Source organism: Sphingomonas abaci, from assembly GCF_014199625.1.
GTDB lineage: Bacteria > Pseudomonadota > Alphaproteobacteria > Sphingomonadales > Sphingomonadaceae > Sphingomonas > Sphingomonas abaci.
The window spans coordinates 393,020-450,690 of record NZ_JACHNY010000002.1; the positions used below are offsets into that span (position 1 = coordinate 393,020).

The 57,671-nt window shown below is 68.2% G+C and carries 51 protein-coding genes (2 of these 51 running past the window's edge); 23 read left to right on the forward strand and 28 right to left on the reverse strand.

All coding sequences use genetic code 11. The features are described 5' to 3' along the window. Positions 1–47 carry the 5' portion of a hypothetical protein gene (locus GGQ96_RS06905; RefSeq protein WP_184112919.1) on the reverse strand. Its footprint begins 217 nt before the window's first position, so only the first 47 of its 264 coding nucleotides appear in the window; the start codon lies at positions 45–47; its stop codon lies off the left edge, out of view. Between the two features lie 220 nt (positions 48–267). Between GGQ96_RS06905 and GGQ96_RS06910 the strand changes: the two genes are divergently transcribed. From GGQ96_RS06910 to GGQ96_RS06935, 6 genes are all read left to right on the forward strand, one after another. After that, positions 268–2,403 (forward strand): TonB-dependent siderophore receptor, encoded by a 2,136-nt coding sequence (locus tag GGQ96_RS06910; RefSeq protein ID WP_184112921.1) that lies wholly within the window; start codon positions 268–270, stop codon positions 2,401–2,403. 137 nt (positions 2,404–2,540) lie between these two features. Further along, positions 2,541–2,993 carry a MarR family winged helix-turn-helix transcriptional regulator gene (locus GGQ96_RS06915; RefSeq protein WP_184112923.1) on the forward strand — a complete coding sequence of 151 codons (453 nt, stop codon included), beginning with the start codon at positions 2,541–2,543 and terminating at the stop codon, positions 2,991–2,993. A gap of 5 nt (positions 2,994–2,998) precedes the next feature. Further along, complete coding sequence (locus GGQ96_RS06920; RefSeq protein ID WP_184112924.1) at positions 2,999–4,954, forward strand: FUSC family protein; 1,956 nt, start codon at positions 2,999–3,001, stop codon at positions 4,952–4,954. Next, a complete protein-coding gene (locus GGQ96_RS06925; protein ID WP_184112926.1) occupies positions 4,951–5,178 on the forward strand; it encodes a DUF1656 domain-containing protein in 228 nt (75 codons plus the stop codon). Before GGQ96_RS06920 ends, GGQ96_RS06925 begins: the two co-directional genes overlap by 4 nt. A 7-nt stretch (positions 5,179–5,185) precedes the next feature. Further along, entirely contained in the window at positions 5,186–6,076 is an 891-nt protein-coding gene (locus GGQ96_RS06930; RefSeq protein WP_184112928.1) for an efflux RND transporter periplasmic adaptor subunit, read from the forward strand. Then, positions 6,073–7,497, forward strand: a complete 1,425-nt coding sequence (locus tag GGQ96_RS06935; protein WP_184112930.1) for an efflux transporter outer membrane subunit — start codon at positions 6,073–6,075, stop codon at positions 7,495–7,497. Before GGQ96_RS06930 ends, GGQ96_RS06935 begins: the two co-directional genes overlap by 4 nt. Before the next feature lie 72 nt (positions 7,498–7,569). Here the strand turns inward: GGQ96_RS06935 and GGQ96_RS06940 are convergent, their stop codons facing one another. The 7 genes from GGQ96_RS06940 to GGQ96_RS06970 form a co-directional block, all read right to left on the reverse strand. Next, complete coding sequence (locus GGQ96_RS06940) at positions 7,570–8,733, reverse strand: alkaline phosphatase (RefSeq protein WP_246360228.1); 1,164 nt, start codon at positions 8,731–8,733, stop codon at positions 7,570–7,572. An 11-nt stretch (positions 8,734–8,744) separates the two neighbouring features. Then, entirely contained in the window at positions 8,745–9,758 is a 1,014-nt protein-coding gene (locus GGQ96_RS06945; RefSeq protein ID WP_184112932.1) for a phytase, read from the reverse strand. Further along, positions 9,758–12,805: a TonB-dependent receptor gene (locus tag GGQ96_RS06950; RefSeq protein WP_184112934.1), complete on the reverse strand. Its 3,048-nt coding sequence runs from the start codon at positions 12,803–12,805 to the stop codon at positions 9,758–9,760. Before GGQ96_RS06950 ends, GGQ96_RS06945 begins: the two co-directional genes overlap by 1 nt. 150 nt (positions 12,806–12,955) lie before the next feature. Continuing rightward, entirely contained in the window at positions 12,956–13,546 is a 591-nt protein-coding gene (locus tag GGQ96_RS06955) for an NADPH-dependent FMN reductase (RefSeq protein ID WP_184112936.1), read from the reverse strand. 54 nt (positions 13,547–13,600) lie between these two features. Next, complete coding sequence (locus tag GGQ96_RS06960; RefSeq protein ID WP_184112938.1) at positions 13,601–14,428, reverse strand: alpha/beta fold hydrolase; 828 nt, start codon at positions 14,426–14,428, stop codon at positions 13,601–13,603. A 229-nt stretch (positions 14,429–14,657) separates the two neighbouring features. Next, complete coding sequence (locus GGQ96_RS06965) at positions 14,658–16,268, reverse strand: FAD-dependent oxidoreductase (protein WP_184112940.1); 1,611 nt, start codon at positions 16,266–16,268, stop codon at positions 14,658–14,660. 111 nt (positions 16,269–16,379) lie between these two features. Beyond that, on the reverse strand, positions 16,380–16,850 hold the full coding sequence (locus GGQ96_RS06970; protein ID WP_184112942.1) for an Lrp/AsnC family transcriptional regulator: 471 nt from the start codon (positions 16,848–16,850) through the stop codon (positions 16,380–16,382). 94 nt (positions 16,851–16,944) lie between these two features. Here GGQ96_RS06970 and phhA point away from each other — a divergent pair, with 94 nt between their 5' ends. The 9 genes from phhA to GGQ96_RS07015 all read left to right on the forward strand — a co-directional run bounded on the left by phhA (position 16,945) and on the right by GGQ96_RS07015 (position 24,764). Next, a complete protein-coding gene (gene phhA / locus GGQ96_RS06975; protein WP_184112944.1) occupies positions 16,945–17,808 on the forward strand; it encodes a phenylalanine 4-monooxygenase in 864 nt (287 codons plus the stop codon). Beyond that, entirely contained in the window at positions 17,805–19,004 is a 1,200-nt protein-coding gene (locus GGQ96_RS06980) for an amino acid aminotransferase (protein ID WP_184112946.1), read from the forward strand. The genes phhA and GGQ96_RS06980 overlap by 4 nt, the downstream gene beginning before the upstream one ends. A gap of 4 nt (positions 19,005–19,008) precedes the next feature. Further along, on the forward strand, positions 19,009–20,076 hold the full coding sequence (gene hppD / locus GGQ96_RS06985; RefSeq protein WP_184112948.1) for a 4-hydroxyphenylpyruvate dioxygenase: 1,068 nt from the start codon (positions 19,009–19,011) through the stop codon (positions 20,074–20,076). A gap of 109 nt (positions 20,077–20,185) precedes the next feature. Beyond that, on the forward strand, positions 20,186–21,475 hold the full coding sequence (gene hmgA / locus GGQ96_RS06990; protein ID WP_184112950.1) for a homogentisate 1,2-dioxygenase: 1,290 nt from the start codon (positions 20,186–20,188) through the stop codon (positions 21,473–21,475). Beyond that, positions 21,472–22,770 carry a fumarylacetoacetase gene (gene fahA, locus GGQ96_RS06995; protein WP_184112952.1) on the forward strand — a complete coding sequence of 433 codons (1,299 nt, stop codon included), beginning with the start codon at positions 21,472–21,474 and terminating at the stop codon, positions 22,768–22,770. The genes hmgA and fahA overlap by 4 nt, the downstream gene beginning before the upstream one ends. Before the next feature lie 2 nt (positions 22,771–22,772). Then, entirely contained in the window at positions 22,773–23,405 is a 633-nt protein-coding gene (maiA, locus tag GGQ96_RS07000; protein ID WP_221239867.1) for a maleylacetoacetate isomerase, read from the forward strand. Next, positions 23,402–23,764 carry a Rieske (2Fe-2S) protein gene (locus GGQ96_RS07005; protein ID WP_184112956.1) on the forward strand — a complete coding sequence of 121 codons (363 nt, stop codon included), beginning with the start codon at positions 23,402–23,404 and terminating at the stop codon, positions 23,762–23,764. The genes maiA and GGQ96_RS07005 overlap by 4 nt, the downstream gene beginning before the upstream one ends. A gap of 11 nt (positions 23,765–23,775) precedes the next feature. Beyond that, positions 23,776–24,441: an SDR family oxidoreductase gene (locus GGQ96_RS07010; protein WP_184112958.1), complete on the forward strand. Its 666-nt coding sequence runs from the start codon at positions 23,776–23,778 to the stop codon at positions 24,439–24,441. A gap of 11 nt (positions 24,442–24,452) precedes the next feature. Then, a complete protein-coding gene (locus GGQ96_RS07015; RefSeq protein WP_184112960.1) occupies positions 24,453–24,764 on the forward strand; it encodes a 4a-hydroxytetrahydrobiopterin dehydratase in 312 nt (103 codons plus the stop codon). Between the two features lie 21 nt (positions 24,765–24,785). Here GGQ96_RS07015 and GGQ96_RS07020 read toward each other — a convergent pair whose 3' ends face one another. From GGQ96_RS07020 to GGQ96_RS07030, 3 genes are all read right to left on the reverse strand, one after another. Further along, complete coding sequence (locus GGQ96_RS07020; RefSeq protein ID WP_184112962.1) at positions 24,786–25,400, reverse strand: TetR/AcrR family transcriptional regulator; 615 nt, start codon at positions 25,398–25,400, stop codon at positions 24,786–24,788. 182 nt (positions 25,401–25,582) lie between these two features. Beyond that, entirely contained in the window at positions 25,583–26,815 is a 1,233-nt protein-coding gene (locus tag GGQ96_RS07025; protein ID WP_184113234.1) for a M20 metallopeptidase family protein, read from the reverse strand. An 88-nt stretch (positions 26,816–26,903) separates the two neighbouring features. Further along, complete coding sequence (locus GGQ96_RS07030; protein ID WP_246360230.1) at positions 26,904–29,213, reverse strand: TonB-dependent receptor; 2,310 nt, start codon at positions 29,211–29,213, stop codon at positions 26,904–26,906. A 390-nt stretch (positions 29,214–29,603) separates the two neighbouring features. Between GGQ96_RS07030 and GGQ96_RS07035 the strand changes: the two genes are divergently transcribed. Next, complete coding sequence (locus tag GGQ96_RS07035) at positions 29,604–30,779, forward strand: alpha/beta hydrolase (protein ID WP_184112966.1); 1,176 nt, start codon at positions 29,604–29,606, stop codon at positions 30,777–30,779. Between the two features lie 51 nt (positions 30,780–30,830). Beyond that, entirely contained in the window at positions 30,831–32,180 is a 1,350-nt protein-coding gene (locus GGQ96_RS07040) for an amidohydrolase (protein ID WP_184112968.1), read from the forward strand. A gap of 170 nt (positions 32,181–32,350) precedes the next feature. On the opposite strand, the gene GGQ96_RS07045 is transcribed toward GGQ96_RS07040, so the two are convergent. From GGQ96_RS07045 to GGQ96_RS21655, 3 genes are read right to left on the reverse strand one after another with little or no spacing between them, the layout of a single operon-like run. Then, the gene (locus GGQ96_RS07045; protein ID WP_184112970.1) at positions 32,351–32,662 is read right to left on the reverse strand and encodes an AtuA-related protein; all 312 of its coding nucleotides are present in this window, start codon (positions 32,660–32,662) and stop codon (positions 32,351–32,353) included. After that, positions 32,663–34,000 carry an acyclic terpene utilization AtuA family protein gene (locus GGQ96_RS07050; protein WP_184112972.1) on the reverse strand — a complete coding sequence of 446 codons (1,338 nt, stop codon included), beginning with the start codon at positions 33,998–34,000 and terminating at the stop codon, positions 32,663–32,665. It lies immediately after the preceding gene. Next, a complete protein-coding gene (locus tag GGQ96_RS21655; RefSeq protein ID WP_281392621.1) occupies positions 33,997–34,128 on the reverse strand; it encodes a hypothetical protein in 132 nt (43 codons plus the stop codon). The genes GGQ96_RS07050 and GGQ96_RS21655 overlap by 4 nt, the downstream gene beginning before the upstream one ends. Before the next feature lie 497 nt (positions 34,129–34,625). Between GGQ96_RS21655 and GGQ96_RS07055 the strand changes: the two genes are divergently transcribed. Continuing rightward, positions 34,626–35,474 (forward strand): alpha/beta hydrolase family protein, encoded by an 849-nt coding sequence (locus GGQ96_RS07055; protein ID WP_184112974.1) that lies wholly within the window; start codon positions 34,626–34,628, stop codon positions 35,472–35,474. Between the two features lie 6 nt (positions 35,475–35,480). On the opposite strand, the gene GGQ96_RS07060 is transcribed toward GGQ96_RS07055, so the two are convergent. Further along, a complete protein-coding gene (locus tag GGQ96_RS07060) occupies positions 35,481–36,404 on the reverse strand; it encodes a LysR family transcriptional regulator (RefSeq protein ID WP_281392622.1) in 924 nt (307 codons plus the stop codon). A 250-nt stretch (positions 36,405–36,654) separates the two neighbouring features. Here GGQ96_RS07060 and GGQ96_RS07065 point away from each other — a divergent pair, with 250 nt between their 5' ends. Further along, the gene (locus GGQ96_RS07065) at positions 36,655–37,611 is read left to right on the forward strand and encodes a LysR substrate-binding domain-containing protein (RefSeq protein ID WP_184112978.1); all 957 of its coding nucleotides are present in this window, start codon (positions 36,655–36,657) and stop codon (positions 37,609–37,611) included. 238 nt (positions 37,612–37,849) lie between these two features. On the opposite strand, the gene GGQ96_RS07070 is transcribed toward GGQ96_RS07065, so the two are convergent. Beyond that, entirely contained in the window at positions 37,850–38,779 is a 930-nt protein-coding gene (locus tag GGQ96_RS07070; RefSeq protein WP_184113236.1) for a LysR family transcriptional regulator, read from the reverse strand. A 127-nt stretch (positions 38,780–38,906) separates the two neighbouring features. On the opposite strand from GGQ96_RS07070, the gene GGQ96_RS07075 reads away from it, so the two are divergent. From GGQ96_RS07075 to GGQ96_RS07090, 4 genes are read left to right on the forward strand one after another with little or no spacing between them, the layout of a single operon-like run. Further along, the gene (locus GGQ96_RS07075; RefSeq protein ID WP_184112980.1) at positions 38,907–39,206 is read left to right on the forward strand and encodes a hypothetical protein; all 300 of its coding nucleotides are present in this window, start codon (positions 38,907–38,909) and stop codon (positions 39,204–39,206) included. Positions 39,207–39,228: 22 nt separating this feature from the next. After that, positions 39,229–39,927, forward strand: coding sequence for a pirin family protein (locus tag GGQ96_RS07080; protein WP_184112983.1), 699 nt, complete (start codon positions 39,229–39,231; stop codon positions 39,925–39,927). Between the two features lie 54 nt (positions 39,928–39,981). Continuing rightward, positions 39,982–40,902, forward strand: coding sequence for a pirin family protein (locus tag GGQ96_RS07085; RefSeq protein WP_184112985.1), 921 nt, complete (start codon positions 39,982–39,984; stop codon positions 40,900–40,902). A gap of 25 nt (positions 40,903–40,927) precedes the next feature. Next, complete coding sequence (locus GGQ96_RS07090; protein WP_184112987.1) at positions 40,928–41,485, forward strand: NADPH-dependent FMN reductase; 558 nt, start codon at positions 40,928–40,930, stop codon at positions 41,483–41,485. A 101-nt stretch (positions 41,486–41,586) separates the two neighbouring features. Here the strand turns inward: GGQ96_RS07090 and GGQ96_RS07095 are convergent, their stop codons facing one another. The 12 genes from GGQ96_RS07095 to GGQ96_RS07150 form a co-directional block, all read right to left on the reverse strand. Beyond that, positions 41,587–42,345 (reverse strand): alpha/beta hydrolase family protein, encoded by a 759-nt coding sequence (locus GGQ96_RS07095; RefSeq protein ID WP_184112989.1) that lies wholly within the window; start codon positions 42,343–42,345, stop codon positions 41,587–41,589. Beyond that, positions 42,342–43,499, reverse strand: coding sequence for a DUF3182 family protein (locus GGQ96_RS07100; protein WP_184112991.1), 1,158 nt, complete (start codon positions 43,497–43,499; stop codon positions 42,342–42,344). Before GGQ96_RS07100 ends, GGQ96_RS07095 begins: the two co-directional genes overlap by 4 nt. A gap of 126 nt (positions 43,500–43,625) precedes the next feature. Then, a complete protein-coding gene (locus tag GGQ96_RS07105; protein ID WP_246360234.1) occupies positions 43,626–44,402 on the reverse strand; it encodes a phosphate/phosphite/phosphonate ABC transporter substrate-binding protein in 777 nt (258 codons plus the stop codon). Beyond that, a complete protein-coding gene (locus tag GGQ96_RS07110) occupies positions 44,399–45,334 on the reverse strand; it encodes a fatty acid desaturase (protein ID WP_184112993.1) in 936 nt (311 codons plus the stop codon). Before GGQ96_RS07110 ends, GGQ96_RS07105 begins: the two co-directional genes overlap by 4 nt. A 107-nt stretch (positions 45,335–45,441) precedes the next feature. Further along, positions 45,442–46,671 (reverse strand): cation:dicarboxylate symporter family transporter, encoded by a 1,230-nt coding sequence (locus GGQ96_RS07115; protein ID WP_184112994.1) that lies wholly within the window; start codon positions 46,669–46,671, stop codon positions 45,442–45,444. Between the two features lie 377 nt (positions 46,672–47,048). Beyond that, positions 47,049–47,996, reverse strand: a complete 948-nt coding sequence (locus GGQ96_RS07120; protein ID WP_184112995.1) for a formylglycine-generating enzyme family protein — start codon at positions 47,994–47,996, stop codon at positions 47,049–47,051. Next, entirely contained in the window at positions 47,993–49,630 is a 1,638-nt protein-coding gene (locus GGQ96_RS07125; RefSeq protein ID WP_184113240.1) for an arylsulfatase, read from the reverse strand. Before GGQ96_RS07125 ends, GGQ96_RS07120 begins: the two co-directional genes overlap by 4 nt. A 106-nt stretch (positions 49,631–49,736) precedes the next feature. Next, positions 49,737–50,672 carry a TauD/TfdA dioxygenase family protein gene (locus GGQ96_RS07130; protein WP_184112996.1) on the reverse strand — a complete coding sequence of 312 codons (936 nt, stop codon included), beginning with the start codon at positions 50,670–50,672 and terminating at the stop codon, positions 49,737–49,739. Positions 50,673–50,685: 13 nt separating this feature from the next. Beyond that, entirely contained in the window at positions 50,686–52,089 is a 1,404-nt protein-coding gene (locus GGQ96_RS07135) for an MFS transporter (RefSeq protein ID WP_184112997.1), read from the reverse strand. 11 nt (positions 52,090–52,100) lie between these two features. Further along, positions 52,101–54,611: a TonB-dependent receptor gene (locus GGQ96_RS07140; RefSeq protein WP_184112998.1), complete on the reverse strand. Its 2,511-nt coding sequence runs from the start codon at positions 54,609–54,611 to the stop codon at positions 52,101–52,103. Positions 54,612–55,118: 507 nt separating this feature from the next. Beyond that, positions 55,119–56,561, reverse strand: a complete 1,443-nt coding sequence (locus GGQ96_RS07145) for an efflux transporter outer membrane subunit (RefSeq protein ID WP_184112999.1) — start codon at positions 56,559–56,561, stop codon at positions 55,119–55,121. Beyond that, on the reverse strand, positions 56,558–57,671 hold the 3' end of the coding sequence (locus tag GGQ96_RS07150; protein WP_184113001.1) for an efflux RND transporter permease subunit. Its footprint extends 1,424 nt past the window's final position; the window shows 1,114 of its 2,538 coding nt (coding positions 1,425–2,538); its start codon lies off the right edge, out of view; the stop codon is at positions 56,558–56,560. The genes GGQ96_RS07145 and GGQ96_RS07150 overlap by 4 nt, the downstream gene beginning before the upstream one ends.

The following is a 57,671-nucleotide window of genomic DNA, read 5'->3' on the forward strand; positions in this document are numbered from 1 at the left end:
ATGACCGGTCCGTGCTCTTCGGGGTCCGGATGGGGTTCGGATGACATGACGCCCTGGCAACCTTCCATGATCGGGCGTCCTGCGCCCGCTCGGCCGAACTACGGACCCGGGCATAGGCTTTCGAGATCGATTTCGGGGAAGCGCATAGCGACGGCATAATCATGACGCGGGGCGGCTGACGCGGACCGTCGGGGCAAGCGGGTCGATAGCGGATTGACATCATCCTATACTATAATATTGCGAGTCATTATCGTTAATGGGGGTGTCGTGAGAAATTCATCGTCGCTCGCCGTCCTGTTCCTGTGCTCCGCCGCCGGGATCGCACATGCTCAGTCATCCTCCGCCATGGCGTCGGCGGACGATATCGTCGTGACGGCGCGTCCCTATCCCATCGAAACCTCCAGTGGCTCGAAGACCGATCTGCCCATTCTGCTCACGCCCCAGGCGATCAACACCGTCACCGCCGAGGAGATCGCGGTGCGCGGCGTCCAGAGCCTGACCCAGGCGATCCAGAACACGCCCGGGGTGGTCGGCCAATATGGCGATACGGACGTCCGTCACGATTGGATCATCGTCCGTGGCTTCAATCCCGCGCGTTATCTGGACGGGCTGCGGCTGCCGTTCGGGGCGCGCGGCTATGCGCAGATGCGGATCGAACCCTATGGCCTGGAGCGGATCGAGGTGCTGAAGGGGCCGGCCTCGTCGCTCTATGGACAGAGTGCGCCGGGCGGCCTCGTCAACATGGTCAGCAAGCGGCCGACCGACACGCCGTTGCACGAGATTCTGTTGCAGGCGGCGTCGTTCGACCGCGTCCAGGTTGGCGCCGACCTCGGCGGTCCGATCGGCGACACGCCCTTGTCCTACCGGCTGACCGGACTGGCCAGGACCAGCGGCACGCCGACCGAGTTCCTCGACGAGAAGCGCCTGTTCGTCGCGCCGGCCCTGCGCTTCGCGCCCGACGCGACGACGTCGATCACGCTGCTCGGCCAGTATCAGACCATCGTGTCGGACGGTGGCGGCGCGCCGCCCGCGCTGCCGGTCAAGGGAACGCTCCGCGCCAATCCCCTGGGTTCCATCTCGCCCGGGCTGTTCATCGGCGATCCCGGCTACGACCATTTCCACAACGAGCAATTCACCGCCGGCGCGGAACTGCATCGCGAGCTGAGCCAGGCGCTGCGCTTCGATCAGAGCATCCGCTTCGCCGACGTGACGACGGATACGCAGCGCGTGCAGGGGATCGCGCTCGCCGCCGACGACCGCACCCTCAGCCGCTATGCCTGGGCCTTTCCGGAACGCAGCCGTGTCTGGACGACCGACAGCCGCATGACCATGCGTGGGCGGACCGGCGCGATCGCGCACGAATTGCTGGTCGGCCTCGACTATCAGGATGAACGTGCCCGCTATGACGAGAGCGCGCTGCGGCTGGCACCCGCGATCGACGTCTTCGCACCCGTCTACACACGGGGCACCACGCGCCCGCCGATCGCCACGACGATCCGGCAAAATCGCGATCAGACGGGCCTGTATGTGCAATATGGTGGGATCGCGGGTCGATTGTCGGTCCTGGCGAGCGGCCGCCAGGACTGGGCGAACAGCACCACCAATACCCTGACCGTTGCCAGTGGCCGCTCGCTCCAGGCGCGACAGCAGGACCGTCAGTTCACCGGTCGCGTCGGCGTGACCTACCGACTGCTCGACCAGATGGCGACCTATGTCGCCTATGGTACGTCGTTCCAGCCAGCCGCTGGGACCGACCGGCTCGGACGCCCCTTCGCGCCGGCCCTGGGCAAGCAGTGGGAGGCCGGGCTGAAATATCAGCTTCCCGCCATGCCGGGCCTGGTGACGCTGGCCCTGTTCGACCTGCGCCAGACCAACGTGCTGACGCCCGATCCTGCCGATATCCGCTTCAGCACCCAGACCGGCGAGGCGCGGGTTCGCGGCATCGAGGCCGAGGCCAAGATGACGCCCGTGCCTGGGCTCAACCTGATCGCCGCCTATGCCTTCAGCCAGTCCGACGTGCTGCGGGCTAACCCCAATGCGGCGAATGTCTCGATCCAGGGAAATGCGCTGCCCTTCGTGCCGGACCATCAGGGGTCGGTGCGGGCGGACTATAGCATCCGGTCAGGCGTGCTGACCGGAGTCGGCGTCGGGGCCGGCGCGACCTATTTCGGCGCACTGTACGGCGATGCCGCCAACCTCTATCGCATCCCGGCCGCGACGATCGCCGATGCGGCGCTGCGGTTCGACCTGGCCAGGGTGTCGCCCGCGTTGCGGGGGGCGAACCTGGCGGTCAACGTCAGCAACCTGTTCGACAAGCGCTATCTCAAGACCTGCATCTCGGCCACGGGCTGCTATTTCGGCGCGCCCCGCACCGCCCTGATCAGCCTGCGCTACACGATGTGAGCCACGGACAGGCGGGAGTGTCGCCACAGGTCGCGGGCCGACCGATCGATCGGTCGGGTGGGTGACGGGAGCGCGCGTATCGCTGCACCGGCCAAGACGGCATTGCCTTTAGATAGATAGCAATCTATATATTTGCAATGCCGACATCCTCGCTGCTCCAGCGTCGTTTCGCCGCCGCCGTCATCCCCATGGCGCGGGCGTATCAGCGCTATCTCGACCGTGGCCTTGCCGGGCTGGCGCTGTCGCATACGGCGGCATTGACCGTGATGCTGGTCGGCCGGGCCGGGGAAGGGTTGCGGCAGGGCGTGCTCGCCGATCGGCTTGGGCTGGAGGCGCCGTCGGTGGTGCCGCTGATCGATCAACTGGAGCGTAGCGGGCTGGTCGAGCGGACGGTGGATGCAACCGACAAGCGCGCCCGCCTGCTTCGCCTGAGCGACCCAGGGCGCGCGGTCGCCGCGCAAGTCGAGGCGCGGACCGCCGCGATCCGTGCCGAGGTCTTCGCCGGGGTCGACGAAGGCGACCTGGTCGCCGCGATCCGCGTACTGGAGCGGCTGGAAGCCTTTTTCGGCACCGGGGACGAAGCGAAGTGATCGCCATGCCCCGAATCGGGCTTCGCGAGACGGTCTTTTCCGTCAACTGCTTCGCCGCCGCCATGCTCGCCCTGTTCGTGTCCTTTGCGCTCGGTCTGGAACGACCGTTCTGGGCGATGGCGACCGTCTATATCACCAGCCAGCCGCTGAGTGGCGCGGTGCGGTCGAAGGCGGTGTATCGCCTGATCGGCACGGTGGTCGGCGCGGTCGTCACCGTGCTGCTCGTGCCGACCCTGGTCAACGCGCCGGCCGTGCTCAGCCTGGCGCTGGCGCTGTGGGTGGCGGGGTGCCAGTTCGTGTCGCTGCTCGATCGTACGCCGCGATCCTATGTCTTCATGTTGGCTGGCTATACGGCCGCGCTGGTCGGCTTTCCGTCGGTCACTCATCCGGAGGCGATCTTCGACATCGCGGTCCTTCGGGTGCAGGAGATCGGGGTCGGCGTGATCTGCGCCGCAGTGATCCACTCCATCGTCTGGCCGCGCCCGGTCACCGACGCCTATGCGGTGCGCGCCAGGAGCGTGCTCGGCGATGCGGAGGCGTGGATCGCCGAGGTTCTGTCGGCAGAGCCGACGTCGCGCTCGGCAGCGGACCGGCGGCGGCTTGCGGCCGATGTCACCGACCTGCACGTCATCGCGACGCACATCCCGTTCGACACGGCGCGGAACCGCCCGACGCGCCACCTTCTGGTCGGCCTGCAGGACGCGTTGATCGGACTTATCCCGCTGGTCTCGGCGATCGAGGACCGGCTCGACAGCCTGGTGGCCGAGGGCGCGCTGGAGCCCGACTTGACGCGGACGATCGCAGAGGTCCGGACCTGGGCCACCGATCCGACCCAGCCCGCGCCGCGGGTCCCGCCGGCGCCCGGCCCGGCCGATTGGCGCGGCCTGCTGGCGCTCAATCTGGTCGCCCGGCTGGCCGAGCTGGTCGACGCATTGTCGAACACGCGCGCGCTGGTCGCGGCGCTCGCGGCTCCCGATGCCGCGCCGCCAGCCGTCGCCGGGCAGAGCGTGCGAAGCCTGCACCGGGACTATGGTCTGGCGCTGGTATCATCCGGTGCGACGCTGCTGACGATCCTGGCCTGTTGCGGGTTCTGGATCGCCACCGGCTGGCCGGAGGGGGCGATCGCGGCGATGATCGCGGCCGTGGTCTGCTGCTTCTTTGCGACGCTCGACGATCCGGTGCCCGCGCAGCGCAGCTTCCTGATCTGGACGATCGCGTCGCTGCCGCTCGCCGCGCTGTATCTGTTCGCGATCCTGCCGGCGATCGACGGCTTCGCGATGCTCTGCGTCGCGCTCGCGCCCTGCCTGCTGCCGCTGGGCGCGATCATGGCGGTCCCGGCCTGGTATGGCCGGATGATGCCGATGATGATCGGGTTCGCCAGCGGGCTTGCGCTCACCAACGTCTACACGCCGGACGCGGTCGGCTTCTTCAACGCCAACATCGCGCAATTGGTCGGGATCGCGGCGGCGATCGTCGTGACGCAGGTGGTTCGAAGCATCGGCGCCGCGACCGCGATCCGCCGCCTGCGCCGGGCCGGTTGGCGCGATCTGGCGGCGCTGGCCGACCGGCCGGCGCGGCTGCCGGCCTGGCGCGGGCGCATGCTCGACCGGGTGGGTTTGATCGCGGCGCGGGTGGGTGCGCTGGACGAGGGTGACCGTGCGGCGGCCGCCTCGGCGCTGCGCGAGCTGCGGTTGGGTTTCAGCCTCGCGCATGTCGCCTCGACGTCGCAGGGCGCGACGTTGCGAGGGATGCTGGCGGCGTGGTTCCGCCGATCCGCGCGGGCAGGCGAGGGCGCGCCACCGTCGGAGCTGCTCGGGGCGATCGATGACCTCATTGGTGAAACCCTGGCAGCCGATCGCGACGGGCAGGCCGATCCCGAGACGCTGGCGGCGCTGACCGGGCTGCGTCGCAACGTCTTTCCCGCCGCGCCGGGATGGCAGGCGATGGGGGTCGCGGCATGACCGCCGATGTCGACCTGGCCGGCGTGTTCGTCCATCCGCTGCTGATCGCCGCCTTCCTCGCCTTCATGGCGGCGCAGGCGATCGGCTGGGCGGCTGGCCGGATGCGCCTGTATCGCTTCGTCTGGCATCGCGGCCTGTTCGACGTGGCGCTCACCGTCATCCTCTGGGCCGGCATCGCGGCCGTCCTCACCGGCGGCGCTGGCGCCGCGACCCTTTTCGGTTGATCATTCCATGACCTTGCATCCTTCCTTCCGTGTCGCGGCGCGAATCTGCGTGACCCTGATAGCGGTGGCGATCGCGCTGTTCGCCGCCCGTCGCCTCTGGGCGCATTACGAGACCGATCCTTGGACCCGCGACGGCCGGGTACGGGCGGACATCGTGCAGGTCGCGCCCGATGTCTCCGGGCTCGTCACCGATGTGCTGGTGCGCGACAATCAATGGGTGAAGGCTGGAACGCCGCTGTTCCGCGTCGACACGCCGCGCTACCGCCTGGCTGTGTCGCAGGCGCAGGCCGCCGTCGCCGCGCAAGCGGCGCTGCTGGCGCAGGCGCGGCGGGAGGCGCGGCGCAACCGGACGCTCGGCGATCTCGTCGCGGGCGAGGTCCGCGAGCAGGGCGACGCGAAGGTCGCCCAGCTCGTCGCCGCGCTCGACCAGGCGCGGGTGGCATTGTCGACCGCGCGCCTCAATCTGGCCCGCACCGAAGTCCGGGCCAGCGTCGCCGGCACCGTCGCCAATCTCGATCTGCGGCCGGGCGACTATGCCAATGCCGGCCATCCCGAATTCGCGATCATCGACCGTGGCTCGCTCCATATCGTCGGATATTTCGAGGAGACCAAGCTGCCCCGCATCCATGTCGGCGATCCCGTCCGCGTCCGCCTGATGGGCGACGATCGCGATATCGCGGGGCATGTCCAGAGCATCGCGGGCGGCATCGAGGACCGCGAGCGCAGCGCCGGCGCCAACCTGCTCGCCAATGTCAATCCGACCTTCAGCTGGGTGCGGCTGGCCCAGCGCATCCCGGTGCGGATCGCGATCGATCGCCTGCCGGCCGATCTGTCGCTGGTGGTCGGCCGCACCGCGACGGTCGAGGTTCTGCCGCGCGCCGCGGGGGCCCAGGCATGACCCTGCGCCGCACCGCCGCGCTGCTCGCCGCCGGCCTGCTGGCCGCCTGCTCGACGGTGGGGCCGGACTATCACCGCCCGGCCGCCGCGGTGATCGATCGTCCCAGCGCCAAGGCCCCCTTTGTCGCCGGCGACGAGCAGGCCTTCGCCGCGCTCGCGCCGGTCCCTGATCACTGGTGGCGGCTCTACCAGGACCCGTTGCTCGACCGGCTGGTGGCCCAGGCGCTGGCGGCGAACACCGACCTTCGCGTCGCCGCCGCCAATATCGCACGAGCCCAGGCGTCGGTCGATCTCGTCGCGCAGGACCGGCAGCCCCAGGCCAGTCTGCAGGCCGCACCAGGCTATGGCCAGCGCTCTGCGGAGGAGGAACTGCTGCCCGGCGCGCCGCTGCCTCGCAACTTCGTCTATTCAGCGAGCGCCGGGATCGCCTATCAGGTCGATCTGGTCGGCCAGATCCGCCGCGCGGTCGAGGCGGCGGATGCCGACCTGGCGGCCACCCATGCCGCCTATGACGGCGTCCGCATCACGGTGGCGGCGGATACGACGCGCGCCTATCTCGACGCCTGCTCGGCCGGGCGCGAGATCGGCGTGGCGGAGCGCGCGCTGGCGTTGCAGGCACGGACCACCGGCCTGACCCGTCGCCTGGTCCGGGGCGGGCGCGGCATTTCGCTCGACGCGACCCGTTCGGCAGCGCAGGAGGCGCAGGTGCGCGCGAGCCTGCCGGGATTGCAGGCGGCGCGCCGGCTGGCGCTGTATCGCCTGGCGACGCTGACCGGCCGGCCGCCCGCCGAATTCGATCACCAGGTCGCCACCTGCACGGCCGAGCCCCGTCTTGCCCGACCGATCCCGATCGGCGACGGGGCGGCGCTGCTGCGACGTCGTCCCGACGTCCGCGGCGCCGAATGGGCGCTCCGGGCCGCCACGGCCCGGATCGGCGTGGCAACGGGCGACCTCTATCCGCACATATCGCTGGGCGCGTCGATCGGCTCGGTCGGCCTGGCCGAGCGAGCCCTGTCGGGCGACACCTATAAATTCTCGCTGGGGCCGCTGATCAACTGGCAATTCCCCAATCGTGGCCGGGTCCGCGCCCGCATCGCCGCCGCCGGTGCCGAGAGCGATGCGGCCTTTGCCCGGTTCGACGGCACGGTCCTGCGCGCGCTGGGGGAGACGGAAAGCGCTTTGACCGTCTATGCCCGCGACCTTGACCGCACCGCCGCGCTCCGCGACGCGGATGCGGAAGCGCGCAAGGCCGCGCGGGACGCTGACACGCTGTTCCGCGCCGGCCGGACCGGCTTCCTGTCCGTCCTCGATGCCCAGCGCACCGCGATCGCGGCCGAACAGACCCTCGCCGCCGCCGAGAGCCGCCTGGCCGCCGATCAGGTGCAACTGTTCCTGGCGCTGGGAGGCGGCTGGCAGGATTGAGCCGTCCGGCTGCTGCGTCCGCCCCCTGCGCCGGTCAACGACCCGGACGGAGCGTCCACGCCGGCCGGGTCTTCACTGCGTCGCAACCCACCCGAACGCCTCCACCATCACGTGATAGAGCCGGGTGTTCGGGAAGAAGCCGTGCACGGCCTCCGCGCCGGGGCCGTCGGCGGCGGCCAAGACCTCCTCGCCGGTGTGGCTGTCCACGACGCCGATGATAGGATTGGTGGCGTTTGTCACGCCCGGCTTGGCGGCGGCGGCGGCATATTGCGCGGCGAGTGGGGTGCCGCGATCGCCACCGGTCATGCGCAGGCCGAAGCTGTGGTCGGCGGTGAACAGGATCAGCGTGTCGGGACCGGCGACCGCGCGGATGCGGCGGATCATCGCGTCCAACTCCGCCACGTGGCGCAGGCCCGTCATCGGGTCGTCGGTGTGCATGTCCCACTCGACGATCAGGACATAGCCCTTCGGGTTGCGGGCGAGCTGACGCACCGTCGCCTCGACCGCCGGGGTGGGGGCATAGTCGGCGTCGCGCAACACCGCTGCGCGCGGGGCCTGGGCGATCAGCGCCGGGTCACTGCCGTAGCGGTACCCGGCCTGCGCGAAGGCGGTGGCGGCGGTGGTGCCGCGCCTGGCGAACGCGGCGTTCGCGTCGGCGAGGCCGCGGCCGATCAGGATGTCGACGCCCTTGCCGTGGCGCGGGGCGAGCATCTGCGCGAAGATCGCGTCCTTGTCCTTGCGCGAGGGGACGTGCGCGTAGCAGGCGGCGGGCGTCGCGTCCCAGATCGGTTGATTGGTGACGACGCCGGTCGACAGCCCGCGCGCCTGCGCGATCTCCATGAACGACGGGACCGCGACCGGCGCGTCGCCGGCGGTGGCGGCAGGCACCATGCCGACCATGCCGTTGTCGGTCTTGTGGCCGCTCATGATGGCGGTCATGCCGGCGGCCGAGTCGGTCACCCAGCGGTTGCGGGCGGAGGTGTCGGACAGGCCGATATGCGGCATCGACTGGATGAAGAGCGCCTGCGGCCGATCATGCGCCATGAGGCCGCCCGCGTTCAGCGTCGGGATGCCGCCGGCGTCACCCAGGAACAGGATGATGTTGCGGGGACGCGTGGTCCGCGTCGCGGCGGCCGCCTTGGCCGCCTTGGCCGGCTTTGCCGCGGGTTTCGCCGCCGCGCCGACTCCCGTCAGCGCGGTCGCGAGCAGCGCCGCGGCCATTGTCCGAGCGATCATCCGGTATCTCCTCAAGGCAGTTTCAGCGCGCGGCGGATCGCCGCCCAGCCGACATATTTGAAGTTCTGCGTGTCCGGCGCATTGTCGCCGTCCTGCGCGACGAGCAGCCCCTGGGGATAGTCCCGTCCGAAATCGCCGAGCATCAGGTCGATCCCGTCGGTCTCACTCGTTCCGTCGATCGCGCCGCCATCGATCCGGAAGCGGCCGGCATAGGCCATGTTCGGCAGCCGGTAGAGCGCATAGGCATTGTCGCCCTGGCTCGACACGACGAGATAGCCGCCCTTGCGCCCCTTGGGCGCCAGCGCCAGCCCCTCCGCATCGGCGACGAGCCGGCGACCATCGACCGCCACCACCGACGTACCCGTGACGGGGCCCGCTGGATCGGCATCGAAGCGCCAGAGGCCGACATCCTCCTCGGCGACGTAGAGCAGGCCGGTGCGGTCGTCGGCCACGCACCCCTCGGATTGGGTGCCGAGCTTCATCGACCGCACCGTCCGCACCACCGGCGCGGGGCCGCTGGTGTCGATGGCGATCTGGTCGATGCGTCCGTCCTTCAGCACGACGAAACCGAACAGCGCGCCGTCCTTCGCGCGTGTCCACAGGCACATGCCATAAGCTTCGCCCGCTCCGACGTGCAGCCGGCCGAGCGGCACCAGCCGGCCGGCCTCGGTGTCCAGCTGGAACAGCGCGACATGCGCCTGGGCCGGGTCCGCACGGTCGCTGGCAGCGACGATGACGCGGCCGCCCACGGTGCGCAGGTCGACGTTGTTGAGGCGCGGCGCGGGCGTGTAGCTGACGCGCCGGCCCGTCAGGTCATAGACGTGGATGCCGGCCTGCTTGTCGGTCGCGACGATCAGGCTGCGTTCCGGCGCACGCGGGTCGCGCCAGATCGCGGGATCGTCGGCAGCATCGTCGGCGCTCGCCACCGGCGCCGTCTCCGCCGTGGCGGGCACGGCGGGAACGGATACCCCTGGGGTCGGAAGCGTCGTCGCCTGCGCCAGCAGCATCGCGAGCCACGCCGCCATCAGAAGGTCACCCGCACGCCGCCGGTATAGCGGCGGCCGAACGTCTCATGCTCGATGGTGTATCGGGAGGTGCCGACATAGCGGCGGCCGGGGCCGTTCAGCAGGTTCGCGAAGTCGCCGTAGATTTCGACGTTGGGAGTGACGGCATAGCGGATGCTGGTGTCCAGCTCGTCATCCTTCGCCCAGTAGAAATCGCCGCCATCGATACCGCGGTCGACGCCATTGATCGGGCCGAACGACCCGATCGCATCCAGCCAGGGCGAGCGGTTCTGGTAGGAGACGCGCGCCGAGAACCCGTATTTCTCGTAATAGCCGATCAGGTTGTACACCGCGTCCGAGGTGCCTGGTAGGCGGATTCGGCGCCCGTCCGGGGTGATCGAGCGGCTCTTGTTCAGCGTCGCGTTGAGCTGGACGCCGAAGCCGCCCATCCAGTCGGGCAGGCCCAGATCGTCGACGAACGGATCGAGCTGCTGCTGGATCGCCGCCTCGATGCCGTAGATCGATCCGTCGCCACCATTGAGGATGGTCGAGAAGGTATATTGCGACCGATCAACGCCGCCGCTGTTCAGGAGCGTGCTGCCGAACGTGCGATCGGCGTCGAACAGCACGTCCTGGACGTCCTTGTAGAAGACGCCGACCGACAGGAAGCCGCGCGGCATCGTGTAATATTCGACGTAGAGGTCGGCGCCGCGCGCCTTTTCGGGCTTCGCGTCCGGATTGCCGCCGGAGATCGTCTGATTGGCGTCGTTAAAGGCGAAGTTGGGCCGCAGCTGGTCATAGTCGGGCCGCGCCGCGCCGGTGTTGAACGACAGGCGCGCCTTCATCCGGTCGTTGACGTTCCAGTTGAAGTGCAGGCTGGGATAGACCAGCGTCGCGTCGGACGCGACCTGGACCGGGCCGATCGCGGCGTTGGCCCGGCTGATGTTGCGGACATGCTCGACGCGCGCGCCGCCGACGATGCTGCCCCAATCCAGAGTCGCGGTCGCCATGGCATAGCCGGCATACACCTTTTCCTCGACGTCGTAGAAATTGTCGCTGACGAGGGTGTAGCGGCCGACCGTCCTGGCCTGATCCACCAGCCCCAGGATCTTGTCGCGCCCGAAATACTGGAAGGTGTAGCCGAGCGGGATCTCCCCCTGGAAGTCGCCGGGGATGGCAATCGCCGAATAGCCGGTGGGGATGCCGGCGGCGGCGAATTGCGCGGCGCTGTTCAGCTCGAGCAGGTAGTCGCGGGATATCTTGGTGCGATCGTCATAGCGCAGGCCGGCGGCGAACGTCACCGGCAGATCGCCGAGCGTCGTTTCGCGCGTGACGTCCAGCTTGGCGGTGTACGCCTTGGTCACGTCCTTCGCCTTCAGCGAGCGGAGGCGCGACAGGGTGCGCGGGAAATCCTCGATGGCGATCACCCGATCGCCCCGCGCGAAGGTGCCGTTGGCGTTGCGGACGGTGCGGTACAGTGCGACCTGCGCGAGCTGCGGGTCGGACAGGTCATAGCCGACGGTTAGGCGGTTGCCGGCACTGGCGCCGTTCGAGCCGAAGCCAGGGCTGTCATAGTTGAGCTGCGCGGGCTGCGTCCGGTCGTCGATCGAGCGGGTGAAATTGCCGCGCCACGCGATCGTCCAGTCGCCGAGTTCATGGTCGCCGCCGATCGTGTTGGTGAACACCGACTGTTTGTACGTGCGCACCGTGAAGTTGGAGTTGAGGTCGATGCCATACACGGTGCCGCGCAGCGGCGTGTTGCCGTTGCAGACATCGGCATAGCCGGTGGTGCCGGCCGGCGGGGTCGCGCTGACGGTGCAGGCGGCGGTGCCGCTGGGCGTGCGCGACTGCTGATCGTCGAGATCGAAGATATAGTTGTTGCGCAGTTCGTCGTCCTGAAAAGCCGAATAGATGGTTTCGGCGAACAGGCGCGAAGCGCCGCCCTCCGGCCGCCAGTCGAGCCGGGTCGACAACGCGTAGTTCTTGCGGGTCAGCCGGTAAAGCTTGTTCTCCGTCTCGCGCGCCCAGATCCGGTCCTGGTAGCCGGGTCGGCGATCCTCGCCCACCGCTTCCCAATCGGTTTCAAAATTGTCGGTCACCATGCCGCGGCGATAGAGGCTGGCTGAGGAGACCAGGCCGAATTCGCCGATGCCGGTGTCGAACCGGTCGGAGACGACCAGTGAACCCTCATATTCGGTCTTCTTGCCCAATTCGACATGGCCAACCCCGCCCTTGGCCTGCACCTTGAAGCCGGGATAGTCGAAGCCGGAGCGGGTGATGATGTCGACATTGCCCGCGATGGTCTCGCCGGTCATGTCTGGGGTCACCGCCTTGCGGACGATGATCTGCGAGGCGATGGCGGAGGGGATGCTGTCGAAGCGGGCGTCGCGGCCCTCGGGGCTGACGACGTTGATCCCGTCGAACGACAGCGTCGTCCAATTGATCGGCGCACCGCGCAGGTTGATGTAACGGGCCTGGCCCTGGTCGCGCTGCACCGCGACGCCGGGCAGGCGGCTGACCGCCTGCGCGATGTTCTGGTCGGGCAGGCGGCCGACCGAGTCCGAGGCCACGACCGAGACGAGCGAGTCGCTCGTCCGCTGGATCTGAAGCGCCGCGGCCTCGGATTCCGCGATCGGCCGCGATCCGGTCACGACGATCTCGCCACCACTGTCGGGCGCGCCGGCGATCGTCCCGCCGACCGTTACGTCCTGCGTCACGGTGCCGTCACCGACGGTCACCGACAGGCGCTGGTCGGGTAGGCCGACATAGCGGACGACCAGGTCATAGGTGCCCGCCGGCAGATTGCCGATGCGATAGCGACCGGAACGGTCGACGGTCGTGGTGCGGTCGATTGCGGGGATCGAAACGGACGCGCCATCGAGATAATCGCCGTCGGTGCGGGTGACGCTGCCCTGGACGCTGCCCGGCATGGCGTCCGGCGCATCGGCGGCCACGCCTGCCGGCCCGTCGGCCGCCGCCGCACGCGTCGCCAGCGCGACCTGGCCGCAACCGGCGAGCAGGGCGCAGGCGAGCGTGCGGGCGGCGCGGCAGCGCGGATTGGTCTGCATGATGCTGATTCCCCAAAGATTTCGGCGGCGGTACTCCGCTCGCCCGTTGGGGTGCGACTAGGACCGGCCCATGTCGCTTGCATGAAAGCGCGATGACGATTCGATGACGGCGGCTATCATGCCGCGACCGTCACGACCGGTGTCCGCTGATCAATAGGGTGGCGGAACGCTGGCGCGCCGATCGCGGGCGGCGGCGGTCCACCAGCCGAGATCGTCGGCGAAGCGCGGGAAGGCCCGGGCCAGAGCGGCACCGCCGTCACCGGTCGGGTGGCCGTCGGCGTCGAGCGCGTGGCCGATGCTGCCGACGGCGAGCGTGCTCGACACCACGACCATCCCCATCTCGCTCAGCGTGCCGTGCCATGCGACGCTGGCATGGGCGCCCGCGAGGCGGCCGGCCGAATAGCTGGCGATCGCGGCGGGGCGCCAGAACCATTCCTCGAGAAAGTGGTCGGTCAGATTCTTGAGGCCGGGCTGCTGTCCCCAATTATACTCGCCGGTGACGAAGACGAAGGCGTCGGCAGCGCGGATCTTGGCCGCGAGCGCCTCCATCGCGGGCGGCGCTTCGCCCTTGGGATATTCCTTGTACATGCGATCGAGCATCGGCAGGCCGATCGCTTTGGCGTCGATCAGCTCGGGCGCGGCGCCGCGCTCGGCGAAGGCACGCACCAGATAGTCGGCGAGCCGGATGCCCTGTCGATCCGCCCGATAGGAGCCGTAGAAGATCAATATGCGGTCGGCCATGGCGTCACTCCCCTTGAGGACGCGGACGGACCATCGGCCCGCCCGCGGTTCCGCTCAGCCCGCGATGAACGCGAGCAGATCGGGGCTGATCCGGTCCGCATGGGTGGTCGGCATGCCGTGCGGATAGCCGGGATAGGATTTCAGCACCGCGCCCTTGACGATGTCGGCGGACCGCTTGCCCGTGGTGGCGAACGGCACGACCTGATCGTCTTCGCCATGCATGACCAGGGTCGGCACTGCGATCGCCGCCAGGTCGTCGGTGAAATCGGTCTCGGAGAAGGCCTTGATGCCCAACGTATGCGCCAGCACGCTGCCCTGCATACCCTGACGCCACCAGTTGCGACGCACGCCCTCCTTCGCCTCGGCGCCTTCGCGGTTGTAGCCGAAGAAGGGGAGGGTGAAGTCATAGAAGAATTGCGCGCGGTTGGTCGCGGTCTGGTGGCGCACATCGTCGAACACCGTGATCGGCACGCCGTCCGGGTTGCTGTCGGTGCGCACCATGATCGGCGCAACCGCGCTGACCAGAACCGCCTTGGCGACCCGTCCCGGCGCGGCCCGGGCAACATAGCGGGCGACCTCGCCACCGCCGGTCGAATGGCCGACATGGATCGCGCCCCGATGATCGAGCGCATCGGTCAGCGCGATCACGTCGGCGACGTAAGTGTCCATATCGTGCCCGGTCGCTGACTGCGACGAGCGGCCGTGGCCGCGCCGGTCATGCGCCACCACGCGATAGCCCTTGTCGAGGAAGAACATCATCTGCGCGTCCCAGTCGTCGGCGCTGAGCGGCCAGCCATGGTGGAAGTGAATGACCGGCGCATCGCGCGGACCCCAGTCCTTGTAGAAGATCTCGGTGCCGTCGGTGGTGGTGATGAAGCTCATGGTCGGTCTCCGTGGTTCGATGGGTACGCACACGAAAGAGATCGGGCGGCGTCGACGAGGACGACTCCAGGGGGATGGTCGATCATCTCTAAGCTCCTTCAAAGACAATGACATATGCGGCGTCTTCAGCAAGATGGCGCAGTCGGCGGCGCGACGAAATGGCAAGGATGGCACCCCACCGTTGCCGAAAACGGCATGCCGACCGCCGGCCGCGACGCCGGACCGGGTCCTATCGCCTCACCGCGTCCCAGACCTTGGAGATGACCACCGAACCTTCGCCGACCGACGAGGCGACCCGTTTCGTCGAGCCGGCGCGGACGTCGCCCACGGCGAAAATGCCCGGACACGAGGTCGCATAAGGGGAGTCCGCCCCGACCGCCGTGCCCGTCAGGATAAAGCCCTTGTCGTCCAGCGCCACCAGATCGGCGAGCCAGCTTGTATTGGGCGCCGCGCCGACCATCACGAACATGGCGCAGCTCGGGATCGTCCGCTCGCCTTCGTGGTTCCGGATCGTCACCGCTTCCAGCGTGGCATCGCCGTGCACCGCCGTGACCTGTGCGCCATAGTCGATCGTGATCGCCGGATCCGCGGCGAGCCGGCTCGAAAGGTAGTGCGACATGGAGGTCGCGAGTGTCGACCCGCGCACGAGCAGCCGGACGCGGCGCGCCACCCGGCTGAGGTACATCGCTGCCTGTCCCGCGGAATTGCCGCCACCGATCACCACCACCTCGCCATCGCGGCAGAAGCGCGCCTCGCTCTCGGTCGCGGCATAGTAGATGCCCGACCCCTCTAACGCCGCCAGGCGATCGATCGGCAGGCGGCGGTACTGGACGCCGGTGGCGACCACCACGGTGGTGGCGCGGACGCGCTGGCCATTGGCGAACGTCGCGCAGAAGCCGCCGGCCTCCAGCGTTTCGAGCGACGCCACCCGTCGCGGCATGACGAAGCGCGTGCCGAACTTCATCGCCTGGATCTCGCCGCGCCAGACCAGATCGCCACCGGATATTCCGGTCGGGAAGCCCATGTAATTCTCGATCCGGCTCGACGTGCCGGCCTGACCACCGATCGCCGTCTCGTCGACGACGAGCGCGCGAAGTCCCTCGGCGCCGGCATAGACGCCAGCCGCGACCCCGGCCGGTCCGGCCCCGACGATCAGCACGTCGAATGCGGCATCGTCGGGCAGGTCTTGGTCGAGTCCGAGCAGCCGCGCGACCTTTTCCGGCGTCGGGTCGGTCACGACCAGGTCGCGGCCGAACACCACGACCGGCGCGTCGGCCGGCGTGCCGCAGCTGGTCGCGACGGCCGCCGCCTCGACGCTGCGGACCGGGTGCGAGCGATAGGGTATGCGGTTGCGCGCCGCGAACTCGGCGACCTGGCGGACCGCCCGATCATCCTCCTCGCCGACCAGCACCAGCATCGCGTCGCTGCTCTCCAGCTGGCGACGGCGGCGGGCGGCTAGGACGGTGATGACGATGTCGGACATTTCCGGGATGGCGGACATCAAGTGCAGCATCCGATCACGAGGCACCTCGATCACCTGCGTTTCGCTGACCGCCCGCATCGGCATCGACCAATTGCCGCCCGACAACAGCGAGACCTCTCCCATGAACTGCGTGGGGCCGAGCGTGGACGGCACCAGCCGGTCGCCGGTGAAGGGATTGACCACCTCGACCTCGCCCGCCTCGACATAGACGAAGCGGTCGGCCGGCGCGCCGACCTCGGCCAGCCAGTCGCCGGCCTTGTAGCGCCGATCCACCCCGGCGGCGCGCAGGGCGGCGACATGGCCCGGTGCCAAGGGGATGCGTTGCATCTCTTTGAGATCGCGTCCGATTGTCTCCATGCGCTGGTCCCCTTTCGGGGCAAAGGCTATCCCGATCGTTTCGCCTTCGCAACCGGACGGAACGGAGCTGAGGCGACCAATGGCGGGAGCGAGCCGCTGCGAAGCCGGGGGTCACACCGGCAAGGCGGTCGTGTATTTCGTCATCGACAAGGCGAAGTGCGACGATCCGCCCGCGACGGCGGGATGTCCCAGCAGGGAATGCATGAGGAAGTCGTTATAGTCCGCCACATCGGCGACCGCGACGCGCAGGAGATAGTCCCAATCCCCCGACATCGAGAAACACTCGATGACCTCGGGCCTGGTGTTGACGAACGCCTCGAAGCTGCGCCGGTCGTCGACGGCGTGGCTCTTCATCCGTATATTGCACAGGACGTTCACCCCCCGGCCGACGCTGTGGGGATCGACGAGCCGGACGGACTGGATCAGCACGCCGGCCGCCTCCAGCGCCTTGACCCGCCGCCAGCACGACGCCGCCGAAGCGCCGACTCGTTCCGCGAGATCGGCATGGGTGAGAGTCGCGTCCTGCTGCAACAGCGACAGAATGCGTCGGTCGATCGCGTCGAGGTGACAGGCCTGTTTCATCAATGTTCTATTATCGCGCAATCCGTTTCATGACACCCGCAAATCGGCGTAATATTGGAACGCATTCGGCATCGGTCCGTGGCATTCTCCGTCCATGGCTGACACATCCCTGATCCGCCCCGACGGCGCCGCAACCGACTGGACCATCCCTCAGAATTGGGGGGCCTATTCGCAGGAGGATCATGCCACCTGGGACACGCTGTTCGAGCGGCAGGTCAGGCTGCTACCCGGCCGGGTGACGCCGGAGTTCCTGGAGGGGCTGGACGTCCTGCGACTGTCCAAGCCCGGCATCCCGGACTTCGAGGAGCTGTCCGATCGCCTGATGAAGGCAACCGGCTGGCAGGTGGTCGCGGTGCCGGGGCTGGTGCCGGACGATGTGTTCTTCGACCATCTGGCCAATCGCCGCTTCGTGTCCGGCAACTTCATCCGCCGTCCCGACCAGCTCGATTATCTGCAGGAACCGGACGTGTTCCACGACGTGTTCGGTCACGTGCCGTTGCTCGTGAACCCGGTCTTCGCGGATTACATGCAGGCCTATGGCCAGGGCGGCCAACGCGCCGCCGCGGCCGGGGCGATCGACCGGTTGTCGCGGCTCTACTGGTACACGGTCGAATTCGGACTGGTGAAGTCCGGTGACGAGCTGAAGATCTACGGCGCGGGGATCGTGTCGTCGTCCTCCGAATCGATCTTCGCGCTCGAGGACCCGTCGCCCAACCGGATCGGGTTCGATCTGCGCCGGCTGATGCGGACCAAGTATCGCATCGACGATTTCCAGCAGAACTACTTTGTCATCGACAGCTTCGAGAATTTGCTCGACCAGACGCTGAACACCGACTTCGGCCCGATCTACGACGAACTGCACGGAGCGTCCGACATCGAGATCGAGGCGATCCTGCCGACCGATCGTGTCTACACGCGGGGCACGCAGCATTATGCCCGCACGAAGGACGGGGCATGAGCGTGCAACTCGACGACGCGCCGCTGTTCGGCCGGCTGGAACGTCAGGCGCCGGACGCGCTGCTCGCCATCATCGGCCTGCACCGCGCCGATCCCAGGCCGGGCAAGATCGATGTCGGCGTCGGCGTATACCGCGATGCGACGGGGGCGACACCGGTCATGCGCGCGGTCAAGGCGGCCGAGGCGCGGTTGCTCGCGACCCAGGACACCAAGAGCTATCTCGGTCCGGAAGGCGATCAGCGCTTCACCGACCTGCTGGCGCCCATCGCGCTCGGCGGTGCCCTGGCGGCGGATGGCCGGATCACCGGGGTGCAGACGCCGGGCGGCACAGGCGCCCTGCGGCTTGCCGCCGAGCTGATCGCAGTCGCCGATGCGGAGCGCGCGGTGTGGATCGGAACGCCGACCTGGCCCAACCATGCCCCCATCTTCCGCGCCGCAGGCCTGACGGTGCGGACCCAGGCCTATTACGACGCCGCGCAGTCGCGCGTCGATTTCGACGCGTTCCTGGCGGGTCTGACGCAGGCTCGGGCCGGCGATGTCGTGCTGCTGCATGGCTGCTGCCACAATCCGACCGGGACCGGCTTTGCGCATCATGAATGGGCGGTGCTGGCGAAGGAGATCGCCCGACGCGGCCTGATCCCGCTTGTCGACCTGGCCTATCAGGGGCTGGGGCAGGGGCTGGAAGAGGACGCCGCCGGCATGCACGTCGTCCTGAACGGTGTGCCGGAAGCGATGGTCGCCTATAGCTGCGACAAGAACTTCGCCCTGTACCGGGAGCGGGTCGGTGCCCTGTGGGTGCAGGCCGACCGCCCCGCCATGGCCTTGCCGGTCCGGGAGAACATGCTGGTCCTGGCGCGCAGTCTCTGGTCGATGCCGCCGGACCATGGCGCCGCGATCGTGCGGACCATCCTTGAGGAGCCCGCGCTGACGTCGGACTGGCGCGACGAACTGACGCAGATGTGCGGGCGCATTCGGTCCTTGCGGGCGATCCTGGGCGCTGCCCATCCCGCCCTGGCACCGATCGCGCGGCAGGACGGCCTGTTCGCGCTGCTGCCGATCGGCCGCGAGACGGTCGCGGCGCTGCGCGCCGAGCACGGCATCTACATGCCGGACTCCGGACGGATCAACATCGCCGGCCTCAATGACGAGACCGTAGCCCGCTTCGTGGCCGCGCTCCTTCCGCACCTGAAAGGGTAATATCATGTCGAACACCACCGATCCCTCCAATCCGCTCGGTCTCGATGGGTTCGCGTTCTGCGAATTTACCTCGCCCGATCCGGACTTGCTGGCCGGCCAGTTCGAACAACTGGGCTTCGTCGCCTCGCACCGCCACCCGACCAAGCACGTGACCCGCTACGTGCAGGGCCGCATCACCCTGTTGCTCAACCGCGAGCCGACCGGGCAGGCGGCCGATTTCCGGGCGGCGCACGGCCCGTCAGCCAGCGGCATGGCGTTCAGCGTCGCCGACCCGAAGGCCGCCTACGACCATGCAATTGCGGGCGGCGCGGTCGCCGTCGACGCGGCGGCGGGTACGCTGGGCGAGGGCAGCTACCCGATCGAAGGGATCGGCGGCAGCTACCTCTATCTCGTGAAGGCGGGCGAGGACCTCTATGCGGATTGGGACGAGGTGCCAGGCTGGCGCGAGGCGGCCGAGCAAAACCAGGTCGGGCTCGACATCCTCGACCATCTCACCCACAATGTCCGCCGCGGCGAGATGCGCACCTGGTCCAGCTTCTACGGTCGCCTGTTCGGGTTCCAGGAACAGAAATACTTCGACATCAAGGGGAAGGCGACCGGCCTGTTCAGCCAGGCGATGATCGCGCCCGATGGCGCGATCCGCATCCCTCTGAACGAAAGCCAGGACGAGAAGAGCCAGATCGAGGAATTCATCCGCGAGTATCAGGGCGAGGGCATCCAGCATCTCGCGCTGACCACCGACGACATCTTCGACACGGTGGAGAAGCTGCGCGCACGGGGCGTCCGGCTGCAGGACACGATCGAGACCTATTACGAACTGGTCGACAAGCGGGTGCCCGGCCACGGCGAGGATCTCGACCGGCTGAAGCGCAACCGCATCCTGATCGACGGTGCGGTCGGCGAAGAAGGCATCCTGCTCCAGATCTTCACCGAGACCATGGTCGGACCGATCTTCTTCGAGATCATCCAGCGCAAGGGCAACCAGGGGTTCGGCAACGGCAATTTCCAGGCGCTGTTCGAGAGCATCGAGCTCGACCAGATCCGGCGCGGCGTGATCCAGGTCGACGCGTAAGCGTCGAGCGTTCCGCGTACGACGGCGCGCGCGCGCGTCCGCCTTGCGCGACCTCGTCGGTGCGGCTCGGCCGGGTCGGACGCGCTGGCCTGTTGTGGAGAGGAAAGACATGACCCCATCCTACATCTCCGGTTTCGGCAATCATGTCGCGACCGAGACGGTGGCCGGCGCGCTGCCGGTCGGGCGCAACTCGCCGCAACGGGTGCCGTTCGGCCTCTATGCCGAGCAGCTTTCGGGCACGGCCTTCACCGCACCGCGCAGCGAGAACCGGCGGACCTGGCTCTATCGCCTGCGCCCGACCGCGCAGCATGCCGCGTTCGCGCCCTATGACGGCGCATCGCATCTGAAGAGCGCGCCGTTCGACGCGGTGCCGCCCAGTCCGAACCGGCTGCGCTGGGACCCGCTGCCCTATCCCGACCACGCGGTCGACTGGGTCGACGGCCTCGTCACCTATGGCGGCACCGGCAGCGTCGCCGAACAGAGCGGCGTCGGCATCCATCTCTATGCCGCGACCACGGAGATGGACCGCGCCTTCTTCTCGGCCGATGGCGAGATGCTGATCGTGCCGCAGGAGGGCGTGCTGGCGATCGACACGGAGCTGGGGCGCATCACGGTCGGACCGCTCCAGATCGCGCTGATCCCGCGCGGCGTCCGCTTCCGCGTCCGCCTGCCGGGTGGCCGCGCCCGCGGCTATGTCTGCGAGAATTACGGCGCCCTGTTCCGCCTGCCCGACCTCGGTCCGATTGGCGCCAACGGCCTGGCCAATCCGCGCGACTTCGAGACGCCGGTCGCATGGTTCGAGGATCGCGACGCGCCGACCCAGGTCGTCCAGAAGTTCCAGGGCGGCCTGTGGACGACGACGCTCGACCATTCGCCGTTCGACGTCGTGGCGTGGCACGGCAATCTCGCGCCGTGCCGCTACGACCTGACCCGCTTCAACACGATCAACACGGTCAGTTTCGACCATCCCGATCCGTCGATCTTCACGGTGCTGACCAGCCCCAGCGACACGCCGGGCACCGCCAATTGCGACTTCGTGATCTTCCCGCCGCGCTGGATGGTGGCGGAGGATACGTTCCGTCCGCCCTGGTTCCACCGCAACGTCATGAGCGAGTTCATGGGCCTCATCACCGGCGCCTATGACGCCAAGGAGGGCGGCTTCGCGCCTGGCGGAGCCTCGCTCCACAACCAGATGAACGGTCATGGTCCCGACCAGGGCAGCTACGACAAGGCGGTCGCGGCAGACCTTGCGCCGCACCGAATTAGCGACACCATGGCGTTCATGTTCGAGACGCGCCACGTCGTCCGCCCGACCCGCTGGGCGGCGGAGAGCCCGACGATGCAACTCGACTATGACAACGTCTGGTCGGGCTTCACCAAGGCGGAATTGCCACGATGATCGACGAAACCCATGACCCCGCGCGCACCAGCTGGGTGGACGGCGCGAACGGCCACCGCGACTTCCCGATCCAGAACCTGCCGCTCGGCATATTCTCGGACGACGAGCGCGGCCCGCGTGGCGGCATCGCGATCGGTGATCGCATCCTCGATCTCGCCGCGCTCGCGGGCAGCGGCCGGCTGACCGGCGAGGCGCAGGCGGCCGCCGAGGCGGCAGCCGGCGCGACGCTCAATCCGCTGCTGGCGCTCGGCGCGTCAGCCCGCCGCGCGCTCCGGCGGCAGGTGTCGGCGTTGCTGTCGGATCCGGCCGAGCGCGCGCAGCTCGCGCCGCTGCTCCGCTGCGCGTCGGCATGCACCCTGCACCTGCCGGCGCGGATCGGCGACTATACCGACTTCTATGTCGGCATTCATCACGCGACCAATATCGGCAAGCTGTTCCGGCCCAACGATCCGCTCCTGCCCAATTACAAGCATGTACCGATCGGCTATCACGGCCGCGCCTCGTCGGTGCGCGTCTCCGGCACGCCGCTCGTCCGGCCCAGCGGGCAGGTGAAGGCTCCGACGGCGGACGCGCCATCGCTCGCCCCGACCCGCCGTCTCGACTATGAGCTGGAGATGGGCGTGTGGATCGGGGGTGCCAATCCGCTGGGTACGTCGGTGCCGATCGCGCAAGCGCACGAACGGATCGCGGGCCTGTCGCTGCTGAACGACTGGTCGGCGCGCGATGTCCAGGCCTGGGAGTATCAGCCGCTCGGGCCGTTCCTCGCCAAGAATTTCCTGACGACCGTTTCCCCATGGATCGTGACGGCGGAGGCGCTCGCGCCGTTCCGGATCGGTCAGCCGCCGCGGCCCGCCGGCGATCCCGCGCCGCTGCCCTACCTTCATGACGAGGACGACCAGCGATCCGGCGCATTCGCGATCACGCTGGAGGTGGCGATCCAGACGGCCCAAATGCGAGGGCAGGGGATCGCGCCGTTACGGCTGAGCCAGGGGCCAGCCGCCAACATGTACTGGACGGCGGCGCAGATGGTGACCCATCATGCGGTGAACGGCTGCGATCTGAATCCCGGCGATCTGCTCGGCACCGGCACCATCTCCGGCCCGACGCGCGATGGCTTTGGCAGCCTGATGGAGATTTCCAGGGGCGGCGCGGACCCTCTCACCCTGCCGACCGGGGAAATCCGGACCTTCCTGGAGGATGGCGACCTGCTGATCCTTTCGGGCCGGGCCGACGCACCGGGTCGGGTCGCGATCGGCTTCGGCGCGTGCAGCGGCATCGTGGAGCCAGCCCGGTGACGCTGCGGCTCCACGGCTATTGGCGGTCCGGCGCCGCCTACCGCGTTCGGATCGCCTTGGCGCTGAAGGGGGTGGCCTATGACCAGGTCGCCCACGATCTGCGCACCGGCGCGCAAGCCGCGCCCCATTTCGCCGCGCTCAACCCGCAGAAGCTGGTGCCGGCGCTGGAGACGGACGACCACGTCCTGACGCAAAGCCCCGCGATCCTGGAATGGCTGGAGGAGGCGCATCCCGCCCCAGCCTTGCTGCCCGGCGATCCGATCGGCCGGGCGATCGTGCGATCAATGGCGTCGCTGGTCGCGTGCGATATCCATCCGCTCAACAACCTGCGCGTTCTCACCGCGCTGCGCCGCGACCTCCGCGCCGATGACGATGCGGTATCCGCCTGGATCGCGCGCTGGATCACGGAGGGCTTCGTCGCGCTGGAGACGCTGATCGCGCGACACGGCCGGGGCTTCGCCTATGGCGACGCGCCGACACTCGCGGATTGCCACCTGCTGCCACAGGTCTATTCGGCGCGGCGCTTCGCCGTCGACCTGACGCCGTTTCCGCAGGTCGTCGCGGCGTCCGAGCGACTGGCGACGCTTCCCGCCATCGCGGCGGCCCACCCCGATCGCCAGGCGGATGCGTCATGAACGATCCCGCGCGGCTGACCGCGACCCCGGCGGGGATCCGCCTCGGGCCCCTCGAAGCGATCCCCGACGGTGGCGCGCGCAACTATGTGGTGCAGATGCGCGCCGGCCGGTTCCACGGCTTCGTCGTACGGCGCGGCGATGGCGTGTTCGGCTATGTCGATCGCTGCCCGCATTTGGGGCTGCCGCTGGCGCAGAGGCTCGACCAGTATCTCACGCCATCGGGCGAGCATATTCTGTGCAGCTGGCATGGGGCGCTGTTCGAGCCGGACGGTGGCCGCTGCGTGGCGGGTCCGTGCGCCGGCCAAGCCCTGACCCCCTGGCCCGTCACCGCCGTCGACGGCACCATCCAAACGATCTGAGGGACAGGATCATGATGCGATTGATCGTCACCGGCGCGGATGGTGCGCTCGGGACCGCCGTCGTGCGGCGCTTCGTCGATGCGGGCTGCCGGGTGGCGGCGCTGCACGGTTCGGATGCGGAGGCCGCGCCGGCGGACGGTCGCTTCGTCGCCGGCGACCTCGCCGACGAGGACAACGCGGCGCGTGTGATCGATATGGCCTCGGCCTGGCTCGGCGGTCTCGACGGGTTCGTCCATCTCGTCGGCGGCTTCGCATGGCAGCCGGCGACGACCGCCCGTCTGGCCGACTGGCGGGCGATGTTCGAGGCCAATCTCGCCACCGCGGTCGCCAGCGTCGCCGCCGCCCTGCCGCACATCGCGGAGGGCGGCGCGATCGTGTTCGTCGGGGCGCAGTCGGCCGAGCCCGCCGGGGCGGGCTTCGGTCCCTATGGCGCGGCCAAGGCGGGGGTCGCGCGGTTGACCGAGGCGCTCGCCGTCGAGTTGGCGCCGCGCCGCATCCGGGTCAATGCGGTGCTGCCCGCGATCATCGACACGCCGCGCAATCGCGCCGACATGCCGGATGCGGATCCTGCCGCCTGGACGAGCCCGGATGCGGTGGCGGATGCGATCGCCTTTCTGATCTCGCCGGCCGCGCGCGCCGTCAACGGCGCCCGCGTGCCCGTCACCAACGCCGCCTGAAGCGAAACCCCATGCCTCCCGTTCGCCTGACGGACGCCGCTCGCGATGCCGCGCTGAATGCCCTGCCTGACTGGGTCCATGACGCGCAGCGCGATGCGCTGTATCGCTCCGTGCTGTTCGCCGATTTCGCCGAGGCGTTGGGCGCCATGGTGCGGATCGGCGTGGCCGCGGACAAGGCCGATCACCATCCGGAATGGAGCAACGTCTACAACCGTCTCGACATCTGGTTGACGACGCACGATGCCGATGGGGTCAGCGAACGCGACGTCGCGCTAGCCACCGTCATCGACCGGATCGTCGGGGCGACCGCGGGAGGGACGTGAGGGCGGGGCGGATGGCGTCTATCACGCGGTCGCATCGATCGGGAAGATCAGACGGGACAGGACGGCGCGCACGTCCTTTTCGGGCAAGGGACGCGCCATCAACGCGGCGTGCAGCGCTAGGCCGCTTATGATGTTCACGACTACGCCGTGATGAATGGTGACGACGATGCGGCCGTCCGCGACGTCGTCCCCAATCCGCTTGAGAAGCTTGGCGCGCCGAGCCTCTGTGTCCTTCTTCGCTTCCACCAGCATGTCCGGCTGCGCTGAAGCGTCCAGCAGAATCATGCCGAGCCGGACCTTGGTCGCCCGCAATGAGAGATAGCGGTAGAAGTTCATGGTCGCGGCCACGAGGATGTCGATCGTGTCCGCAGTTGGATCGTTCATCGACGGTGGGAGCAGGAAGGAATCGACGGATTCGGTGAAGCATTGCCAGGCATTGGACCACCGCCGGTAAAAGGACGCGCGCGACGTTCCGGCGGCCTGGCAGATGGCCTGCACGGTCAGCGCCAGTGGACCGTCTTTCGTCACGATGTCATGAGCGGCGTCGACCATGGCCTGGTGCGCCGTTGCGGAACGTGGCCGCCCAAGTACCGGAGGCTGGGGACTGGAGTCGAGCTTGCCGCTGGCTTCGTTCATGATGCCAATGTCTCTATCCCAGCGGCCGCCCCAGCGTAAGCCACTGCTGTGACGTGACTGACGATGCCCGGCTCGAGGCCCCATGCGGCGGCTCGACATGGCAGGTGTCCGGTCGCGCTCCTGTGGCCCGAGCGGCGGGCCTTTGTACCATGTGCATGGCGAGGCGCACGTCGGATCCGACCTTAGTCGAAACCGCGCTCCAGGAAGCGTAGCGCCGTCGCGCAGTGGAACGCCACGCCCCGCGCCATCGCGCCTTCGTCCAGCATCATGCGCGTGCTGTGGAGCGGCGCGTTGGCCAGGAAGTCGCTGCCCTCCGGCGCCGCGCCGATAAAGGCGAACGCGCCCGGTATGGCGCCCAGGACATAGGCGAAGTCCTCCGCGCCGGTCATCGGCTGGGGCAGGGTGAACCAGGCGCGCTCCCCGAACACCTCGGTCGCGACCGTCTGTTGCAGCGCGGTGCCGCGCGGATCGTTGATGGTCGGCGGGAAGCGGTCCTCGATCCACGCTTCGCCGGTGCAGCCATGCGCGGCGGCAACATGCTCGACGATCTGCTTGAAGCCGGCGTGGCACTTCGCCCGCGTCGCCTCCGACAGGGCCCGCAGGGAGCCGAGCAGCGTGGCTTCGTCGGGCACGACATTTTCCGCCGTGCCGGCCTGGAACTTGGTGATGGACAGGACTGCAGGGTCGGTCACCGGCACCTGGCGGGCGACAAAGACCTGGAGCGCCGTCACGATCTCGCAGGCGGCGGGAATCGGGTCCCGCGCCTCATGCGGCTGTGCGGCATGGCCGCCGCGGCCGACGATCCGCGCGTTCAACGTGTCGGCCGAACCCATGATGGGGCCGGCCCGCCCGATCAGTAGGCCAGACGGCGCGTTCGGCGTGATATGAAGCGCGAAGGCGGCATCGGGCTTCGGGTCGGCCAGCAGGCCGTCATCCATCATGAGCCGGGCGCCGCCATAACCTTCCTCGCCCGGCTGGAACATGAAGACGATCGTGCCGGCAATCGTCTCCTGCCGCGCCGCAAGCGTCTTGGCTGCGCCGACCAGCATGGCGGTATGCATGTCGTGGCCGCAGGCGTGCATCCGCTCGTCGATCGTGCTGGCGAATGGGAGGCCGGTCTGCTCGGTGATGGGCAGCGCATCCATGTCGCCGCGCAGCAGCACCGTGCGCCGCTGGCCTGCATTGGCCTCCGCCGCCCCGCCGCGCAGGATCGCGACGAAGCCGGTGGTCGAGGGGCCTTCGCGGATTACCAGCGGCAGGCCGGCGAGCGCCGCCTTGATCTTGGCGCTGGTCGCGGGGCAGTCGAGGCCGATTTCCGGCTCGGCGTGGATCGCGCGGCGCAAGGCCACGACATCGTCGTACACCGCTTCCGCCGCCGCGTCCCAGTCGACCCGCGCTTCATCATCCGACATCATTGTCTCCATAGGGTGCTCTTCGATGTGTCCGCGTCTGTGGCGGATAGGCTTCGGATGACGGCCGGCCCTGCGCGAGCCGGCGACGATCCTAGAAATGGGCGGCCAGGTTGATGCCCACCGTGCGCGGTGGAATCGAGAACACCTGCCGCTTGACCCCGAGCGTCGAATAGGCGGTGACGAGGCCCACCGTGCCAGTGACGTTCTGCACGAACAGCGAAACTTCGGTCTGGCCACTACGAAGGCCGATGCGGGCGTTCGCGCTGGTGAAGTCGCCAAAGCGCTCCTGATTCGGGCCGCGGAACGCCGAATATTGTGGGCGGGTATAGGCGCCGTCGACCCTCACCAGACCCGCCAAGCTGTCCGACAGGGGCACAGTCCACGCCAGTGATCCCGACAACGTGTCCCGCGGCACGCCGGGCAGCCGGTCGCCGGCCAGGCCCGTCGATCCAGTCGTCGTCACCCCGGTGGCGACCTGGTCGGCAGTCAGCCGCGCGTCTGAATGGCCATAGCCGACGGACAGGCGCAGCGTGTCGGTGGGGCGGTACGCCGCCTCGAACTCGCCGCCCTGAATGCGGGCCGCACCGGCGTTGATGATGAAAGCGAAAAGGCCGTTGGCGGTGGTCGCGCCCGTCTGCAGGTTGGTCCAGTCGGCGCGGAACAGGTCGCCGGACAGGGTCAGCCGGTTTGCCAGCAACGACGCCTTGACCCCGACCTCGTAATTGCGCAGCGTATCCGCGCCGTACACCGTGAAGGCAGCCGGCAGGTTGGCGACGTTGTTGGCACCGCCGGGCCTGAATCCTTCCGAATAGGTGACGTAGCCGAGGAGGGCGGGCGTCGCCTGCCAGGCCAGGTTGACCTTCTTGATCCAGCCGGACGCCTTTACCGAGACGCTTGATGGCGCCGCCGGCAACAAGCCGGTGAGCGGACTGGCCAGAACCACTGTTCCGTCCGTCGTCTTCGTGTATTCGTAGTGGCGCAGCCCGCCGGTCACCGTCAGCTCGGGGAGCAGCTTGTACGACAGCTCGCCGAATTGCGAGAATTGCTTGGTGTGGGTGCCGACCGTGCGTTCGGACGTGATGTCGTTCGGAATGAGCGTGCCGTCCGGGCCGGCCTTCACGATCCGGCTGTCCACGCCGTCCGTCCGGTCCTCGTAGAACAGGCCGACTGTATATTGGATCGGCCCGTCGCCGCGCGAACTAAACCGCGATTCATGGGTGAACGTATTCAGGTTCAAAGGCTGATATCCGCCGGCCGGCAAGCGCGACTGCCCGTAGGCGGCGTATCGGCTCAGCTCGGCCGCGGTGCACGCGCGAGCGGCGCGGATGAACACCGAACAGAGCGAAGGCACCCGCGAGAGTTGGCTTATCGCCGGTCCTGAATCGAAGGACCGCGTGATGTCGTAGCTGTACAGGGCGGTATTGGACGTGAAGTCGCCGATGGGCGCACGCCAGCGGATCGTGCCGCTATACAGCTGAAAGCTGTTGTCGAAAATTTGACGGATTGGGCTGTCGGTCTTGTCGCGGCCCAGCCGTTCGTACCAGCCCTGTGCGTCAGGAGCTGCCGCATCCTGATAGATCGCGGTGAAAGTCAGGCTAAAATTGTCGTCCGGGGTAAAGGCCAGCAGCGCGCGCAAACCGCTGTTGCGCGAGCGATTGATGTCGGTCGTGCCATAGCGGACATTGTCGATATAGCCGGGACGCCGTTCGCCATAGCCGCTGATGCGAAGCGCCATGCGATCCTTGACGATGGGAATATTGACCATGCCCTTCACGAACACGCCGTCGCCTCCGCCCTTGACGCTCGATGCCTGCACTTCAGTTGAGGCTTCGAACCGTGTGGCGTTTGGCTGATTGAACAGGATACGAAGCGTGCCGCCAAGCGAGCCGGAACCAAACAACGTTCCCTGCGGGCCGCGTAAAACCTCGACGCGTTTCACGTCGAACAGGTTCAGGTCGACGGCGTTGTTGCCGGGGTCCTGGGTCGTACCAGCCGGGCCTGTGACCGGCGTGTCGTCATAAAATAGGCCGACGGTGGCCTCGCCGGCGCTGACGATGCCCCGGAAGCTGATACGCGAGGAGCCGATCGGTCCCTGCGTCACGTTCACGTTCGGAATTGTGCGAAAATAGTCCTGGAGGTTGGTCGCCCCCTGTTGGCGCAATGTATCGCCCGAGACGGCGGTGATGCTGATAGGCGTACGCTGGAGTGTGGTTTCCCGGCGGGTGGCGGTGACGACGATGTCGGGTTGCACGTCGGCCTTCGCCTGAGGTGAAGGTTGATCCGGGGAACCGGTGCTGGCCTCGGCCTGATTGGCGTTGGCGGCGGACGATGGACCCGCTTCGGGCCCGGTCTGAGCCGCTGCGAGTGCAGGGTACATCAACGCCGTGAACATCAGCGCCATACGCAGCCCTGATCCTAGATTACCTCGCATTCCGTTGCCCCCCTTTTTTTGGATCACCCTGTTTCGTTATTCTTCAAATCTGACCTAATCCGTGTCAATAGCATTTATTATCTTATTTCAATCGGCGCGGTACGCGCGTACGAATCATGCGGCTGCGTCAGTGCGAGAAGGTTGTAAAAAAGGCATATTTACCGGAATCTTTGATCCCAGTATGATATCGAAAGCAATTACACAGAGTAGATTCCCGTATTGACAAGGCTCGTTTAGTCACTCAACTTTCGAGTCAATGTGTATCATAAAGCGAAAGGGTCTGACAGAATGGCTGGGATTGCAGGCCTGAACACTTGCTCGGGATGGTTGAGGTGCGTTTTTGTCGCCACAAGCACGGTCATGTTGGCCGCCCAACCGGTCGTCGCGCAGATCACGAAGCCCGGCATCGGCGATGGCCGCGTCTCGCCCTTCTACAGCTGGAACCAGGCGCTTCCCGCCAAGCCCGGTGTCCTGCTACGCTCCGAACCGCTGCCGGCCGAGCTGGGCCTGAGCGAAGCCGGCGAGCAGAAGCGGATTCTCTACACCTCGACCGACGGCGTCACCAATCAGGGCGGCCTGACGGTGTCGGGTGCGCTGTTCCTGCCCAAGGGCTCGCCGCCGGCCGGTGGCTGGCCGCTGATCGCCTGGGCGCATGGCACGGTCGGGATAGCCGACATCTGCGCGCCCTCCTGGTCGTCACGCAGCGTGCGTGACCAGGCCTATCTGAACGCTTGGTTGAAGCGCGGTTATGCGATCGTGGCGACCGACTATCAGGGTCTGGGCACGCCGGGTACGCATCCCTACAACCAGATGCGTCCCGAGGCTTATGGCGTGCTCGACAGCATCCGTGCCGTGACGGCGGCCGATCGCCGCCTGTCGCGCAAGGTCGTGGTGATCGGTCAGTCGCAGGGCGGGGGCGCCAGCTACTCCACGGCGGTCACGCAGCCGAGCTATGCCCCGGACGTGACGCTGCTGGGCGCGGTGGCGACGGGCACGCCCTATATCATCCCGTCCGTCCTGACCGCGTCGAAGACCGATCCGAACAAGGTCGATCCGGCTCTGGCCTATCTGTTCTATTTCGCCTGGACGGCCAGTGACGGTGCGGATGCGACCGCGTTCTTCACGCCACGCGCCGCGTTATCGGTCAATGCCGCGCGGACGGCGTGCATTTTCCAGAGCGAGTCCAACGTGACCATAACCAAACTGACGGCGGCCAATACGGTCCAGCCCAAGCCTTTCCTTGGGATGTTCGTTCGAGCTTTGCCGAAGTTTGCCTATGCATCGCTCAAGCCGAACGTGCCCCTGTTCCTGGGCACCGGCACGGCTGATGCCGACGTCGCGCCGGCGGCCCAGCGGCAGTTGGTCAAGGACAGTTGCGCGGCGGGCGCGCGGATCGATTACCATCAATATGAGGGCGAAGATCATTCAGGAGCGTTCCTCGCTTCGCTGAAGGACGCCGAGGCTTTCGTCGACACGCTGTTCGCCGGGGGAATAGTACCAAATACATGTGTTTCGGGGGCCGTCCGGCCGGCGTGATCCACCGCCGTCGGCCGACTCGGCCGCGACAGATGTCAAAGGAATGAAGATATGCGTCACTCCCGCACCGCGTTGATGGCGGCGCTGCTTGGCTTCTCCTCCGCCGCCTCGGCGCAGGGCTTCGATCCGGTCGCGGCGCGAGCCGCCATCGATAAGACGCTTAATCAACAATATCCGGCGCTCGACGCGCTCTACAAAGACCTGCATGCGCATCCGGAACTCGGCTTCCAGGAGATCCGCACCGCCGCCTTGCTCGCCGCCAGGATGCGCAAGCTCGGCTTCGCGGTCACGGAGCATGTCGGCAAGACCGGCATCGTCGCCGTGTACAGGAACGGGCCGGGGCCCGTGGTGATGGTCCGCACCGAGCTGGACGGGCTGCCGATGGAGGAAAAGACCGGCCTGCCCTATGCCAGCAAGGCGCAGCAGACGGTCGACGGCAAGTCGACCTATACCGATCATGCCTGCGGCCATGACATCCATATGGCCTGGTGGGTCGGAGCCGCCGAGGCCCTAGTGGCGATGAAGGACCGCTGGCACGGCACGCTGGTATTCGTGGGCCAGCCCGCCGAGGAAATCGTCTCGGGAGCGAAGGCGATGCTCGATGATGGGCTGTTCACGAAATATCCGAAACCGGATTACGGTTTCGCCGCGCATGTCTTCCCTTTTCCGACGGGGCAGGTGATCGTGAAGCAGGGGGTGACGACGAGCGCGACCGACAATTTCGCCATCACCTTCAAGGGCATCGGCAGCCATGGATCGACGCCCGACAAGGGGATCGATCCGGTCGTCCAAGGCGCCCATTTCGTCGCCGACGTTCAGACCGTGATCAGCCGCCGCAAGGATCCGCAGAAATACGGCGTCGTCACCGTCGGCTCGTTCCAGGCGGGCACGGTTGCGAACATCATCCCCGATCACGCGGTCCTGCAGATGACGCTGCGGTCGTTCGATCCGGCGGTCCGCAAGCTGTTGATGGAGGGCGTGACCAAGACGGCCAATGCCGTCGCGTCGATGGCCGATGCGCCGGCGCCCGAGATCAAGTATCTGTTCGGGACAGGCGAGGTTGTGAACGACGTCGCCCTGGCCGACAAGACGGCTGCCATGTTGAAGAGCGCGCTGGGCGACAAGGCGGTAATGCTCGTGCCCGCAGCCGTGCCGGGCGGCAACGGCAGCGAGGATTATTCGGAATTCGTGGCCGCCGGCATGCCGAAATCCGTCTTTTTCGCGATCGGGGGCTATGATCCGAAGACGATCGCCCAATATGCCGCGCAAAACAAACCGGTTCCCGTCAACCATTCTCCGCTGTTCGCGCCGGTACCCGAACCCACGATCCGGCGCGGCGTCGAGGCCCTGGCTCTTGCCGTATTGTCCGTGACCACCGACTCCGCCAGCGGGAAGCGGTGAAGCCCCCCCGGGGGGGGCAGGACACCTGACAAATCCGCGCCCGCAAGGCCCGATTTCCGCTTCCAGGCCAGGCGCGGGGCATTTTCGCGTCGGCCGTCCAGTTTACCGACATACGGCCCGCTTCGGTGCGACGCATGTCGCGCAGTGGGCCGGAACGCTGGCGTTGGATCCTAGTCGCCGTCACCAATTGGGAGGTCGAGCAGTTGCGCACCCAGCGTCTTGCCATGGGCGTCGAGTGAAAGCGATCGGGTGACGCCACCGCTCAGCGCGCCCTCCAGCACGAAATTGAGCGCTGCAAGGCCCGGCAGCTCGTAGCGGGTCGCGCGGCGGACGGTGAGCCGCGCGAGATGCGCCAGCACGCGGTCGACCGTCACCACGCGGGCGAGCAGGGGATAGTCGGCCGGGTCGTAGGCGACCACCGACACCTGCGAGATGTCGCCCTTGTCCCCGGTGCGCAGGTGCGCGAAGTCGCCAAGCTGCATTCAGGCCTCCACCATCACGACGTGCGGGGTCACCCGGTCCCGCGGGATCAGGGTGGAGGCGACCGCCACCACCGGGCGGACCGACCGGGTGACGCCGCCGCCGCCGAACGGTCCGTTGGTGTAGAGCGCCTCCACCTCCGCGCCGATCCGGGCGGCGTCCACCTCGCGCGCGGCGCGGCCGGACACGCGCAGGCGCACCTCGCGCGGAGGCATGCCCAGATCGGTGCGGTCGACCGAATCGAAGCCGATCAGGTCGCAGCGCAAATCCGCCACCGCCGCTTCGATCAGCGCGAGCCGTTCGCGCACCACCGCGCCGGCCAGCCGGGCGCGGTCGACTGCGCCCGGGCCGGCATAGGCGATCTGCCCCTCGCCGATGAAACCATCGTCATAGCCGATGGAGACCTTGAGCGTGTCCGGCCGGGGGGCGCCACCGCCACCCGTCACCACAACCCGGTCCGGCCCCGCCTGGCTCAGTGCGACCGAGCGGAAGTCCGCGATCACATCGGCCTGGTAATAGGCGGCGGGATCGAGGATTTCGTAGAGCAACTGTTCCTTGCACGAGGCGAGGGACAATCGCCCACCCGAACCGGACACCTTGGTGAGGACCGCGCTCCCGTCGGACGAGACTTCGGCCAGCGGGAAACCGAGCCGGGCGAGGCCCGGCACCTGCTTGCGATGCGCATCGGCGAAATAGCCGCCAGTGAGCTGGCCTGCGCATTCGAGCAGGTGGCCGATCATTGTCGCGCGTCCCATCATCACCGGATCGTCGATCGACCAGCCGAACGCGTCGATCAGCGGGCCGGCGAACAGGGCCGGATCGCCGACCCGCCCGGTGATGATGATGTCGGCCCCCTGCGCCAGACCCTCGGCGATCGGCGCAGCACCCAGATAGGCGTTGGCGGAAAGAATAGACGGCAGGTCGGCACTGCTGCCATCCCGATCGATCAGCGGAAAGGCGGCGGCGCGTACGACCTCGACCACGTCGTCGCCCAGCACGGCCGCGATCCGCACCGCGCCGAGCCCCAGCGATTTGGCCAGCGTCGCCACCGCGCGCGCGGCGCCGAGCGGGTTGGCCGCGCCGGCATTGGTGACGATCCGCACCCCGTGCGCACGCGCCGCCGGCAGAACGCGGCGCATCCGCTCCAGCAACAGGGGATCGAAGCCGCCCTCCGGATCGCTGCGCCGGGCATTCTGCGCGAGCGCGATGGTCCGCTCGGCAAGGCATTCGAACGCCAGAAAGTCGAGCCTGCCTTTCTCGACCAGTTCCAACGCCGGCTCGATGCGGTCGCCGGCGAATCCGGCGCCGGCGCCGATCCTGACGAACGGTCGGGCGGTCATAGCGACGCCATGCGGCCGATGTGGGCGGCGACGACCGCCATGGCGCGCGCCGACGGTGGCGTGTCGGGGACGGAGACGATGGGCGCCCGCGGCGATGCTACCGCCAGCGCTTCGATGAGCACGACCATGAACCTTTCCGATGCGGACGTCAGTGAATGACGGCCAGCATGCAGCGCGACCCGCGATGCAGCCAAGACAATGTTTCGATAGACCTATGACAGGATTGTATCGAACGAGCGCCACGCCATCTCGCAGCATGTCAAGACGTGAGAGATTAGTGCATTGTTATCCGGCGATTCTCGATGCAAAGGCCGGCGACGTCGGAGCGCATGTCGGGGCGCGGGAGATGACACGAGCCGTCCGATTGTGGCGGCGGCCTCGATCATGTCGGTGGTGCAATCCTTGTCGCGCCCGGCCCGCAGGGTCATGTTTGCCGCGAAGAGATGGATCGGCAAGACAAGTGAGAAATGCAACAATGGGGATCGCGAAATCGCTAGCGGTGGCGGCCGGCGCTGCCTTGGCAACGACGTTCGTCGCCGGAGGTGCCCTGTTCTTCTATTATGTGTACGCGCCTCGACCAAAGCCGCCGGCGTCGCGCGGCAAGATAGTCTCGCGGGACTTGGACGTGGACAGTCGTACCCGCACTACGTTGATCTATGTGCCGCCGAACCTTCCGCGCGGTGCGCCGCTCGTCCTGGCGCTCCACGGGTCCGAATCCGAGCCGGCTCACATGCGCGACGCGACGGGTTACGAACTGGAGCGACTGGCGGACCAGCATGGCTTCGCGGTCGCCTATCCCGCCGGGATCGGTGGGGCCTGGAACGATTGCCGCCGCGTCGCGCCGTTCGAGGCGAAGCGCTTGAACATCGATGACGTCGGCTTTCTGAAGGGCGTGATCGACATGATGCACATATCCCATGGGATCGCGCGGGACAGGGTCTATGCGCTCGGCTTCTCGAACGGAGCGCAGATGGTGTTTCGGATGATGCTGTGCACCCCCGACGCACTGGCTGGCGCGGCGACGTTCGGCGGCAACCTGCCTGAGGATGCGAACATGATGTGCCCCAAGGAGGGACCTACGCCGCCGATCATGCTGGTCAGTGGGACGGCCGATCCGATCGTGCCGTTCGGCGGCGGGGACGCTTCGCTGTTCGGACTGGCCAGCCGCGGTATCGTCCTGTCGGCGGAGGAGACGTTCGCCACGTTCGCGGGTCTGAATGGGCTCGACCCCGCCGACGCGACGACGGAGACGCTGCCCCATCGTCATGCCGACGATCCCACCAGGGTGCATGTCCGCGCGATCGCAAAGGGCGGGCGGCCCTATGTCGTCCTGTACACGGTCGACGGCGGAGGCCATGTCGTACCGCAGCCCAAGGTGCCGATGCCACGCATGCTCGGCGCGGTGACCGGCGACCTGAACGGCCCGGCTGCCGCGATCGACTTCTTCCTGTACGCCGACGCCAAGGCGGCATGATCGCCTTCAGGGTCCAGAACGCGCCGCGTCGGCCGCCGGCCGGCGCATATGCTCCAGGCAATGTCGTCGAAAGGCCTCGGCGGCGGGTGGCAGGGTGCGGTCGAGCGGATAGGCCAGACCGATCGTCCGCTCGACCGCCGGATGCGTGAGCGGCCGTGTGGCGATCCGATCGTGATGAAGAATCTGGAGCGTGGAGCGGGGAAGGGCGGTGATGCCCAGGCCCGCCTCCACCAGTGCGCCGACCGTTGCGAGCTGCGTGCAGTCGTACAGGCCGGCGATGCTCAGGCGCGCCTTCCGCAGAGCCGCGTCGGTCACCATCCTGACGCTGCTGCGCGGGGCCATCGCGACGAAGGGATGGTCGGCGAAGATCGACCAACGTGCGGGGGTCCCGGTGTCGAGCGCGCTGCCGGCTTTCACCACCATCACCATCGCATCGGTCATGAGCGGTTCGAAGCGGATCGCCGGATCGTCGGGTGAGGAGGTGACCGCGAGGTCGATCTCTCGATCGTGCATCTGCTGGTAAAGGGTGCCGGACAAATGGTCCCGCAGCGCGATCTCGACCAGCGGGTGGCTCGCGCGGAACGCGGCGATCGCGGCGGGCAGATCGCCTGCGGCCACCGTCGGCAGCGCGCCCACTACGACCCGTCCGCGCGCGCCGCTCAGACTGTGTGACAGGTCGGAGAAGGCGGCGTCGAAATCGGTGATCAGCCGTTCGACGACCGGCAGCAGCGTCTCGCCGGCCGCGGTGAGGCGGACGTTGCGGGAATCGCGGTCGAAGAGCCGGGCGCTCAGTTGCTCTTCCAGCAGCCGGATCGTCCGGCTGAGCGCAGGTTGCGACACGTTGGCAAGGCGCCCGGCCTCGCTGAAGTTGCGATGATAGGCGACGAGCATGAACAATCTCAGGCTCGTCAAACTGGGTGACCGGCGCATGGACGCGCGATGTGGCGGTGGCGGTCTAACGGTCAACGGCGTTCGGGGGCCGCATCATCGTCCTCCTCTCCAGCCTGTGGATCAATATCCCCGCCCAGTCCGCCAAATGCCTATTGTAGAACGAGAAACATTGGCAAAATCGCTGCCAGTCGTATAGCTGACGACGCTGGAACATGGCGTTCCAGAATTGGAACGATTGGCAGAGGTAGTACCGTCACCGGGCGTCCTCGCGGACGGCGCTCGATCGGTCGTGACGGCGCGGGAGCGGGTGGTCAAGGTGGACTATGGTGAGGTGTTCGCGATCTTCGCGAAAGTCGGCGAATTGGAATCGATCTCCGGTGCCGCGCGATCGCTCGGCATCCCCAAGGCGAATGTCAGCCGGGCGGTGTCGCGTCTGGAGGCACGCTACGGCGTCCACCTGCTCGATCGCACCAAGCGCCAGTTCCGGCTGACGGAGGTCGGCCGCACGTTCCACGCGCATTGCGTGACCATCCTTGATGAACTGCGCGAAGCGGAAGCCCGGTTGGCCGCGCATCGCGGCGTTCCGGCGGGTACGTTGCGGGTCGGCTGCTCGGCAGAGGTATCACAGGCGCTGCTCGCGCCCAGCGTCGCCGAATTCCTCGATCGCTACCCGGACATCGATCTGCGGCTACAGGTCGGCGACCGGCTGGTGCCGCAACCCGATGGTTTGGATGTCGTGATCCATGCCGGCTGGCTGGCCGACTCCCGGCTCATCGTCCGAAAACTGTCCACCGTGTCGACGATCCTGGCGGCGAGCCGCGCGTATGTCGAGGCGTTCGGGTTGCCGACCGAGGTCGGCGACCTGGCCGCGCACCGCGTGATGGGCAACTTCTACCTCGACCCCGCCGCCATCGAGCCGGGACGGCTGCCGGCGCGGGTGCCGATCATGGAATTGACCCAGGGCCGGCAGCGCGTGGTCGTGCCGATCTGGCGACGATTTACCTCCAACGATCCGCTGACGATGCTCAGCCTGGTGCGCGCCGGTACGGTCATCGCCCAGATCGCGACCGGCCGCATCCTTCCAGAACTACGGTCCGGCGAGATCGTCCGCGTCCTGCCGGACTGGACCATTCACGACCCCGTCGGCCTTTATGCCCTTTATGGCGAACGTGCGGCCATGACCCCGAAATTGCAGGTCTTTGTTGACTTCATCAGCGAGGTGATCGGCCGCTATACCCGCGCCTGACGGCTGAGAAGCAGGAGACCGGTCGCGCTCGCCGATGGTCTGGGTTCCGCCGCATCGGTCGCGCGCTGCGCTGATCAGATGCGGGCCACGATGACCGCGCCGTTCGCCCGGACGCGCGATACCGCTGGTGAAGAGGTAACCGAGCGCTGGCGTCGCGGCGCCGGAATCGACGAGGCGGGCGATCGTGCGGGCGGCGCGCCGATCGACGGCGGCAAGGATCGCAGGTCGACGTGCAGCCTCAGATATCGGCCAGCCCCGGCGCGTCGACATCCGCCGCACCCAGGTCGATGAATTGCTGCCGCAGCCAGCACGCCGCCGGACCGGGCGGCACGTCGCGTCGCCAGACGCTCGCGAAGCGGTACATGCCGCCCACATGGTCGGGCATCTCCAGCCGGACCAGCACGCCGGTGGCGAGGTCCCGCTCGACCATCGGCATCGGCATGTTCCCCCAGCCGATGCCCTCGCGCAGCAGCGCGTGCTTCGCACCGAGATCCGCGAGCCGCCAGGTGCGGTCGCTGAGGACCGAGAAATCCTGGCCGTCGGTGGAGCTCGATCGGTCGGTCAGGACGAGCTGGACGTGCTGGCGACCTTCGCCGGGGGAAATGCGCTCCACCCTGGCCAGCGGGTGGTCGGGGGAGGCGACGGGGACCATCGCGACCGCACCGGCGGCCGCGCGGTCGACCTCGTCGGCATGGGCGGCCACCGGGCCTGAAATGCCGAGGACGGCTTTCCGGCCCTGAACGAGGGTGGTGACAGCGCCGAGCGCTTCCACGTGGAGGCGAAGCGAAACCGTCGGGAACTCCACGGCGAATGCCCGCAGCACTTGGCCCAGTCGCGCGGACGGCAGCATCACGTCCACGGCCAAATTGACCTCCGCCTCGAGCCCTTCAAGCAGCCCTTGCACCTTGGCGCGCAGCCCATCGAAGCCATGGCCGATCGCTCGGGCTTCGGACAGCACGGCGCGACCTTCGATGGTGAGCCTGGGCTTGCGGGTGCCCTCTCGCTCGAAGAGCCTTACGCCGAGCTGCGCTTCCAGGTTCGCAACGCCGTAGCTGATCACGGAAACCGCCCGCCCCAGGCGCCGGGCCGCGCCGGCGAAGCTGCCGGTGTCGACGACCGCAAGGAAGATCCTGAGCTGGTCGAAGGTCGGGATGCCGGGATTGCTCATCATCAAGTCGCCGCGTTTATGCGGCCATCTTTTCTATTTTATCGAACAAAGCAACGGACATTATCGGGCTCCCACCCGGGGGAGGGGCCAGCCTAGATTGCGTCCATCAAGCCCGATGGAGATTGGCATGCGCGACTATCCCACCCTGACCGACCGGGAATGGCAGGCGGTCTCGACCGCACTGTCCGTTGCCGATCGGCAGGGGTGCGCGGCTGCGCGGCCGGCGGGGCGGTTCTGGCGGGTTCTTCGTGGCATCCTCGGATCGCGGCGGTCTCCGGCTCCGGCCGACCCTCGGCTGGAGGCGATCCGCAGCTTCGTCTGCGAGGCCAGGCGCAGCCGACGCGTCCCGGAGCAGCAGGTGCCGCAGCTCATCGCCGAGGGCTTCAATCGCGACCAGGCCATCGCACTCGCGATGCTGGCCGCCTGATCAACGGGAAAGGATTGATGACATGATCGAACTTCGGCCCTTCGAAAGCCTTGGCGGCGCGAACCATGGCTGGCTCGACGCCAAGCACCATTTCTCGTTCGCGAATTATTACGATCCCGCCCGGATGCACTGGGGCAATTTGCGCGTCTGGAACGACGACACCATCGCGCCCAGGACTGGCTTTCCGCCGCATCCGCATCGCGACATGGAGATCATCACCTATGTCCGCGAAGGCGCGATCACGCACCAGGACAATCTGGGCAACAAGGGGCGCACCGAGGCGGGCGACGTGCAGGTGATGTCGGCCGGCACCGGGATCACGCATTCCGAGTATAATATGGAAGACGTGACGACCAAGATCTTCCAGATCTGGATCCAGCCGACGCGCGGCGGCGAGAAGCCGAGCTGGGGCGCGCGGCCGTTCCCGAAGGGCGAGCGTTCGGGGCGGTTCGTGACGCTTGCCTCGGGGTATGACGGCGACGGCGATGCGTTGCCGATCCGCACCGATGCCCGCATCGTCGGCGCATCGATCAAGGCGGGCGAAACGGCCGAATATGCGATCGGCAGGAGCCGGCGCGGATATCTCGTCCCGGCGACCGGCGCTGTCGAGATCGAGGGTGTACGCGTCAATGCCCGCGACGGTGCGGCGATCGCGGATGTCGACACGTTGAAGGTCACCGCGCTCGAGGATAGCGAAATCGTCCTCGTCGACGCCGCCTGACCGCTTGCGGCCGCCCGCGACGGGTGGCCGCGCTTTGATACAAGGAGCCTGTCCATGTCGATCCGTTCGAGTGACGTCGAAGGCGTCGAGCAAGTCATCCTGCCGCCGACCCGCGACCTGGGCGACGGCTTCTCCGTCCGCCGCGCCTTGCCCTCGGCGCACCGGCGCATGGTGGGTCCGTTCATCTTCTTCGACCAGATGGGGCCCGCGGCCTTCCGGGGTGGTGACGGACTCGACGTGCGACCGCACCCGCATATCGGTCTCGCCACCGTCACCTATCTGCTTGAGGGCGAGATCCTGCATCGCGACAGCGTCGGGTCGGTGCAGCCGATCCGGCCGGGCGAGGTCAACTGGATGACCGCCGGTTCCGGCATCGTCCACTCCGAACGGACCGCGCCCGAGCTGCGCGCCGCCAACAGCGCGCTGTTCGGCCTGCAGACCTGGATCGCGCTGCCTGCCCGGGACGAAGAGGCGGAGGCCGATTTCGCGCACTACAAGGCCGATGCCATTCCGGTGACGGAGGATGCCGGCACGCGTCTGACGCTGATCGCCGGCCAGTCTGACGGGCTCGTCTCGCCGGTGAAGACCTTCTCCGATCTGGTCTATGCCGATCTCGTGATGGCGGACGGCGCTCGTTACCGTCCCGGCGTCGAGCACATCGAGCGCGCGTTCTATGTCATCAGCGGCGGCATCGACGTCGTCGGCCAGACGGGCATCTTCGCACCGGGCGAACTGGTCGTGCTCAAGCCCGGGGCCGAAGTGATCCTTCGCGCCGTCGGCGCGACCCGGCTGATGCTGATCGGGGGCGAGCCCTTTCCAGAGGAACGTCACATCTACTGGAACTTCGTGTCGTCGCGCCAGGAGCGGATCGAGCAGGCCAAGGCGGACTGGCGCGCCGACCGGTTCGCGCGGGTGCCGGACGAGAGCGAGTTCATCCCGTTGCCACCCGACCCGAAGCCGGTCGTCTATCCCTGATCCTCAGCACCGAAAGACCATCGTCATGTCCGAGAAGCCCGTCCATTTCGTCGTCCTGCTGGGGAGCCTGCGACGTGGATCGTTCCATCGCGCCGTCGCCGAAGCGCTGCCCGCGCTCGCTCCCGAAGGTGTGACCATCGACCAGCTTGGCTCGATCGGTGACCTGCCGCATTATTCCGCCGACCTCCAGGCGGAGGGCTTCCCGCTTGCGGTCACCGACATGGCCGAGCGGATCGCCGCGGCGGACGGCGTCATCATCGTCACGCCCGAGTATAACTACTCGGTGCCGGGTGCGCTCAAGAACGCGCTCGACTGGTTCTCGCGGGTGCAGCCGCAGCCCTTCGCGGGCAAGCCGGTGGCGATCCAGACGGGCTCGCCCGGCGCGATCGGCGGCGCGCGGGCGCAATATCACCTCCGCCAGGTTCTCGTCTTCCTCGACGCGCAGGTGCTCACCAAGCCTGAGGTGATGATCGGGCAGATCGGCGGCAAGGTCGACGCCGCCACGCACGCGATCAGCGACAAAGGCACCGCCGCCTTTGTCGGCCAGCAGATCGCGGCGCTCGCCGCCATGGCGCGTCGATAGCCTCAGTCGCACCGGACGCCCGGCAGGCGGCGACATGCCGGAACAGCACGTGCCTGGCTGCGGCTTGGGCCGGCACCGCTGTCACGTCGGCGGATCACCCTCTAGCGGTAGGTGAGCCGACTGGCGCGGACCATCTCCTCGATCCAGCCGGTGAGCAGGGTGGAATAGATGCGCTGATGCTTGGGGTCGCGCATGGCGTGCGTGGCACCGGGGATGATGCGCCGGCTGAAGGAGTTCGTCCGGCGGAAGGCGGCCTGCATGGACAGCAGGGCTTCGCGGGGGATTTGTTCGTCGCGTTCCGACTCGACGATCAGCACGTCGCCGCTAAACGCGGCGCAGGCGGCGAGGGCGCGATCGGCACCGGGCCCATGCGGTCGCTCGCGGTAGGCGCGCACCACCGTCTTGTCGAGCTTGGCCTTGGGCGTGTCCCACTGGTCATCCGGGTAGAGCGCGGGCACCCGCATCGCGAGCCATCGCACCGGCCGTCGCGCGGTGAGCAGCATCGCCAGATAGCCGCCATAGCTGGTGCCGACCACGCCGATCGCGCTGCGATCCACGAGCGGCTGCCGGGCGAGATGATCATAGGCCGCCATCACGTCGTCGAGCCCGTCCTGCCGGGTCACCTGGTTCTTGTCGGCATCGCTGCCGGCATGGCCGCGCAGATCGAAGGTGAAGCAGACGCAGCCGAGACGCGCCAATGCCTCGGCATGGCCCAGATCCTCCTCCTGGTCGCCGCCCCAGCCGTGGATGAAGAGGAATCCGGGTACGGGCACTTCGGGGCGGAGCAGCGTGCCGACGAGCTTCTGATCGTCCACCGCTATCGATACGCTGTCCCTGTCGATCGCGTCCGGTCCGCTCATGCATACCTCATTGCATATTTGGTCATCGCGCCGACCACGGGATCGACGCCCCGATAGTAGACCGTCGCTCCGGCGGGCGGCGTGACGAGGTCATAAACCTCGACGGTCGCGCAGCGGACCTGCCTCGTCTCCGGTTCGGCCCGGAACGCCTCCAACGCCGCGATCTCGGCGCCGCTCGCGCCGCCGACGCGCCAGGACTGTTCGAGCACCCCGATCCGCCGGACGCCCAAGGCATCCGTACCCTCGATCACGTCGTAATTGCGCCGGGTCAGGATGATGTCGGGATAGGCGGCGTGGGCCGCCGCGTCGAACATCGCCGCGCATCGGATCGCCTGGGCGAGGCGATCGGGCAGGGCGAGCGCCGCCAGTTCGGCGAAGCCGCCGCGCACGACATGGAGCTCGGTGCCGCCATAGACGTCGCGCCCCTTATGGTCGGTGGTGAGGGTCTGCGTGCCCCAATAGCCGATGCTCTGGTCGCCGAGCTCGACGACGCCGACACTGTAGGTGACGACATCGGTGAGATCCTCTTCCAGCACGATGCCGTGTTCGGCAAGGTCGGCCACGTCCTCGCATGCGAGGGCGGCGTCCAGGTCCGCGGCGGAGCGGACGACCTGCTGGCCCAGCCCCGCCTTGCCGCACACGTCCTTGATGCGCACCGGGCCCTTGGCCAGCAACAGGCGACCGGCCCTGGCCGCGTCGGCCTGGGTGAAGGCGGTATAGCCCGGCAGCGCGGCGTCCCCGAGCAACCGGCTCATCGCGAACGACCAGCCGGTGGGGCAAACCGCCTGTTCATCGACCAGGCCATGCGTGATCGCCTTGGTGCCGATGAACAGGGCGGGGACGATCCCGCCGAGCAGGCCCTGGCGGTCGGCGATGCCGGCGGCGCGGGCGACCGGTGCCTCAAGCGCTTCGCCGGGCACCAGCAAAGCCGTCGTGCACGCCGCCTGCGCGACATCCAGAAGACCCAGCAACGGCTGGTCGAGCAATGCCGCGATCCGTGCCAGCAGCGTCGCGCGGGACGCACGATCATGGACATTGCCGCCCGGCCGGTCATGGTCGACCAGCGCGGCGACGCCGCTGGTTCGCCACGGCGGCGGATGGGGCAGGAAGGACGAGAACGTCGCCATGGAGTAAGCCTCGGAAGCGCTGGTCATGCCGTCCACCTTGCAAGAGGAACAGCCTCAACGGGCCATCACCGGGGCGGTTCATCGGCGGTTCAACTATTCGCGCCGGCGATACCGGAGACGGATCGCCAGCCCCTGAGGCCGGCCGCCTGGGCGCTATGGGCTCAGTCGCCGGAGCCGGCGGTAACGGTGGATCGACGCCGGCACGATGTCGGCCAGGAGCAGCGCGGCGCGCGCGGGCGCCAGGTCCGGATCGCGCATGGCCGCGAGCAACGCCTGGCGCAATGCGGCGACGATCGCGGGCGGCGTCGTGCGGGCGGTGACGAAAGGCAGGTTGGGCGCGGTGGGTGTTCTGGCCAGCTCGCGCAGGGCGATCAGCGCGGCCGGTTCGTCCCGGGCGATCACCGCTGCGGTGACGGCGTCGATGGCGGCGATATCGGCTTGGCCGCACGCGACCGCATCGATGCTGGCGCGGTGCGATCCGGTGACGATCGTCGCGCCGAAAAAGCCGTCGGGCGACGCCACCTGCGCGACTGCCGCCCGCAGCAGGTTCGCGCCGGTGTTGGAGAGCGGTGCGTTGATCGCCGCCCGACGCCCGGCGAAAGACGCCAGTGTCGCCGCCGGATCGTCGGCCCGCACCAGGATACGGCTGTAATGGAGGCCTGCCGGGCCGTCGGGCAGCGCATAAAGCGGCATCGCGATCACGCGCAGCGCAAGGTCGGGATCGGCCACCAGCGGGTAGCCGCAACATTGCGCAAGCAGCAGGTCTGGGTCGCGCCAGATCGCCTCGACAGGCCGGTCCCGGTCGAGGACGTCGGGCGCGGCGATGCCGGCTCCGCGCAGGTGTCGAGCGATCGCGAGCCACAACGCGTCGTTGGCGGCGCGCTGGCCGGGGTGATCGTACATGCCGAGCGAGGCGACCGGCGCGGTCATCGATGGTCGGGCCGGTCGGGGTGGACCAGCGCATCGTGCGGGGCGAGCGCGAAACGGCGGACGATCTCGCCATAGCTGCGATGGGCACGGCCCGCCTGCATGGAAAGGCGCGCATGGTGCCGCCGCTGATGGGCCGGCAGGTGGTACCAGGCGAGGTCCGGGCGGTCGTGATGCGCGGTATGCAGATGGTTGTTGAGGTACAGAATGCCGAGCGGCCCGGCCCGCTGGACGGTCGCGGCGCGGCTCGGGCCCGGCAGGTCGGCCCGGTGTTCGGCGAAGGAGCGCAGCAGCGTCAGCGACAGGCCGGGATATACCGCCATCAGCCCGTAGCGCAGCGTGCCGAACCCCGTCCATTCAAGCCAGGCGACGACCGGAACGAGGAGTGCGAGATGCGGCAGCCAGTCGCGCGCCGCCGCCATCGGCCGGCGGACCAGGCGCCGTCGCTCGTCGGCGGCCAGCGCAAGCATGGTGATGGCCGGGCCGATCAGCAGCCGGCCGAGCAGCGTCGCCTGGGCGCGCGCCGCCGCATGGCGCAGTCCGCGCGCCCTCGCGACATAGCGCGACTCCGGATCATCGAACGGATCGGTGATCCGCGGGCTGCGATGATGCGCGACGTGGCTGTCGCGGTACAGGCGATAGGGGAGCCAGAGCGATAGCGGCACCCCGCCGATCGCGCTATTCACCGCGCGCCAGCGTGTCGGGTGGCCGTGGATGGTCTCGTGCTGAAGCGAGCCGTGCCACGCGACGAGCCAGGCACCCGTGATCACGATCACCGGCGTGGGCAGCGCTGCATGCCACCAGGTGAGCGCCAGCCAACCGCCATAGATCAGCCCGGCGACCGCCACCGTCGGCCATTCGATCACCCCGTGGGCCGGACCGATCGCGCGATCGGGCGAGACCTGCGGAACCGGATCACCGAGCGAGCATGTCATGGCAGACCTCCTTCGACGAAGATCATCCATTAAAGTGATGGGAATTACAATCCAGCGAAAGTCGGTGGCGGGATAGCTGGCCTTTCTGCGGGAGGGGGGCGAGAGGGTCAGTCCTCCGACGCGTCCGGTCCGGCGTCGTCGGTCGCGCCTTCGGTCAGGATCGTGGTGACGGCCATGTCGGCGGTGACGTTGGCCGCCGTGGCGACCATGTCGGGGATGGTGTCGACGGCCAGGAACAGCGGCAGCAAGTCGATCGGAACGCCGACGGCAAGCGCGACGGGGGCATAGGCGGCGAAGAAGCTGATCTGGTTCGGCAGCCCCGCGATCACCAGATTGTTGAGCACGGCGAGCAGGGCCACCAGGCCGAGCTGGCCGAGGCCGAGCTCGATGCCGTTGAGGCGCGCCAGCGCCAGCGTGGCGAGGCCGATCGCCGTCGGCGCGCTGATCCGGAACAACGCGACGGCGAGAGGCAAGACGGTGCCCACCGGTCGCGAGGGCAAGCCGAGCGTCCGCGTCGCCTCTAGCATGGCGGGCAGCGAGGCGAGCGAGGATTGGGTGCTGAAGGCGACCGATTGCGCGGGCAGCACCGCGCGCAGGAAGGTCCGCATCCGGGTACGTGCGGCGACCGCCACCAACAGCACGAACGCGGCGAGCAGGACGATGCCCCCGACGACCCGCGCGACTACGTACCAGAGCAGCAGCGCGCCGACAGCGAAGCCGCTCCGGGCGGCGACGTCGAACGCCAGCGCGAAAACGCCGATCGGCGCGGCGAGCAGCACCCAGCCGATGATGACGAGCAGCGCGTCGGCCACGCCCTGGCAGCCGTTGACGATCACGGCGGCGCGCGACCGATCGATATGGCGCAGGGCGATGGCGAAGAGCAAAGCGAACAGCACGACCGGCACGATCGCCCCTTGGGCCGCCGACGCGACCGGATTGACCGGCACCAGCGCGCGCAACGTCTCGCCAAGCGGCGGCAGGTCCGGCAGCTTGGCGCCGGTGGCGCGCACCGCCTCCAGCCCTGTCACCTGCCAGGCGCTGAACATCGCCGATCCCAACGCGACGCCGAACACGGCGGAGCCGGAGAGGAACAGGACGAATGCGCCGATCGCGCGACGCGCAACGCGGCTCGACCCGCCGGAACCGGAGCCGCCGCCGAGCCCCGTCACCACCAGTGCGAACACCAGCGGGATGATCGGCATGCGCAGCGCGTCGAGCCAGACCCCGCCAATCGCCTGCAGGGCAGGCAGCGCGGGGCAGTCGGGACCCGCCAGATAGCCCAGGGCCAGGCCGGCGATCAGGCCCGCCAAAATGCGGCCGACGGCAGGGATCCTCACGCGCCTCGGGGCTCCTGTGCCCCGGTCTTGCCCGACCGCCACGGGTCGAAGATGACACAGCGTGTGCGCAGATCGGCGATGGTGGTGCCCCGCCTCCGCGTGCGCGCCGCCGCAACGCCGTGGCCACTGGCATGGGCGGTCGACCGCTTACGCGACTTGGGCATAGGCGTCGCCGCGTCCGTCGGGTCGGATCGGCTCGGAATGGTGAACTGGCCTTGCGTCCGCGGGTCGTCGACGCGGCTCGGTGGCGGACAGAATCGGGGTTGTTCGAAGGAGATGGGGCGATTGAGGGTCATGGTGCCGTGCCATGCCGGACGTCGGCGGGGGAGCAAGACGGTGAAGGCTTGGCCTGTCCCAAGAATGACTTCGCGCTCATTTTATCGGGACGGCGCGGGATCGACGGTGCGGAAGCCCAGGTGCGAGGCGGCAAGCGTCTCGTCCTGGGCGTGGCGGGCGGCGGGGCGATAGCGGGCGCAATAATTGGCGGCGCACAGGAACGAGCCGCCCTTGATGACGCGTGCGCGGGCCTGCGGCTGGCGGGGATCGAAGCTGGGATTGCCGGGCGTGCCGTCGCCCGTGACGAAGGCGCCGTGCCCCGGCAGATACCAACTCCGCGTCCACTCCCAGACATTGCCGATCAAATCGTACGTGCCGATCGGGCTTCGGCGGAAGCAGCCAACCGGTGCCGGGCCGATCCAGCCGTCGGCCCCGGTGTCCTGCGCGGGGAAATGCCCCTGCCAGTAATTGGCGGCATGACGTTCGGGCGCGGCATCGGGATCGCGCAGGCCGATCCTGGCGGCGGCCTCGAACTGCTCTTCGGTGGGTAGCGCGCGGCCGGCCCAGCGCGCATAGGCGGTGGCGTCCGCGAAGGTGACGTCGACCACGGGATCGTTGGCGTGGCCGGCAATGTCGCTGCCGGGCCCATGAGGATGGCGCCAGGTCGCCCCGCGCACGAAGCGCCACCATGTCGCGGGATCGGGGGCGAGAAACGGTTGGTCGGCAGGCGGCGGCACGAACACGAACGCGCCTCCGCCGGGCCGCTCGGCCTCGGTGACATAGCCGGTCGCGGCCACGAAGGCGGCGAATTGCCGGTTGGTCACTTCATGCGCGTCGACGCCGAACGGGGCGACTGCCACGGCGACGCGCGGCCGCTCCTCCGGATAGGAAGCGTCGCTGCCGATCAGGAAGCGGGTGGCCGGCACGCCGACGCTGCCGTCGGCGGAACTGCCAGCGCAGGACGGCGATACGTCCAGGCGCGCGACCGGCGCCGCATCGGCGTGCAGGCCGCTTGCGAGCAGCGTCGCGACCAGGGTCAGCCGGATCATGGATAGCGGCTTGCGACGGAGGGCAAGATGACGCCCGTTTCCTTGCCATAGGCGTCCCAGGCGGCGATCAACGCCTTGAGCTTCGCTGGCTCTCGCGTGGCAAGGTCGCGGGTTTCCCCCGGATCATCGGCGATGTTGAACAATCGCCATGTGTCGCCGAGGTTCACCGCCTTCCAGTCGCCCTGGCGGACGGCGCGCCGTCCGAACAGCTCGCTGCCGATCGCTTCGCCGGGCGCGTGGATATGGGCCGCCGCGCCGGTCAGATAGAGGCGCCAACTCTGCCCGCGGACCGGCTGGACGGGGCGTCCGGCATGGCGCGGACTACGCCATTCGCCGCCGGCCGCCTCGACCAGCGTCGGCACAACGTCCATGACCGTTCCGAATGCGCTACTGATGCCGGTGCGGCGCGCGCCCGGCCAGTCGATGAAGGCGGCCACGCGAGTGCCGCCCTCCGTGGTATAGCCCTTGTACAGCCAGGACGGTGCCGTCGCCGCCTGCGCCCAGCCGGGACCATATCCCGCATAGGAGGTCGGCTTGCCCAGATTGGCGAAGCGATTGTCGGCCTGTGCGACACGGGCGCGGAACTCGGGGAGTTCGGACCGCGCGATGTCAATCCCTTCCGCGCCATTGTCGGCGGTGAACAGGATGATCGTGTTGGCGTAACGGCCGGTCGCCTTGAGATGCGCGATGACGCGGCCGACATTCTGGTCCATGCGGTCGACCATCGCGGCGTAGACCTCCATCAGCCGCGCCTGTTCCTTGCGTTCGGCGGGCGACAGCTCGGTCCACCTGCGGCCCGGCGGCAGGACGAGGTCGTGCGGCGTGACGTCGACCCCGACCAGGCCAAGCGCCTTCAGCTTCGCGAGGCGGCGTTCACGCAGCACCTCGAAGCCCTCGTCATAGCGCCCCCGGTAACGCGCCACATCCGCGTCGGGCGCCTGGAGCGGCCAGTGCGGCGCGGTGAAGGTGAGGTAGGCGAAGAACGGCTTGGCCGGGTCGGTGCGGCTGAGCTGCTCGATCAGCTTCGTCGCATAGGCGTCGGAGGAATAGAAGCCGTCCGGCAGCCGGGCAAGCTGGCGTCCGTTTTCCCAATAGGTCGTGCCGGGCTTGCCGTCCCTGGCGAGGTCGAGCCCATAATGGTTTCCGCCGCCCTGCGCCAGGTCGAAGCTCTGGTCGAAACCATGGCGGGCGGGGCTGTCCTCGGCGCGCGTGCCGAGATGCCATTTGCCCGCCATCAGTGTCGCATAGCCGAGGTCGTGCAGCCGGTCCGCGAGCGTGACGACATCCTCGGGCAGATGACCTTCATAGCCGCGCTGACCGATCTGGTTGGGCGTCAGCATCTCCGCCATGTTGCCAAGCCCGGCGAGATGGTTGTCGGTGCCCGACAGCAGCATCGACCGGGTCGGCGAACAGGTCGGCGCGGCGTGGAAGCCGGTCAGTTTCAGCCCGCGTGCGGCCAGCGCGTCGAGATTGGGCGTGCGGATCTCGCCACCGAACGCACCGAGGTCGGAATAGCCGAGATCGTCGGCGACGATGATGAGGATGTTCGGTTTTGCCGAGGCGGTTACGGCCGCGCCCGGCATGGCCTGGGCAGCGCCGCGGGGCGTGGCGGTGATCGTGGCCGCGCCGATCATGGTGGTGGCGAGCAGGGCGATGGTCAGCGCGGTCGTTCGCACGAGGCGGTTCTCCGGGATCGAGAGGGCGCCGGCGTCCTGGCTGGCAGGCCGCCGGCGCGAAAGGTCATTCCGCGGCTTCGAGCAGCGGTTCGGGCTTCAGCGGGCGGCTCGGTCCGCCGGCCAGCGCGACCGGCACCGATCCCGCGATCGTCGCGCGGCGCAGATGACGTTTCTGCTTGCCGAAGTCCGCGATCGCTCGGTGTTGCGTGGCGCGATTGTCCCAGATCGCCACGTCGCCCGGCTGCCAGCGCCAGCGCACGGTGTTCTCAGGCTTGGTGATCTGGTCCTGCAGGATCTGGAAGACGCGGTTCGAGTCCTCGCGGTTGAGGCCGACGAAGCTCTTGACGAAATTGCCGAGAAGCAGCGCCTTCTCTCCGGTTACCGGGTGGACATGGACCACTGGATGTTCGGTCTCGTAGACCGTGGAGGCGAACACCTCGCGATGGCGGCGGATCGCATCGGCCGAGGCTTCGGGACGGGCGGTGGCGTAGTCGTAAGCGTTGGTGTGGACCGCGCGCAGCTCATGGACCAACGCCTTGAGCGCTGGGGGCAACCCGTCATAGGCGGTGACCGCATTGGCCCACAGAGTATCGCCGCCCGCCGGTGGGATGACCAGCGCGCGCAGGATCGATGCGGCGGGGAAGGCGGGCAGGAAGGTGATGTCGGTATGCCATTGCGACGCCGCCTCACCCTCGCGAGAGTTGAGCTCGAGCAGGAAGCGCGAGCCTTCCGCCACCGGGACGGTCGGGTGGGCGAGCGGTTCCCCGAGCCGCGATGCGAAGGCTTCGTGCGTCTCGTCGTCGAGATGCGTCTGTGCGCGGAAGAAGATCACCTTATGGCGGCCAAGCGCCTGTTTGATCGCGGCGATCGTCAGGTCGTCGAGGTCGCCCGACAACGCGACGCCCCTGATCTCGGCGCCGATCCTCCCCGCGACGGGGACGATTTCGAGCGGGCTGTTGGCATCGGCGGCATTGTCGAACTGGTGTTGGATCACGGTCATGTCACACACTCCTTCAGGCTTCGACGGGGAGGGAGGCCGCGCGCGCATCGAGCGCGCGACGGATCGCGGCGTGGCGGGTCTGGTCGAGCGGAAAATGCCAGATCAGCGCGGCCGAGATGATGTGCGCGGTGGCAGGGCCGAGCGCGAAGACATATTTGAGCGCTTCCAGCGCGGCGGGGGCGCTGTCCCCCTTCGGTTCGAACCCCAGCCAGGCGAGCAGCGGCAGCGCCAGGCCGATGCCGATCGCGGGGCCCGCCTTGGTCGCCAGGCTGAAGACGGAAAAGAACAGGCCAGTGCGGTTATGCCCGGTCGCCAGCTCGTGCGCATCGGCGACATCGGCGACCATCGCGCGCAGCATCAGGTTGCCCGAACCCTGGGTCAGCCCCTGCGCGACGGCAAGCGCGATCAGCAGCCACAGCATGTCGGGAAAGACCGCGAGCAGCGCGATGTTGATCGCCGCCTGCGCCAATTCGCCGGCGATCGCCGTCTCGCGCTTGCCGAGGCGGCGCCCGATCGCCAGCCATAGCGGCCCCGCCGCGACGCCGAAGACGAATTGCAGCAGGTACAGCCCGCTCGCCCATTGCGGCAGGCCCATGTAGCTGACGCAGAAGAAGGCGATCAGCCCGGCCCGGATCGATTGGCCGGCCGTCACCGCCGCGTCGGAGGCCAGCACGCGCAGCAGCAGGCGGTCGCCGAAGACCAGCGTGGTGCTCCGCCAGAAGCCGATGCGACGCTGGCGCTGCGCCGGAACCGGTGGCTCGGCGATCGCGGTCAGGCTCAGAAGCAGCGCGGGGGCCAGCGTCGCCAGGATGAACGCGCCGGTCGCATGCAGCTTGAGCACGCCGTCGGCAGGCCGCCATTGCTCGATGAGCGTCGGCAGGATCAGGACGAGCAACAGTCCGATCGCGCGCATCGTCTGCTGGTAGGTCACGATGCGCGTGCGCTCGTGATACTGGCCTGACAATTCTCCCGCCCAGGCGGAGAAGGGGATCTCGATCATCGTCCAGCCGGCATAGAAGACGAACAGTGCCGCCCCGAGATACAGCGGCGGCACGGTCGCCGGCGGGAAGAACAGTAGCGCCGAGCCGGTCCCGAACAGCGCGCCGCCTGCCGCTATCCATGGCCGTCGCCGGCCGAAACGGGTCCGCGTCCGGTCGGACAGCGTGCCGACGATCGGGTCCGATGCCACGTCCCAGAAGCGGCCCAGGAAGAAGATGACGCCGATGGTCGCCAGCGACAGGCCGAAATGGCTCGCATAGAGTTGCGGTACGAACAGGATCAGCGGCAGGCCTGCGCCCGACAGCGGGATCGCCAGCGAACCGAAGCCGAGCAACCGGACAGCTGCGGGACCGTGAACGGGATGCGGCGCGGCGTCGCCGTGGGCGGTGGGGATGTCGTCGAGGGGGATGCTGGCCATCGTCTCGCTCCTCAGAACCGAACCTTGAGGGTCGCGCCGTACGTGCCGGGATCGCCGAGGATGGCGGTGACCAGCCCGTAATTGAGGACGTTCAAGGTCTGGAAATAGTCCTTGTCGAACAGGTTGCGGGCCCAGACCGACAGGTCGTAGCGGCCGCCTTCGCCCAGCCGGATGCCGGCGCGCGCATTGACCAGGCCGTAGCCGGGGACGAGCCCGTAGCGACTGTTGCTGGCGACCGTGTAATAAGACGACCGGTACGACCAGTCGCCGTGCAGATACGCCTCGGCGGCGTTGCCGATCGCGCGGGTGGCGTCGCCGCCCACCGAGGCCGCCCATTTGGGGACGCCCGCCAGCCTCTGTCCGGAAAAGTCGCGCAACGGTGTTCCGCCCGGGCTGGCGGCCGTGGGGTTGAGCGCCTCCACCGGGGTCGGACCATTGGGGTAGTCGCGATAGGTCGCATCCGTATAGGCGATCGAACCGGTCAGGCTCAGCCAGTCGGCGGGATGGACCGCCAGGTCGCCCTCGAAGCCGCGCGATCGGACCTTCGGGATATTGGCGATATAGTTGATGTACGTGTTGGTGCCGATCACCTGCTGGACGATCGTCGTCTGATAGTCTCGGACGTTCGTCTGATAGGCGGCGAGGTTGAGCGTCACGCGTCGGTTGAGGAACTGCGACTTGAGGCCGGTCTCGTAATTGTCGACGCTTTCCGGGCGGACAACCGGATCGACGCCAACGGGCAGGTTGGTGAGGTTCAACCCTTGCGACTTCGCGCCGCGCGAATAGGTGGCGTAGACCAGGATGTCGTCGCCCGGCTTCCAGCCGAGTGTCGCCAGGCCCGATACGCTGTCGTCGTCGGTGTCCACCGAAAATGCCTGGATCGGGGCCAGCGCGTTGCGGATCGCGGCGACGCGCGCGATCTGCGCAGCCGTCAGTCCAGTGGTCGGCTGAGCGACGAGGCGATCATTGGCGTAGCTGCCCCATTTGTCTTCATGCGTATAGCGCAGCCCCGCCGTCAGGCTAAGCGTCGGGGCGATGTGCCATGTGCCCTGGCCGAAGAGCGCGCCGCTTTTGGTATGCGGGTCCGACCGCCCGGCCGACAGCAGGCCGTTGGTGGCGATGCCGGCGACGGTCTGATTGTCCGACGGGTAGAGGGCGAGTGCGGCGTCGGAGCCGAATTCGGCGCGGCTGTACCCGCGCACGACCTGCCGGAAATAATAGGCGCCGATCAGCCAGTCCACCGATCGCGTTCCGGTGGACGCAAGCCGCACCTCCTGGCTGACCTGACGCTGGAAGTTGAGGATGTGGTTCTGCGTGTTGATCGACAGGGCGGTCAGGTCGCTGTCGTTGCGCGGGAACCAGTCCCAGTGCCGCACCGCCGTGATCGCGGTCAGTGCCGCGCCGCCCAGATCGTAATCGATTTGACCGGAAACGCCCCAGGTATCCATGTTCGCCTGGAACGGTGAATTGGCGTCGGTCGTCCGCGCGAACGGGTCGATCGGGGGCGGCGTGTAGTTCGGAAAGCGGGCGAGACGCTGCACGAAGGTGTTGGCGATGGCCGCGCCATTGTCGTAGGTCGCGAACGTCCGCACCGGCAGGTTGATGCAGCAGGCCTGATCCTGCTGCCCCCAGTCGCCGATGAGGCGGATCGTCAGCGTGGACGCGGGCGTGATCAGCAACTGGCCGCGCACCGTCGCATTCTCATAGTCATGGACGCGGCGGCGCGTCGTCGTGTCGTAGAGGAAGCCGTCGCGGCTGGTATAGGCGGCGCTCAGCCGGAAGGCGGCGAGCCCGTCGACCAGCGGCCCGGTGAGCGATCCGCGCACCTGGCGGTAATCGTAATTGCCGACATCGACCTGCCCGTCGGCGTGCCACTGGAAACCCGGCAGGCGGCTGGTGATGTTGATCGCGCCGGCGGTGGTGTTCTTGCCGAACAGCGTGCCCTGCGGCCCGCGCAACACTTCGACGGAGGCGAGATCGACAAGGTCGAACTGGCTCTGCCCGACACGGCCGTAATAGACATTGTCGATATAGACGCCGACGCCGTTCTCCAGGCCGTCATTGGTCAGTGCGACGTTGGAGCCAAGTCCGCGAATGTTGATGTTGGTATTGCGCGGGTTGAAGCTGAAGACCTGGAGCGAGGGGACCAGCTGCTGCACCTGATCGAGCCGATAGTCACCGCGCAGCCCGAGCTGCTCCGCGCCGACGACGCTCAGCGCGATCGGCACGTCCTGCGCGCGCTCCGTGCGGCGTCTGGCGGTGACGACGATGTCGCTGGCGGGCGCAGGGGATGGCGCGGAGTTCGCCACGGGGACTCCCGCAGCGCTGGGCTGGGCGGCGGGAGCGACGACGGTGTCTCCCGCAGGCGCAAGGTGAACGGTCGGTGCAACAAGGACGGTGCCGTCGCTGCTGGCCGGGACTACTTGTGCGGCCGCGCCGGATGGCGGCAGCGCCGCGGCGGCAAGCAACGCTCCGCGGTGGCGATGGACGAGCGCCATCGTCGCCGGAAATCCCCTTTTCATGGATTGGCTTTCTTGTTGTTTCGGCAGTCGCACCGGCGCGATCCGTCCTCGGCTGCGATGCCGATGGCGTCGACCGGACGGATAGCCACCGCGCGGACGAGACCGGTTTGCCCGGTTCGCTCGTCCTAGCAGCGAAGGATGGAAGGGGCCGCTATGGCAGGCGGATCGTGGAAGCGGGTCGAGATCATGCCGGTCTCCTCGCTGATGCCCAGGCCGGGCGCGAGTGAAAGCCTATCAAATCAGTATGAATGGCGGGAAAAGCATAATTTGCCATCCGGTTAGGCGAGCTTTGTCCCAAGGGCGGCTGAAATTGCCCCGCGCATCGCCCGATGGGCGGCGAGGTTCGCCGGTGCTTTCTTGCGGAGCGTCCGTCGCCGGTCCCTCCCAACCGCCGATGGCGGCGAGCCGGAACGCGCCCGCGTTCGCGCGACGCCGCCGCAAGCCGATACCGCGTGGGGAAGGCTTTGCAGGAACGAGCGGTGCAGGTGAGATCGCCGTTCGACCCCGTCAGCTGTCCCACCCGCCGCCGATCGCCTGGATCAGCGCGATCGCGGCGCTCTGCTGGTTGACCACCGACTGGATCTGGTTCTGCCGCGCGGTCAGCGCGTTGGTCTGGGCGAGGATGACCTGCGAATAATCGACCGTGCCGCTCAGATACTGGTTGTTGATGATCCGCTCGGCCTCGGTCGCGGCGGCGGCGGCCGTGCCGCGGCTCCGGGTCACATCGGCGAGCACGCGGGTTGCGGCGAGATCGTCTTCGACTTGCTGGAAGGCGGTCAGCACCGTCTGGCGGTAATTGGCGGCCGCCTCGTCATATAGCGCCCGCGCCTGAAGTCGCTGCCCGTGGCGCTCCCCGAAATCGAGCAGGGTCATCAGTCCGCTCAACCCGAAGGACCAGAGGCTGGTGGCCGCCGAGAAGAGCTGGCGGGCGGCGGTGCCGCTGCTGGACTGGTTACCCGATAGAGTCACCTGCGGAAAATAGGCGGCACGCTGGATGCCGATCACGGCGTTGGCCGCCGCCACCTTGCGTTCGGCCGAAGCGATATCTGGGCGGCGTTGGAGCAGGGTGGCGGGGACGATGCCGGGGATGGTTGGCACGCGCGGCGTCCAGGGGGCCGGCGTGACCGTGAAGTGCGACGGATTTTCGCCCACCAGCACGGCGATCGCGTGTTCCAGTGTCGCGCGCTGCTGGTCCAGCATCTGGCGTTGGGCGACCGCGCTGCTCAGCGTCGCCTGCGCCTGATAGACGTTGGAATGGGCGACGGTGCCCGCTTTATACTGGTTGGTCGTGATGGTCAGGGCGCGGGTGTAATCCTGGATCACCGAATCGAGCAGCAGGCGCTGCGCGTCGATTCCGCGCAATGCGATATAGTCGGTCGCCAGCTCGCCCTGCGCGGACAGGGTGGCGTTGGCGAGGTCGCCCGCGCTCGCCTGCGCATCGGCGCTGGCCTGGCTGACCGCATTGCCCAGGCGGCCCCAGAGGTCGGGCTCCCAGCTCTCGCCGATGCCGAGCGCGAAGCGCGTGCCCGAACCGCTGACGGCAATGCCCCCGGTCGCCAGGCCCGGACCGCTTGCCGATCCTACCGCGGTGGCCGGACCGCCCGAGACGCGGCCCGAAAGCTGGCCGCTCGCCGACCCGGTGATGGTGGGGAACAGAGCCGAGCGCTGCACCACCGCCAGCGCGCGGGCCGCCTGATAGGCCGCCCTGGCGGCGGCGACATTCTGGTTGGTGACCGCGACGCGGCGTTCCAGTGCGTCGAGCACGGGGTCGCCGAACAGCGACCACCAGGGACCGCGCGTCACCGCGTCGCCGGGCGCGGCGGGGGCCCAGCCAGGCGCTTCCTGGAAGCTCGCCGGGATCGCCACGGTCGCAGGCGGGCGGTAGGTGGGCGCCATCGAACAACCGGCCAGCGCCAGCAGCGGCAGGACAGGGCGGACGGCGCGGGTCATGCGGGTACTCCAGTCGCGGGCGGCGGGTCGTGCCGGGCGAGATGACGTTCGTCGGCCTTGCGGCTGCGGAACCGGTCCAGGGCCAGATAGACGATCGGGGTGGTGAGCAGGGTCAGGACCTGGCTGGCGACCAGCCCACCGAAGATCGCGATGCCCAGCGGCCGGCGCAGTTCCGCCCCGTCGCCGAACCCGATCGCCAGCGGCAGCGCGCCTAGCGCCGCGGCCATCGTCGTCATCAAGATCGGACGGAAGCGCAACAGGCACGCCTCGCGCACCGCCGCCAATGGCGCCATGCCGCCGCCCCGCTCCGCCTCCAGCGCGAAGTCGATGATCATGATCGCGTTCTTCTTCACGATCCCGATCAGCAGCACGATGCCGATCAGCGCGATGATGTCGAACTCGCCGCCCGTCGCGATCAGCGCGATCATCGCGCCGACGCCCGCTGAAGGCAGGGTGGACAGCGCGGTCAGCGGGTGGATCGCGCTCTCGTAGAGAATGCCCAACACGATGTAGATGGCGAGGAGGGCGGCGAGAATGAGAAACGGCATGCTGGCGATGGACTGTTTGAACACCTTGGCGGTGCCGCCGAACGCGCCATGGACGGCGGCGGGCAGGCCGAGATCGGCCTGGGTCCGCGTGATCAGCGCTGCCGCCGCGCCGAGCGACCCGCCCGGGGGCAGGTTGAACGCGATGGTGGCGGAGGGTTCGCCGTCCGAATGGTTGACCGCCGCGTTGGTCGATCCGGTCGACCAGCGGGCGAAGGCGCCGAGCGGAACCATGGTCTTCGCGGCCGTGCTGACGGCGCTGCCCGAGGCGATCGCCGATCCGCCCGCGCCGCCGCCTGACGCGGACGCTGCGGCAGCCGGGCCGGCGGCCGGGGGGGCGGCGGTCGACGTGCCCGCCGGCACGTACACGTCGCCGAGCGCCTCGGGCGAGCCGTCGAAGCGGCGCGCGGCCTCCATCACGACGTGATATTGGTTCAGGCCGGAATAGATGTTGGCGACCTGGCGCTGGCCGAAGGCATCGTATAGCGTCGCGTCGACCGCCTGCATCGTCACGCCGAGCCGCGCGGCGGTGTCCCGTTCGACCTGGACGAAGGCGTCCGCGCCC

Coding starts and splice junctions, on each gene's coding strand:
- GGQ96_RS06915 (WP_184112923.1), top strand. CDS start 2,541: ATGCCGACATCCTCGCTGCTCCAGCGTCGTTTCGCCGCCGCCGTCATC.
- GGQ96_RS06920 (WP_184112924.1), top strand. CDS start 2,999: ATGCCCCGAATCGGGCTTCGCGAGACGGTCTTTTCCGTCAACTGCTTC.
- GGQ96_RS06925 (WP_184112926.1), top strand. CDS start 4,951: ATGACCGCCGATGTCGACCTGGCCGGCGTGTTCGTCCATCCGCTGCTG.
- GGQ96_RS06930 (WP_184112928.1), top strand. CDS start 5,186: ATGACCTTGCATCCTTCCTTCCGTGTCGCGGCGCGAATCTGCGTGACC.
- GGQ96_RS06935 (WP_184112930.1), top strand. CDS start 6,073: ATGACCCTGCGCCGCACCGCCGCGCTGCTCGCCGCCGGCCTGCTGGCC.
- GGQ96_RS06940 (WP_246360228.1), bottom strand. CDS start 8,733: ATGATCGCTCGGACAATGGCCGCGGCGCTGCTCGCGACCGCGCTGACG.
- GGQ96_RS06945 (WP_184112932.1), bottom strand. CDS start 9,758: ATGGCGGCGTGGCTCGCGATGCTGCTGGCGCAGGCGACGACGCTTCCG.
- GGQ96_RS06950 (WP_184112934.1), bottom strand. CDS start 12,805: ATGCAGACCAATCCGCGCTGCCGCGCCGCCCGCACGCTCGCCTGCGCC.
- GGQ96_RS06955 (WP_184112936.1), bottom strand. CDS start 13,546: ATGGCCGACCGCATATTGATCTTCTACGGCTCCTATCGGGCGGATCGA.
- GGQ96_RS06960 (WP_184112938.1), bottom strand. CDS start 14,428: ATGAGCTTCATCACCACCACCGACGGCACCGAGATCTTCTACAAGGAC.
- GGQ96_RS06965 (WP_184112940.1), bottom strand. CDS start 16,268: ATGGAGACAATCGGACGCGATCTCAAAGAGATGCAACGCATCCCCTTG.
- GGQ96_RS06970 (WP_184112942.1), bottom strand. CDS start 16,850: ATGAAACAGGCCTGTCACCTCGACGCGATCGACCGACGCATTCTGTCG.
- phhA (WP_184112944.1), top strand. CDS start 16,945: ATGGCTGACACATCCCTGATCCGCCCCGACGGCGCCGCAACCGACTGG.
- GGQ96_RS06980 (WP_184112946.1), top strand. CDS start 17,805: ATGAGCGTGCAACTCGACGACGCGCCGCTGTTCGGCCGGCTGGAACGT.
- hppD (WP_184112948.1), top strand. CDS start 19,009: ATGTCGAACACCACCGATCCCTCCAATCCGCTCGGTCTCGATGGGTTC.
- hmgA (WP_184112950.1), top strand. CDS start 20,186: ATGACCCCATCCTACATCTCCGGTTTCGGCAATCATGTCGCGACCGAG.
- fahA (WP_184112952.1), top strand. CDS start 21,472: ATGATCGACGAAACCCATGACCCCGCGCGCACCAGCTGGGTGGACGGC.
- GGQ96_RS07005 (WP_184112956.1), top strand. CDS start 23,402: ATGAACGATCCCGCGCGGCTGACCGCGACCCCGGCGGGGATCCGCCTC.
- GGQ96_RS07010 (WP_184112958.1), top strand. CDS start 23,776: ATGATGCGATTGATCGTCACCGGCGCGGATGGTGCGCTCGGGACCGCC.
- GGQ96_RS07015 (WP_184112960.1), top strand. CDS start 24,453: ATGCCTCCCGTTCGCCTGACGGACGCCGCTCGCGATGCCGCGCTGAAT.
- GGQ96_RS07020 (WP_184112962.1), bottom strand. CDS start 25,400: ATGAACGAAGCCAGCGGCAAGCTCGACTCCAGTCCCCAGCCTCCGGTA.
- GGQ96_RS07025 (WP_184113234.1), bottom strand. CDS start 26,815: ATGATGTCGGATGATGAAGCGCGGGTCGACTGGGACGCGGCGGCGGAA.
- GGQ96_RS07030 (WP_246360230.1), bottom strand. CDS start 29,213: ATGGCGCTGATGTTCACGGCGTTGATGTACCCTGCACTCGCAGCGGCT.
- GGQ96_RS07035 (WP_184112966.1), top strand. CDS start 29,604: ATGTTGGCCGCCCAACCGGTCGTCGCGCAGATCACGAAGCCCGGCATC.
- GGQ96_RS07040 (WP_184112968.1), top strand. CDS start 30,831: ATGCGTCACTCCCGCACCGCGTTGATGGCGGCGCTGCTTGGCTTCTCC.
- GGQ96_RS07045 (WP_184112970.1), bottom strand. CDS start 32,662: ATGCAGCTTGGCGACTTCGCGCACCTGCGCACCGGGGACAAGGGCGAC.
- GGQ96_RS07050 (WP_184112972.1), bottom strand. CDS start 34,000: ATGACCGCCCGACCGTTCGTCAGGATCGGCGCCGGCGCCGGATTCGCC.
- GGQ96_RS21655 (WP_281392621.1), bottom strand. CDS start 34,128: ATGGTCGTGCTCATCGAAGCGCTGGCGGTAGCATCGCCGCGGGCGCCC.
- GGQ96_RS07060 (WP_281392622.1), bottom strand. CDS start 36,404: ATGCGCCGGTCACCCAGTTTGACGAGCCTGAGATTGTTCATGCTCGTC.
- GGQ96_RS07070 (WP_184113236.1), bottom strand. CDS start 38,779: ATGAGCAATCCCGGCATCCCGACCTTCGACCAGCTCAGGATCTTCCTT.
- GGQ96_RS07075 (WP_184112980.1), top strand. CDS start 38,907: ATGCGCGACTATCCCACCCTGACCGACCGGGAATGGCAGGCGGTCTCG.
- GGQ96_RS07080 (WP_184112983.1), top strand. CDS start 39,229: ATGATCGAACTTCGGCCCTTCGAAAGCCTTGGCGGCGCGAACCATGGC.
- GGQ96_RS07085 (WP_184112985.1), top strand. CDS start 39,982: ATGTCGATCCGTTCGAGTGACGTCGAAGGCGTCGAGCAAGTCATCCTG.
- GGQ96_RS07090 (WP_184112987.1), top strand. CDS start 40,928: ATGTCCGAGAAGCCCGTCCATTTCGTCGTCCTGCTGGGGAGCCTGCGA.
- GGQ96_RS07095 (WP_184112989.1), bottom strand. CDS start 42,345: ATGAGCGGACCGGACGCGATCGACAGGGACAGCGTATCGATAGCGGTG.
- GGQ96_RS07100 (WP_184112991.1), bottom strand. CDS start 43,499: ATGACCAGCGCTTCCGAGGCTTACTCCATGGCGACGTTCTCGTCCTTC.
- GGQ96_RS07105 (WP_246360234.1), bottom strand. CDS start 44,402: ATGACCGCGCCGGTCGCCTCGCTCGGCATGTACGATCACCCCGGCCAG.
- GGQ96_RS07110 (WP_184112993.1), bottom strand. CDS start 45,334: ATGACATGCTCGCTCGGTGATCCGGTTCCGCAGGTCTCGCCCGATCGC.
- GGQ96_RS07120 (WP_184112995.1), bottom strand. CDS start 47,996: ATGATCCGGCTGACCCTGGTCGCGACGCTGCTCGCAAGCGGCCTGCAC.
- GGQ96_RS07125 (WP_184113240.1), bottom strand. CDS start 49,630: ATGATCGGCGCGGCCACGATCACCGCCACGCCCCGCGGCGCTGCCCAG.
- GGQ96_RS07130 (WP_184112996.1), bottom strand. CDS start 50,672: ATGACCGTGATCCAACACCAGTTCGACAATGCCGCCGATGCCAACAGC.
- GGQ96_RS07135 (WP_184112997.1), bottom strand. CDS start 52,089: ATGGCCAGCATCCCCCTCGACGACATCCCCACCGCCCACGGCGACGCC.
- GGQ96_RS07140 (WP_184112998.1), bottom strand. CDS start 54,611: ATGAAAAGGGGATTTCCGGCGACGATGGCGCTCGTCCATCGCCACCGC.
- GGQ96_RS07145 (WP_184112999.1), bottom strand. CDS start 56,561: ATGACCCGCGCCGTCCGCCCTGTCCTGCCGCTGCTGGCGCTGGCCGGT.